65 protein-coding genes, 1 tRNA gene, 4 pseudogenes and 2 riboswitches (2 of these 72 running past the window's edge) are annotated in these 55,756 nt (G+C 40.3%); of the genes and pseudogenes, 21 read left to right on the top strand and 49 right to left on the bottom strand.

The annotated features are described in order from the left end of the window. Window positions 1–712 (bottom strand): annotated as a pseudogene (locus B9L23_RS04915) (MFS transporter); it reaches 524 nt to the left of the window's first position. A gap of 268 nt (window positions 713–980) precedes the next feature. Here B9L23_RS04915 and B9L23_RS04910 point away from each other — a divergent pair. After that, window positions 981–1,190, top strand: a complete 210-nt coding sequence (locus tag B9L23_RS04910) for an alpha/beta-type small acid-soluble spore protein (RefSeq protein ID WP_012749511.1) — start codon at window positions 981–983, stop codon at window positions 1,188–1,190. 37 nt (window positions 1,191–1,227) lie between these two features. Here B9L23_RS04910 and B9L23_RS04905 read toward each other — a convergent pair whose 3' ends face one another. From B9L23_RS04905 to bcaP, 3 genes are all read right to left on the bottom strand, one after another. Continuing rightward, window positions 1,228–2,484, bottom strand: coding sequence for an anti-sigma factor domain-containing protein (locus B9L23_RS04905; protein WP_089096979.1), 1,257 nt, complete (start codon window positions 2,482–2,484; stop codon window positions 1,228–1,230). Beyond that, window positions 2,481–3,227, bottom strand: coding sequence for an RNA polymerase sigma factor SigI (gene sigI, locus B9L23_RS04900; RefSeq protein WP_245842290.1), 747 nt, complete (start codon window positions 3,225–3,227; stop codon window positions 2,481–2,483). The genes B9L23_RS04905 and sigI overlap by 4 nt, the downstream gene beginning before the upstream one ends. 161 nt (window positions 3,228–3,388) lie before the next feature. Next, window positions 3,389–4,819 (bottom strand): branched-chain amino acid transporter BcaP, encoded by a 1,431-nt coding sequence (bcaP, locus tag B9L23_RS04895; RefSeq protein ID WP_089096977.1) that lies wholly within the window; start codon window positions 4,817–4,819, stop codon window positions 3,389–3,391. Between the two features lie 300 nt (window positions 4,820–5,119). Between bcaP and B9L23_RS04890 the strand changes: the two genes are divergently transcribed. Continuing rightward, window positions 5,120–5,461, top strand: a complete 342-nt coding sequence (locus B9L23_RS04890) for a DUF485 domain-containing protein (protein ID WP_012749507.1) — start codon at window positions 5,120–5,122, stop codon at window positions 5,459–5,461. Beyond that, the gene (locus tag B9L23_RS04885; RefSeq protein WP_089096976.1) at window positions 5,461–7,002 is read left to right on the top strand and encodes a solute symporter family protein; all 1,542 of its coding nucleotides are present in this window, start codon (window positions 5,461–5,463) and stop codon (window positions 7,000–7,002) included. The genes B9L23_RS04890 and B9L23_RS04885 overlap by 1 nt, the downstream gene beginning before the upstream one ends. 182 nt (window positions 7,003–7,184) lie before the next feature. Here B9L23_RS04885 and menC read toward each other — a convergent pair whose 3' ends face one another. The 11 genes from menC to B9L23_RS04830 all read right to left on the bottom strand — a co-directional run bounded on the left by menC (window position 7,185) and on the right by B9L23_RS04830 (window position 17,167). Next, window positions 7,185–8,300, bottom strand: a complete 1,116-nt coding sequence (menC, locus tag B9L23_RS04880; RefSeq protein ID WP_012749505.1) for an o-succinylbenzoate synthase — start codon at window positions 8,298–8,300, stop codon at window positions 7,185–7,187. Window positions 8,301–8,316: 16 nt separating this feature from the next. Further along, on the bottom strand, window positions 8,317–9,141 hold the full coding sequence (locus tag B9L23_RS04875; RefSeq protein WP_089096975.1) for a GNAT family N-acetyltransferase: 825 nt from the start codon (window positions 9,139–9,141) through the stop codon (window positions 8,317–8,319). Further along, window positions 9,116–10,285 (bottom strand): M20 peptidase aminoacylase family protein, encoded by a 1,170-nt coding sequence (locus tag B9L23_RS04870; RefSeq protein WP_089096974.1) that lies wholly within the window; start codon window positions 10,283–10,285, stop codon window positions 9,116–9,118. Before B9L23_RS04870 ends, B9L23_RS04875 begins: the two co-directional genes overlap by 26 nt. Before the next feature lie 186 nt (window positions 10,286–10,471). Continuing rightward, window positions 10,472–10,903 carry a threonine/serine exporter family protein gene (locus tag B9L23_RS04865; protein ID WP_081189252.1) on the bottom strand — a complete coding sequence of 144 codons (432 nt, stop codon included), beginning with the start codon at window positions 10,901–10,903 and terminating at the stop codon, window positions 10,472–10,474. Window positions 10,904–10,921: 18 nt separating this feature from the next. Next, window positions 10,922–11,674, bottom strand: coding sequence for a threonine/serine exporter family protein (locus B9L23_RS04860; RefSeq protein ID WP_012749501.1), 753 nt, complete (start codon window positions 11,672–11,674; stop codon window positions 10,922–10,924). Between the two features lie 68 nt (window positions 11,675–11,742). After that, the gene (gene crcB / locus B9L23_RS04855) at window positions 11,743–12,102 is read right to left on the bottom strand and encodes a fluoride efflux transporter CrcB (protein ID WP_012749500.1); all 360 of its coding nucleotides are present in this window, start codon (window positions 12,100–12,102) and stop codon (window positions 11,743–11,745) included. Window positions 12,103–12,114: 12 nt separating this feature from the next. After that, complete coding sequence (gene crcB / locus B9L23_RS04850) at window positions 12,115–12,513, bottom strand: fluoride efflux transporter CrcB (protein ID WP_141103836.1); 399 nt, start codon at window positions 12,511–12,513, stop codon at window positions 12,115–12,117. 58 nt (window positions 12,514–12,571) lie between these two features. After that, window positions 12,572–12,631, bottom strand: a riboswitch (Fluoride riboswitch). Between the two features lie 452 nt (window positions 12,632–13,083). Next, a complete protein-coding gene (locus B9L23_RS04845; RefSeq protein ID WP_089097475.1) occupies window positions 13,084–14,067 on the bottom strand; it encodes an ornithine cyclodeaminase family protein in 984 nt (327 codons plus the stop codon). Window positions 14,068–14,101: 34 nt separating this feature from the next. Next, window positions 14,102–15,406, bottom strand: a complete 1,305-nt coding sequence (locus B9L23_RS04840) for an MFS transporter (protein ID WP_089096972.1) — start codon at window positions 15,404–15,406, stop codon at window positions 14,102–14,104. Window positions 15,407–15,506: 100 nt separating this feature from the next. After that, window positions 15,507–16,151 carry a VC0807 family protein gene (locus tag B9L23_RS04835; RefSeq protein WP_062753704.1) on the bottom strand — a complete coding sequence of 215 codons (645 nt, stop codon included), beginning with the start codon at window positions 16,149–16,151 and terminating at the stop codon, window positions 15,507–15,509. Window positions 16,152–16,228: 77 nt separating this feature from the next. Beyond that, window positions 16,229–17,167, bottom strand: coding sequence for a diacylglycerol/lipid kinase family protein (locus B9L23_RS04830; protein ID WP_089096971.1), 939 nt, complete (start codon window positions 17,165–17,167; stop codon window positions 16,229–16,231). 350 nt (window positions 17,168–17,517) lie between these two features. Here B9L23_RS04830 and B9L23_RS04825 point away from each other — a divergent pair, with 350 nt between their 5' ends. After that, entirely contained in the window at window positions 17,518–18,777 is a 1,260-nt protein-coding gene (locus tag B9L23_RS04825; RefSeq protein WP_089096970.1) for a Glu/Leu/Phe/Val family dehydrogenase, read from the top strand. A gap of 116 nt (window positions 18,778–18,893) precedes the next feature. On the opposite strand, the gene murB is transcribed toward B9L23_RS04825, so the two are convergent. Together murB and B9L23_RS04815 are read right to left on the bottom strand one after the other, a co-directional pair. After that, window positions 18,894–19,826 (bottom strand): UDP-N-acetylmuramate dehydrogenase, encoded by a 933-nt coding sequence (gene murB, locus B9L23_RS04820; protein ID WP_012749494.1) that lies wholly within the window; start codon window positions 19,824–19,826, stop codon window positions 18,894–18,896. Window positions 19,827–19,851: 25 nt separating this feature from the next. Next, window positions 19,852–20,304 carry an OsmC family protein gene (locus B9L23_RS04815; RefSeq protein ID WP_089096969.1) on the bottom strand — a complete coding sequence of 151 codons (453 nt, stop codon included), beginning with the start codon at window positions 20,302–20,304 and terminating at the stop codon, window positions 19,852–19,854. Window positions 20,305–20,650: 346 nt separating this feature from the next. Between B9L23_RS04815 and B9L23_RS04810 the strand changes: the two genes are divergently transcribed. Continuing rightward, a complete protein-coding gene (locus B9L23_RS04810; protein WP_081189886.1) occupies window positions 20,651–22,111 on the top strand; it encodes an aldehyde dehydrogenase family protein in 1,461 nt (486 codons plus the stop codon). Between the two features lie 284 nt (window positions 22,112–22,395). Here the strand turns inward: B9L23_RS04810 and B9L23_RS04805 are convergent, their stop codons facing one another. Next, window positions 22,396–22,845 (bottom strand): hypothetical protein, encoded by a 450-nt coding sequence (locus B9L23_RS04805; RefSeq protein WP_245842289.1) that lies wholly within the window; start codon window positions 22,843–22,845, stop codon window positions 22,396–22,398. A 909-nt stretch (window positions 22,846–23,754) separates the two neighbouring features. Between B9L23_RS04805 and B9L23_RS04800 the strand changes: the two are divergent. The 4 genes and pseudogenes from B9L23_RS04800 to B9L23_RS04780 all read left to right on the top strand — a co-directional run. Beyond that, window positions 23,755–24,167: pseudogene (locus B9L23_RS04800) on the top strand (transposase); the annotation flags it as partial. An 898-nt stretch (window positions 24,168–25,065) separates the two neighbouring features. Further along, window positions 25,066–25,474, top strand: a pseudogene (locus tag B9L23_RS21495) (transposase); the annotation flags it as partial. A 609-nt stretch (window positions 25,475–26,083) separates the two neighbouring features. After that, window positions 26,084–26,572, top strand: coding sequence for a PH domain-containing protein (locus B9L23_RS04785; RefSeq protein WP_062753712.1), 489 nt, complete (start codon window positions 26,084–26,086; stop codon window positions 26,570–26,572). Then, window positions 26,569–28,056: a PH domain-containing protein gene (locus tag B9L23_RS04780; RefSeq protein WP_089096967.1), complete on the top strand. Its 1,488-nt coding sequence runs from the start codon at window positions 26,569–26,571 to the stop codon at window positions 28,054–28,056. Before B9L23_RS04785 ends, B9L23_RS04780 begins: the two co-directional genes overlap by 4 nt. A gap of 487 nt (window positions 28,057–28,543) precedes the next feature. Here B9L23_RS04780 and B9L23_RS04775 read toward each other — a convergent pair whose 3' ends face one another. From B9L23_RS04775 to B9L23_RS04755, 6 genes and pseudogenes are all read right to left on the bottom strand, one after another. After that, complete coding sequence (locus B9L23_RS04775) at window positions 28,544–28,738, bottom strand: helix-turn-helix domain-containing protein (protein WP_089096966.1); 195 nt, start codon at window positions 28,736–28,738, stop codon at window positions 28,544–28,546. 300 nt (window positions 28,739–29,038) lie between these two features. After that, window positions 29,039–29,152: pseudogene (locus B9L23_RS04770) on the bottom strand (DUF6431 domain-containing protein); the annotation flags it as partial. A gap of 147 nt (window positions 29,153–29,299) precedes the next feature. Further along, entirely contained in the window at window positions 29,300–29,443 is a 144-nt protein-coding gene (locus B9L23_RS19870) for a type I restriction enzyme endonuclease domain-containing protein (RefSeq protein ID WP_245842354.1), read from the bottom strand. A gap of 179 nt (window positions 29,444–29,622) precedes the next feature. Continuing rightward, on the bottom strand, window positions 29,623–30,303 hold the full coding sequence (locus tag B9L23_RS04765) for a hypothetical protein (RefSeq protein ID WP_042412333.1): 681 nt from the start codon (window positions 30,301–30,303) through the stop codon (window positions 29,623–29,625). A 277-nt stretch (window positions 30,304–30,580) separates the two neighbouring features. Next, window positions 30,581–31,546, bottom strand: coding sequence for a hypothetical protein (locus tag B9L23_RS04760; RefSeq protein WP_052510073.1), 966 nt, complete (start codon window positions 31,544–31,546; stop codon window positions 30,581–30,583). 39 nt (window positions 31,547–31,585) lie between these two features. Further along, complete coding sequence (locus B9L23_RS04755) at window positions 31,586–31,846, bottom strand: hypothetical protein (RefSeq protein ID WP_042412337.1); 261 nt, start codon at window positions 31,844–31,846, stop codon at window positions 31,586–31,588. A 205-nt stretch (window positions 31,847–32,051) separates the two neighbouring features. Between B9L23_RS04755 and B9L23_RS04750 the strand changes: the two genes are divergently transcribed. After that, on the top strand, window positions 32,052–33,152 hold the full coding sequence (locus tag B9L23_RS04750) for a tyrosine-type recombinase/integrase (protein ID WP_042412340.1): 1,101 nt from the start codon (window positions 32,052–32,054) through the stop codon (window positions 33,150–33,152). Window positions 33,153–33,269: 117 nt separating this feature from the next. Here B9L23_RS04750 and B9L23_RS04745 read toward each other — a convergent pair. The 3 genes from B9L23_RS04745 to B9L23_RS04735 all read right to left on the bottom strand — a co-directional run bounded on the left by B9L23_RS04745 (window position 33,270) and on the right by B9L23_RS04735 (window position 35,931). Then, window positions 33,270–33,342, bottom strand: a tRNA-Val gene (locus B9L23_RS04745). Window positions 33,343–33,638: 296 nt separating this feature from the next. Next, a complete protein-coding gene (gene metC / locus B9L23_RS04740) occupies window positions 33,639–34,823 on the bottom strand; it encodes a cystathionine beta-lyase (protein ID WP_081189628.1) in 1,185 nt (394 codons plus the stop codon). A 4-nt stretch (window positions 34,824–34,827) separates the two neighbouring features. Next, window positions 34,828–35,931, bottom strand: a complete 1,104-nt coding sequence (locus B9L23_RS04735) for a methionine biosynthesis PLP-dependent protein (RefSeq protein ID WP_012749486.1) — start codon at window positions 35,929–35,931, stop codon at window positions 34,828–34,830. A gap of 76 nt (window positions 35,932–36,007) precedes the next feature. After that, a riboswitch (SAM riboswitch) is annotated at window positions 36,008–36,121 on the bottom strand. 231 nt (window positions 36,122–36,352) lie between these two features. On the opposite strand from B9L23_RS04735, the gene B9L23_RS04730 reads away from it, so the two are divergent. The 3 genes from B9L23_RS04730 (at window position 36,353) to B9L23_RS04720 (ending at window position 38,100) form a co-directional block, all read left to right on the top strand. After that, window positions 36,353–37,081: an alpha/beta hydrolase gene (locus tag B9L23_RS04730; RefSeq protein ID WP_062679093.1), complete on the top strand. Its 729-nt coding sequence runs from the start codon at window positions 36,353–36,355 to the stop codon at window positions 37,079–37,081. A 64-nt stretch (window positions 37,082–37,145) separates the two neighbouring features. Continuing rightward, window positions 37,146–37,667 (top strand): YjcG family protein, encoded by a 522-nt coding sequence (locus B9L23_RS04725; protein WP_089096965.1) that lies wholly within the window; start codon window positions 37,146–37,148, stop codon window positions 37,665–37,667. Between the two features lies 1 nt (window position 37,668). Next, a complete protein-coding gene (locus tag B9L23_RS04720; RefSeq protein WP_012749483.1) occupies window positions 37,669–38,100 on the top strand; it encodes a GNAT family N-acetyltransferase in 432 nt (143 codons plus the stop codon). A gap of 437 nt (window positions 38,101–38,537) precedes the next feature. Here the strand turns inward: B9L23_RS04720 and spoVIF are convergent, their stop codons facing one another. The 3 genes from spoVIF to B9L23_RS04705 form a co-directional block, all read right to left on the bottom strand. After that, complete coding sequence (gene spoVIF / locus B9L23_RS04715; RefSeq protein ID WP_012749482.1) at window positions 38,538–38,795, bottom strand: sporulation-specific transcription regulator SpoVIF; 258 nt, start codon at window positions 38,793–38,795, stop codon at window positions 38,538–38,540. A gap of 119 nt (window positions 38,796–38,914) precedes the next feature. After that, window positions 38,915–39,064, bottom strand: coding sequence for a YjcZ family sporulation protein (locus B9L23_RS04710; protein ID WP_012749481.1), 150 nt, complete (start codon window positions 39,062–39,064; stop codon window positions 38,915–38,917). 76 nt (window positions 39,065–39,140) lie between these two features. Continuing rightward, window positions 39,141–39,380 carry a hypothetical protein gene (locus B9L23_RS04705; RefSeq protein ID WP_012749480.1) on the bottom strand — a complete coding sequence of 80 codons (240 nt, stop codon included), beginning with the start codon at window positions 39,378–39,380 and terminating at the stop codon, window positions 39,141–39,143. Window positions 39,381–39,512: 132 nt separating this feature from the next. Between B9L23_RS04705 and B9L23_RS04700 the strand changes: the two genes are divergently transcribed. Further along, window positions 39,513–39,833, top strand: coding sequence for a thioredoxin family protein (locus B9L23_RS04700; protein ID WP_012749479.1), 321 nt, complete (start codon window positions 39,513–39,515; stop codon window positions 39,831–39,833). A 148-nt stretch (window positions 39,834–39,981) separates the two neighbouring features. Here the strand turns inward: B9L23_RS04700 and B9L23_RS20290 are convergent, their stop codons facing one another. The 14 genes from B9L23_RS20290 to fabI all read right to left on the bottom strand — a co-directional run bounded on the left by B9L23_RS20290 (window position 39,982) and on the right by fabI (window position 46,658). After that, window positions 39,982–40,143: a hypothetical protein gene (locus B9L23_RS20290; RefSeq protein WP_012749478.1), complete on the bottom strand. Its 162-nt coding sequence runs from the start codon at window positions 40,141–40,143 to the stop codon at window positions 39,982–39,984. A gap of 16 nt (window positions 40,144–40,159) precedes the next feature. Beyond that, window positions 40,160–41,020, bottom strand: a complete 861-nt coding sequence (locus tag B9L23_RS04695) for a DUF421 domain-containing protein (protein WP_089096964.1) — start codon at window positions 41,018–41,020, stop codon at window positions 40,160–40,162. A gap of 12 nt (window positions 41,021–41,032) precedes the next feature. Beyond that, window positions 41,033–41,239, bottom strand: a complete 207-nt coding sequence (locus B9L23_RS04690; protein WP_012749476.1) for a DUF1657 domain-containing protein — start codon at window positions 41,237–41,239, stop codon at window positions 41,033–41,035. A 12-nt stretch (window positions 41,240–41,251) separates the two neighbouring features. Then, window positions 41,252–41,608, bottom strand: coding sequence for a stage V sporulation protein AE (spoVAE, locus tag B9L23_RS04685; protein WP_089096963.1), 357 nt, complete (start codon window positions 41,606–41,608; stop codon window positions 41,252–41,254). Then, window positions 41,605–42,621 carry a stage V sporulation protein AD gene (gene spoVAD, locus B9L23_RS04680; RefSeq protein ID WP_062679096.1) on the bottom strand — a complete coding sequence of 339 codons (1,017 nt, stop codon included), beginning with the start codon at window positions 42,619–42,621 and terminating at the stop codon, window positions 41,605–41,607. Before spoVAD ends, spoVAE begins: the two co-directional genes overlap by 4 nt. Then, entirely contained in the window at window positions 42,621–43,100 is a 480-nt protein-coding gene (gene spoVAC, locus B9L23_RS04675) for a stage V sporulation protein AC (protein WP_062679097.1), read from the bottom strand. Before spoVAC ends, spoVAD begins: the two co-directional genes overlap by 1 nt. An 11-nt stretch (window positions 43,101–43,111) precedes the next feature. After that, window positions 43,112–43,579 carry a YhcN/YlaJ family sporulation lipoprotein gene (locus B9L23_RS04670; protein ID WP_233131655.1) on the bottom strand — a complete coding sequence of 156 codons (468 nt, stop codon included), beginning with the start codon at window positions 43,577–43,579 and terminating at the stop codon, window positions 43,112–43,114. Between the two features lie 107 nt (window positions 43,580–43,686). Beyond that, window positions 43,687–43,893: a DUF1657 domain-containing protein gene (locus B9L23_RS04665; protein ID WP_012749471.1), complete on the bottom strand. Its 207-nt coding sequence runs from the start codon at window positions 43,891–43,893 to the stop codon at window positions 43,687–43,689. Window positions 43,894–44,026: 133 nt separating this feature from the next. Next, a complete protein-coding gene (locus B9L23_RS04660) occupies window positions 44,027–44,230 on the bottom strand; it encodes a phage holin family protein (protein WP_062753726.1) in 204 nt (67 codons plus the stop codon). A gap of 32 nt (window positions 44,231–44,262) precedes the next feature. Further along, window positions 44,263–44,481, bottom strand: a complete 219-nt coding sequence (locus B9L23_RS04655) for a hypothetical protein (RefSeq protein WP_012749469.1) — start codon at window positions 44,479–44,481, stop codon at window positions 44,263–44,265. 81 nt (window positions 44,482–44,562) lie between these two features. Then, complete coding sequence (locus B9L23_RS21335) at window positions 44,563–44,685, bottom strand: hypothetical protein (RefSeq protein WP_012749468.1); 123 nt, start codon at window positions 44,683–44,685, stop codon at window positions 44,563–44,565. Between the two features lie 242 nt (window positions 44,686–44,927). Beyond that, the gene (locus B9L23_RS04650) at window positions 44,928–45,275 is read right to left on the bottom strand and encodes a DUF1360 domain-containing protein (RefSeq protein ID WP_089096962.1); all 348 of its coding nucleotides are present in this window, start codon (window positions 45,273–45,275) and stop codon (window positions 44,928–44,930) included. Next, on the bottom strand, window positions 45,262–45,687 hold the full coding sequence (locus tag B9L23_RS04645) for a CotO family spore coat protein (RefSeq protein ID WP_012749466.1): 426 nt from the start codon (window positions 45,685–45,687) through the stop codon (window positions 45,262–45,264). The genes B9L23_RS04650 and B9L23_RS04645 overlap by 14 nt, the downstream gene beginning before the upstream one ends. Before the next feature lie 194 nt (window positions 45,688–45,881). Continuing rightward, entirely contained in the window at window positions 45,882–46,658 is a 777-nt protein-coding gene (gene fabI / locus B9L23_RS04640) for an enoyl-ACP reductase FabI (RefSeq protein ID WP_012749465.1), read from the bottom strand. Between the two features lie 172 nt (window positions 46,659–46,830). Between fabI and B9L23_RS04635 the strand changes: the two genes are divergently transcribed. Next, the gene (locus B9L23_RS04635; protein ID WP_081189632.1) at window positions 46,831–48,003 is read left to right on the top strand and encodes an FtsW/RodA/SpoVE family cell cycle protein; all 1,173 of its coding nucleotides are present in this window, start codon (window positions 46,831–46,833) and stop codon (window positions 48,001–48,003) included. Between the two features lie 76 nt (window positions 48,004–48,079). Continuing rightward, window positions 48,080–48,817: a bis(5'-nucleosyl)-tetraphosphatase PrpE gene (prpE, locus tag B9L23_RS04630; protein WP_089096961.1), complete on the top strand. Its 738-nt coding sequence runs from the start codon at window positions 48,080–48,082 to the stop codon at window positions 48,815–48,817. A 12-nt stretch (window positions 48,818–48,829) separates the two neighbouring features. Here the strand turns inward: prpE and B9L23_RS04625 are convergent, their stop codons facing one another. Genes B9L23_RS04625 through B9L23_RS04610 form a run of 4 tightly spaced genes read right to left on the bottom strand, consistent with a single transcriptional unit; the run spans window position 48,830 to window position 51,627 of the window. Further along, window positions 48,830–49,726: an RluA family pseudouridine synthase gene (locus B9L23_RS04625; protein ID WP_089096960.1), complete on the bottom strand. Its 897-nt coding sequence runs from the start codon at window positions 49,724–49,726 to the stop codon at window positions 48,830–48,832. A 58-nt stretch (window positions 49,727–49,784) separates the two neighbouring features. After that, window positions 49,785–50,579: an NAD kinase gene (locus B9L23_RS04620; protein WP_285754780.1), complete on the bottom strand. Its 795-nt coding sequence runs from the start codon at window positions 50,577–50,579 to the stop codon at window positions 49,785–49,787. A gap of 23 nt (window positions 50,580–50,602) precedes the next feature. Next, window positions 50,603–51,235 (bottom strand): GTP diphosphokinase, encoded by a 633-nt coding sequence (yjbM, locus tag B9L23_RS04615; RefSeq protein WP_012749460.1) that lies wholly within the window; start codon window positions 51,233–51,235, stop codon window positions 50,603–50,605. Between the two features lie 17 nt (window positions 51,236–51,252). Next, a complete protein-coding gene (locus B9L23_RS04610; RefSeq protein ID WP_012749459.1) occupies window positions 51,253–51,627 on the bottom strand; it encodes a UPF0738 family protein in 375 nt (124 codons plus the stop codon). 128 nt (window positions 51,628–51,755) lie between these two features. On the opposite strand from B9L23_RS04610, the gene B9L23_RS04605 reads away from it, so the two are divergent. The 5 genes from B9L23_RS04605 (at window position 51,756) to B9L23_RS04585 (ending at window position 54,789) form a co-directional block, all read left to right on the top strand. After that, complete coding sequence (locus B9L23_RS04605) at window positions 51,756–52,349, top strand: CYTH domain-containing protein (RefSeq protein WP_062753735.1); 594 nt, start codon at window positions 51,756–51,758, stop codon at window positions 52,347–52,349. Next, complete coding sequence (locus B9L23_RS04600; protein WP_089096959.1) at window positions 52,346–52,936, top strand: lytic transglycosylase domain-containing protein; 591 nt, start codon at window positions 52,346–52,348, stop codon at window positions 52,934–52,936. The genes B9L23_RS04605 and B9L23_RS04600 overlap by 4 nt, the downstream gene beginning before the upstream one ends. Before the next feature lie 94 nt (window positions 52,937–53,030). After that, complete coding sequence (locus B9L23_RS04595) at window positions 53,031–53,444, top strand: globin domain-containing protein (RefSeq protein ID WP_012749456.1); 414 nt, start codon at window positions 53,031–53,033, stop codon at window positions 53,442–53,444. Beyond that, a complete protein-coding gene (spxH, locus tag B9L23_RS04590) occupies window positions 53,437–54,330 on the top strand; it encodes a ClpXP adapter protein SpxH (protein WP_012749455.1) in 894 nt (297 codons plus the stop codon). Before B9L23_RS04595 ends, spxH begins: the two co-directional genes overlap by 8 nt. A gap of 261 nt (window positions 54,331–54,591) precedes the next feature. Then, entirely contained in the window at window positions 54,592–54,789 is a 198-nt protein-coding gene (locus B9L23_RS04585) for a hypothetical protein (RefSeq protein ID WP_062753739.1), read from the top strand. An 18-nt stretch (window positions 54,790–54,807) separates the two neighbouring features. On the opposite strand, the gene pepF is transcribed toward B9L23_RS04585, so the two are convergent. Next, window positions 54,808–55,756: the 3' portion of an oligoendopeptidase F gene (gene pepF / locus B9L23_RS04580; RefSeq protein WP_012749453.1), read on the bottom strand. It continues 866 nt past the right edge of the window; only the last 949 of its 1,815 coding nucleotides appear in the window; its start codon lies beyond the right edge, outside the window; its stop codon occupies window positions 54,808–54,810.

The raw sequence follows: 55,756 nt of genomic DNA, 5'->3' as shown, positions 1-55,756 counted from the left end.
ACCGCCAATGGCAAAAATCGCATATAGCCAACGCCCTTCCCTTTGAAAAATCGTTTTTACATTTCGTAAAAATTGCCGAAATGGAAGAGGATGCTCCTGTTTCGAAGGAGATTTTACGCAAAAAAGCATCATCGCAAGCGAAATAACACAAAACAGCGGAAACGCGAAAAACGGCAAAAACCAGACGATGCTTGCAAACATCGCACCTAATATAGGGCTTAATACTTTGCCAAACGTATTTGCTGTTTCAATTGTCCCTCGACAGCTGCTTGCCTCGCTGTCATCAGGAAATAAATCTCCAACAAGCGGCAGCACAATCGGAAATGCTCCCGCTGCTCCAAGCCCTTGTAGCATCCTTCCCACAACCATCATCGCGTACGGTTCATTCATCTTCCATGATGCCCATCCCGAAATAAGCCCTCCAATAGCCGCCAGCAATAAACTTGGAATAATCACTTTTTTTCTCCCCATCCGATCACTCATATATCCAGCGATTGGAATAAAAAATAATTGCCACAACCGAATACATCGTAATGAGTAAACTCGTTTGGAATGAAGTAATATGTAATTGCTTTTCGATGATCGGCAACACCGGTATTAACATCGAATTTCCAAGCGTCATCACTAGCGAAATAGAAGCAAGCGATGCAATCATCCCCCCTTTTCCCGCCGATGTCCTTGCCTGTTTCGGCATTTGCTCTATCCATTCCATCTCCATACCTGCCTTTATTTATGTTACACGTTTATGTTTATCATTTCCGTTTTTTCATGAAGCATACAGTGCAAAAAATCTTGCCTACAATGAGGCAAGATACATATTCTTCCATTTTCTATAATAATAATCATTTACTCCACACAACTTTCTCATCACAAATTTATACCAAACCTACCCTTAAAAACCTTTAATTCCCATTATACAACTATTCTAATTCCATATACTAAACATGCAACACATTTTAAACATGAGGAGGCTGAAAACAATGGCAAGATCAAGCAATAAATTGCTTGTTCCTGGAATTGAACAAGCGTTAGATCAAATAAAATATGAAATTGCCCAAGAATTTGGCGTACAATTAGGAGCAAATACGGTTTCTCGCGCAAATGGCTCTGTCGGTGGCGAAATTACAAAACGGTTAGTCGCACAAGCACAAAGCCAACTTTCCGGATCTGCTTTCCAAAAAACCGAATAAAATGGCGATTAAAGCCGAGTGAATGGACTCGGCTTTATTAATCGTTTTTCTCATTTTTATGTATATTTTCCTTTTCATGTTGACCACGTTCGAATGATTTTTCGAAGTTCTTGTCATAGTCTCGTTTCCAATGATGCTCGTCCTGTTTATTGTTTTTTTGATGATGTTTCCAATGATGATCATATGAGGATGAATGATTGCGGTGATGCTGGTTCTGGCTATCGCTCTTTTTTGGATAATGTTTCAGGTGGCGATCATCCGATCGATCGCTGTTATGATATTTATTATTTTTTGCGGATGATTTATGATTTTTGCCATTTTCATCCTGTTCCTTATCATTACTTTTTTTTTGTTCATCTTTTTCCTCGAATGGATATTTCTTTTCATTACTATTATTTTCTTCCCGTTTCTGTTTATCTTTCTTTTGCAATGAATGGTTGTTCCCTCGATTCTTCTCATCTTTTTCGTTTAATGAATGGTTGTTCCTCCGATGTTCCCCCTTTTGATTACCATTATCTTTATTTTTTTTCTGATTCTTCTCATCTTTTTTGTTTAATGAATGATTGTCCATTGGATATTCATTCTCTCCATCATTTTGTTCCAACGGTTTTTCTAGTTTTTTCGCTTTTGTCGACTCTGGTGAAACCGTCTTCATTTTTTGTTCAATTTGCAGCAGTTTTCCCGTTGTCACTCCCTTTTTTACCGCTTTATTTCGTACTTCCATCGTGCTTTCTTCTGTCTTTACGATAATGTTTTTCTGCTGATACGAATGTTGGATTTTCTTTAATTCTGTAGAAAGCTCCCGTGAAGATGCAGCACGGTATTTTCTCTCCACCGCTGTAATCAATACTTGACCCCCTTCTTGCAAATATCCTTTTTGCATACTTAATTCAATAATTTCCATGGTAATATCAACAAACTCTTTTTTCTTCCAATGAGAAAGCTGTGAAACAATCCTTTTTCCTTCCTCGTTGTAAGCCTTTAATTTTAACACTTTTAGCTGCTCATCCACTCCAACTTCGATGCTTGGATTAATATCAATCGACATGTAAGCGTACACTTCATTAGAAGGAAAATGAAATAATGTTGTAACTAAAAGTACCACCGCCGCCACCAAGCTTGTTATGACATATCGAAATGAACGACGACGAACAATGGGCCTTTTTATCACCTGCGCTTCAATCTCTTCTCCTATTTCATAATCTCCATCTTTTTTTACTTGAATAAATTCCCCCTCAGTCGTTAATAATGTGACAAACTCTTCGTCTAATTCTAATACGATCCCTTTTTTCACGATGGAAGCACCCCTTTTATATAATCCTTTAAATAAACATAATCCCCAGCTAAAATAATCGCCACCGCAATAATATATTTTCTATTTCTCTCTATCGTTTTGCGGCTTACTTCGGCAATATTTTGCAGTTGTTTAATCGGTAATTGCTTTTTTCGAAAAAGCCATTCGAGCATTTCCTCATCTTCAACTAACAATTTAGCGATATTAATCGCATTTATTCGCGCATCTTTATGTTTTGGCGACTGTTCGATAAGGTCATGAAAATAAATCCCAAATTCCTTTAACACTTGTTGATAATGAATAATTTCTTCGCGACGATGTTCTTGCTCCACTTGCTTGTAAAATTCATCCATGGATAATTTCGTATCCAAGTATGTTTGGGCTGAATTTTCCTCATCTTCATTTGTATGTAAAATAATGTTCTTCTCTTTTGCTTCTTTACGAATGTAATCGATTAAGCGCCTTTTAATAAGCAGTTCGGCAAAAGAAATAAACGAACCTCCTTTATGAGGTGCGTATTTTTCAATGGCTTCATTAAATGCGATTAAACCGATGCTTAGTTCGTCATCCCCTTCGTGAATAAATCGTTTGCACACATTTGAAACCGTCTTGGCAATAAAAGGTTTATATTGTTGAATTAATTGATTATGCAATACTTTATTTCCTTGTTGAATTTCATGAACTGTTTGCTCAATCGTTCTCTCCTTCTTTAATGAAAATAATATGCTAAACATGGATTCCACCCCATTTGTTAAAGAGACGAACTAGCCTCCCTAAGGATATCATTCGTACATGTTAGCGTAATTTTGATCGTCATTCAATCGGAAATTTGTTACATTTTTCTTATTAAGACTCCTTTATTAATAAGAAAAAAAGACCTTTGCCATTAGGGCAAAGGTCCCTCTTAGCCATTTATTATCCTGATTTTTTCCTCTGTTGCTTCTTCTACATTATTCAGCGTGCTATGTTTGCGTCCATATAAGAAGTAAATGACAAGGCCGATTGCAAGCCATGATACGAAACCAATCCACGTCATTGGAGGAAGCTGAAGAACTAAATACCCGCAAAACGCAACGGCCAATAATGGAATAACTGGAACGAACGGAACCCGAAAGGCGCGTTTTAAATGCGGCTGCGTTTTCCGTAAAACAAGTACGCCGACGGAAACGGTAATGAACGCAAACAATGTGCCGATATTTGTCAATTCTGCAAGCTTATTTAAAGGTATCACTCCCGCAAATACCGAAACAATGATTCCTGTAAGCCAAGTGTTCACATATGGCACCTGCCGAACTGGATTCACTCTCGAGAATACTTTCGGAAGCAAACCGTCACGGCTAATTGCGTAAAATAGACGAGTTTGTCCATATAGCATAACAAGCAGCACCGTCGTAATCCCAGCAATCGCTCCTAACGAAATAAAACCGGCAACCCAATCTTGGTTGATATAGCTTAACGCAAAAGCAACAGGATTTTTTACATTTAATTGATCATACGGAACAATTCCTGTCAGTACAAGGGAAACAGCAATATATAACAAAGTACAAATAAATAAAGACGCAATAATTCCTATCGGCATGTTTCGCTGCGGATTGCGCACTTCTTCCGCCGCGGTCGAAACCGCGTCAAAGCCGATATATGCAAAAAAGACAGTTGCAGCGCCAGTTGCTACTCCGGAAAATCCAAACGGCATAAATGGCGACCAGTTTTCCGGTTTTACATACCATACACCGACAGCGAGGAACAATAATACGACAGCGACTTTAATCACAACCATAATCGCATTAAAACGGGCAGATTTTTTTACTCCAAGATTCAACAAAAATATAATGAAAAGAATAATACAAATTGCCGGTAAATCGATAAATGTTCCCTTTGCCGGATCATATGCGTTTGTCAATGCTTTTGGAAGCTCAATGCCAAATCCGGAAAGCAGTCCTTGGAAGTAACCAGACCATCCAACCGCCACTGCTGAAGATGCCACACCATATTCTAAGATTAAATCCCATCCTAAAATCCAAGCGATTAATTCCCCAAACGTCGCATAACTATATGTGTAAGCGCTGCCAGACACCGGCACTGTTGAAGCGAATTCCGCGTAACAAAGCGCGGCAAAAACGCAGGCAAGACCAGAAAGAATAAAGGAAAGTACAAGTGCAGGACCGGCGTGTTCGGCAGCGGCAACTCCCGTTAATACAAAAATTCCTGTACCAATAATAGCACCAATGCCGAGCATCGTTAAATCAAATGCTCCTAAATCTTTTTTTAAAGAGGCGCCTTTTCGGCCAGCTTCGTGTAAAAGCATCTGGATCGATTTTTTTCGAAACAAATTCATAAGATGTCTCTCCTTGTCGCTTTTTGTAGAAATTTGTTGAAGAGTACAATACAATAAGGATTTTACGCTATTCAATAATTTTTGTAAAGTTAGAAAATAACAAAAACAGCAAAAAAATTTTGCCATTTTAAGCGTTAAAGTTATAAATTTTTTCGCATCCATAATCCAAAGATATACAAAATTTATAATTTACAAATTTTTCAGATAACTATATAATAAATTTGTGACAATTTTATGAACAATGAAAAGGAGGCGCATTGTTTCAATTTATTATCAAATAAAAATTAAGGGGGGATTTTCATGGCTGTGCAAGAGCGTTCTTTCGAAAACCGCTCGGCAATTGATTATAGCCAAATTGCTCAATCTTCATCTTTTCAACATCTCATGCGCGCAAAGAAAAACTTTATTTTGCCAGCAACGCTATTCTTCTTCGTGTTTTACTTTGCCCTTCCGGTTTTAACGTCTTATTCTAACGTGTTAAATTCTTCTGCGATCGGCCCAATTAGCTGGGCATGGGTGTTTGCATTTGCGCAATTTATTATGACATGGGCATTATGCATGCTTTACTCTAAGCGCGCAGCAAAATTTGATGAAATCGTCGAGCAAATGAAACAAGAAGCGAAAGAAGGAGGAAACTTGTAATGCATGGCTTAGCCTTTTTCCTCTTTTTAATCATTGTGGCTCTGACGCTGGTCATCACTTACTTCGCTTCAAAAAGAACAAGAACAACGAGCGAGTTTTACACAGCAGACAGCAGCTTAACAGGCTGGCAAAACGGTTTGGCCATTGCCGGCGACTATATGTCTGCCGCCTCATTCCTAGGAATTGCAGGAATGATTGCATTATTTGGATTTGACGGCTTTTTCTATAGTATTGGCTTCCTTGTTGCCTATTTAGTCGTTCTTTATATTGTCGCCGAACCGCTGCGCAACCTTGGAAAATATACGATGGCTGACATGATTGCAGCAAGGTTTGATGACAAAAAAGTGCGCGGTGTTGCCGCGCTGAATACGATTTCCATCTCCATTTTTTACATGATTGCTCAGCTTGTTGGAGCTGGCGGTCTCATTAAGCTATTATTAGGGATTGATTACGTTTACTCTGTCCTCATTGTTGGCGTACTCATGACGGTTTACGTCGTTTTTGGCGGCATGACGGCGACGAGCTGGGTGCAAATCGTGAAAGCAGTCTTGCTAATAGTTGGTACGTTTATCATTTCGATCATTGTCTTTGCGAAATTTGATTTCAACCTCATAAAAATGTTTAACGAAGTAAAAACAGCCACACCACTGGGCGAAGCATTCCTCAACCCTGGCAATAAATTTAAAGATCCGCTTGATACAATCTCATTAAATTTAGCACTCATCCTAGGAACAGCAGGGCTTCCACACATTTTAATCCGCTTCTTCACAGTAAAAGATGCACCAACTGCTCGCAAATCGGTCGTCTATGCCACATGGATTATCGGAATCTTTTACGTATTAACGATTTTCTTAGGATTTGGGGCCGCGGCCTTCGTTGGTTATGACAAAATTGTCGCCGCAAACCCTGCTGGAAACATGGCAGCTCCATTGTTAGCCGAAGTGCTCGGCGGTGATTTCCTATTCGCGTTTGTATCGGCAGTCGCATTTGCCACTATTTTAGCTGTCGTTGCTGGACTTGTCCTATCAGCCGCGTCGGCATTTGCTCATGACTTTTATAGCCATATTCTTCGCCGCGGTGAAGCAACGGAAAAAGAACAGATGGTTGCGGCGCGCTGGGCGTCTGTTGGTGTATCCGTTTTATCCATTCTTTTAGCGTTATTCGCTCAAAAAATGAATGTCGCTTTCCTCGTCTCATTGGCATTTGCTGTTGCCGCGAGCGCCAACTTGCCGATTATCGTATTAACGATTTTCTGGCGCCGTTTTAATACAACAGGAGCTATTGCAGGAATGCTTGTTGGATTATTCAGTGCGTTGTTGCTCGTCTTCTTTAGCCCAAACGTTTGGTCACCGGAACCGGGAGCTGCTATTCTTGTCGGTGAACCGCTCTTTAAACTTGCAAACCCTGGTATCGTTTCAATACCATTAGGATTCATCGCATCGATTGTTGGCACACTTCTTTCCTCGAAAAACGCCGACAGCAAGAAATTTGATGAAATTCTTGTGAAAGCGAATACAGGAATAAAAGAATTAGCAAACTAATGCAATGAATCATTCTGCTGGATTGGAAAGAGCGCATCCTTTCCAATCCAGCTTCTTTTTACTCTTGCCACTATTTGTGTTCTTATTGCCCTATTTCAGTTATCCGCGGTCTATCCAACAAAGTCTTCTTTAATTTGCAATAAGAAAGCCCGAACACTAAGATTCATGTTCGGGATGAGAAGTTAAGCGTGGTACATCTTAGCATAACTTGTATAAATATCTACTTGCTGCCGATCGACATCATAACCGATGCCCGGCTTTTCCGGTACTGTAATCGTTCCATGATGAACAGTGACTTCAGGAACGATAATATCTTTCGTCCAGTAATGGGAAGAAGCGGCTGTATCACCAGGCAACGTAAAATTATCTAATGTCGTAATGGCAATATTGTGTGCTCTTCCGACACCAGCTTCTAACATGCCGCCGCACCAGACAGGAATATCGTTCTCCTTACAAATATCGTGAATACGTTTCGCCTCCGCCAATCCTCCGACACGGCCAATTTTTATATTGATAATTCGACAACTGCCAAGCTGAATGGCTTTCCTTGCATCTTCAGCGGAATGAATGCTTTCATCTAAACAGATTGGCGTATTTAACTGTGCCTGCAATGTTGCATGATCTACGATATCATCAGGAGCAAGCGGCTGTTCAATCATCATTAGCTGAAACTCATCTAGCGCCTTTAGTCGATCGATATCTTCTAATGAATAAGCAGAGTTTGCATCGACCATGAGCGGAACATCTGGAAAACGACGACGAACTTCCCGAACAACCTCAACGTCCCATCCGGGTTTAATTTTTATTTTGATGCGCCGATACCCTTCTTGTACGTACCGTTCGATAATACGCAATAGATCATCGATGCTTTTTTGAATCCCAATGCTTACCCCTACTTCAATACGATTCTTATTTCCACCGAGTGCTTTATGTAACGGCAGTTGCTGTCTTTTCGCAAATAAATCCCATATTGCCCCTTCTATCGCCGCTTTTGCCATTTGATTTTTGCGAATGACGGAGAAACGTTGCCGCAACTCTTCTGGGTGAGCAATTGGCGCTTGAAATAAAAGAGGCAATAAAAAATCTTCTATCATATGCCAATTCGTTTTTACGGTTTCTTCATTATACCAAGGTGAAGGGAAGGCCACCGATTCCCCCCATCCTGATAACCCATCTTCATCCATCGCTTCCACTAAAATAAACTCCTTCTTTTGAAACGAACCGAAACTTGTGGTAAACGGTGACTTTAGTTCCATTTGTAAGTGGCGCAGTATGACTCGTTTCACTTTTATTCCCATAAAAAATTCCTCCTCATTATAGCGGCAATTCGTTGCGCTTAACGCAAACATAGTACAAAACAGGCTCACCATCTTTTCGAAGTATATGCGCAACGGCCCATCCTTCACGGAAGAGGCGAACAAAAACATCACGCGTCTTATAGCGCCAATCAAGCGCTAATTCATGATCTGTCTCTTTTAATCGTTGAAACTGAAGAGGAATAGGCACAAGCAAAAACGGATAGTCATGATGAATAGGTTCCTCTTTCCAAATCGCTTCTGGGTCACCGGTGTTGTTTTGTTTCCAATCAAGCACCATCTTTTCTGGCGACCACTTCAGTCTTGAAAAAAAGCGGCCTCTCTCTTGTAAATATCGGCTCCCTAGAAGCCACTCCACAATAAATCGATCCGACGGTAAATGCTTATTTAGAGCATCATCCATTTCACCGTAACAATTTTCGATATACTGTGAGCAAATCGCTCCTAACTTTGCAATGTTAAGATAGCCGTTTCTGCTTTGGAGCGGATCGTATGTCCAACGAATCGTACGATATCCCTGCTTGATTGCTTCTTGTGCCTGTTTCATTTTTAACATATAACCTATTCCTTGATCACGAAATGGTTCAGCAATCCCGAGCATATGCGAACAAAGATACGTTTCCCCATCTTGATATCCGGGAAAACTATACACAAATCCGACCATTTTTCCATCAATAAAAGCACCGATAATAATGCCGCCGTTTTTCGCCACCGTTAACGTTTGATGGGTAGGAATTGGGCTTGTTCCCCACACTTCCGCTTCTAGTAGCGCCATTTCTTCAAGTTGTTCGATCGTGTCAATTTTTTGTAGTGAGATACGCACTTTCTGTCTCCCCTCGTGATGCAAAATGCTCAAACGTTTCCATAATGACTCTTGCTAATATTTCAATACCAGATAATAAATCTTCGCGGCGGAACGTCATTTGCGGATGGTGCAATCCCGGTTTTAAATCACAACCAAGCCCTAGCATCGTCGTTTTTAACTGTGGTTTCATCAATGAATAAAAATGGAAATCTTCCCCACCTGAAGTGACTACTGGCGGCAGACATTTTTCTTCTCCTAACGTAGCAACAATGGCACGCTCCATTAGTTGCTGTGCTTGTGGATGCGGCCGCGCAGCGGCAATACGAACTCCTGAATAAAGCTGAATATCCGCATCATAAATAGATGCAATCCCTTTCACCACGTGATTCAATCCTTCTACCAACTGTTCCATCGCCTCGTTCGTTTGCGCTCGCAAATCAAGCGAAAATTCCGCATGATCTGGAATGATGTTCGCATTTTTTTCTCCTGCGTGAAATCTTGTCATTTTGATCGATGCAGGCACTTGTGGATCAATATGGATTTTGCTCAGCTCTTGTACGATCGCACTCCCAACTTCAATGACATTGACTCCAAGGTGCGGTCTTGCCGCATGCGCGGCAACTCCTTTAATTTCTCCATCAATGCATTGCGCTGCTCCGTGCAAAATCGCGGGAACAGCATAACCGCTTTTTACTTCTTGAATCGGCCGCAAATGAACACCGTATAAAAAGTCAATATCATCGATAACTCCTTTTTCCAAAAACTTCAATGCTCCTGTTCCTTTTTCTTCTGCTGGCTGAAAAAGAAACTTCAATGTTCCAGGCGGCTTATAACCGATGCGATTAAACAGTTTAGCAACCCCTAATACCATTGTCATATGTGCATCATGCCCACATGCATGGTTTGCTTGCCATGCTCCATTTACTTCTTGCCAAAGCGCATCCATATCGCTGCGCAATCCGACTGTAAACGGCCCGCTGCCGATTTCCCCAATCACTCCTGGACAATCGGAAAACGTGTTGGCACGATATCCTTCTTGAATCAGTTGCTGCTTAATAAACTCCGTCGTTTTCCACTCTTCCCAACTAACTTCCGGATGACGATGAAGGTGGTCAAAAATCTCCCATAATTCTTCCTTCATCGCATGAATCATTTCTCTCATTATGCTCTCCCCCGATGATATATTTGCAAACAATGGCGAAACATCAAATGTGCTTCGAAAATAGTTGTTACACATATTATAATATTCAAAAAAAATGTTGCAACCTGTGCAAGTTAATTAACGAACAAAAAACGGTTTATGTTCATAACAGCAACACAAAAAAATCCTACCTCTCTTTGTAGAGAGTTAGGATTTCCACTTCCGTTTGACAAGCTGATTAATCACTTCAGAAAAAATCAATCCCATGGCAATCGCTCCAGAAATCATAAACGCTTTCGCCGCGAGCGATATCGCCGTATTGTAGTCGTTGAAAACGACGTGGCGCATTGCTTCAAACGCCAATCCTCCTGGGACAAGCGGAATAATTCCGGAAACACTAAAAATCGTAACTGGCGTCTTATATATTCTTGCAAATATGGTGCTGATCATCGCAACAAAGAAAGCCGCAATAAACGTAGCGGCAACACCATTTAATTGATGTTCGGCAAATAAAAAATAAATCATCCATCCAACCATTCCGACAAATCCGCTATTGATTAACAATTTCTTTGGAATGTTAAAAATAATCCCAAACGCTGCTGAAGCAATAAAACTTGTTAATATATGTTGTATGATCATCCGCAATTCCCCTTACGATTAGCCAATCGACAAAATAAGCGCAATACCGGTGCCGATCGCGAACGCTGTTAAAAATGCTTCCGCACCTTTAGACAACCCAGCGAGAAAATGTCCTGCCATTAAATCACGCACCGCGTTCGTAATCACTAGTCCCGGCACTAACGGCATGACAGATCCAATAATGATTTTATCTAAATTCGCCCCCAACCCAATCGCAACAAGAATCAAGGCCAATCCACCGCTTATAAACGATGCAAAAAATTCAGCGAAAAATCGTATTTTCACAAGACGGTGAATCATCTCAAAACAATAAAATCCTGCTCCTCCGGCAAGAAACGAAGGAAAGAAGTTGTTCCATCCTCCAAACATGACAGCAAAACATCCGCTGGCAATCGCCGCCGCTGCTACTTGCTGCGAAAGGGAGTAAGCAAACTTTTGTTTTTCCACTTCTTTTAACTGTGTATATGCCTCATCCAGTGATAATTCTCCATTGCTGATGCGACGGGAAATATTGTTCACAAGCGCGACTTTTTGCAAATCTGTCGAACGTTCCACAATCCGAATAAACTGCGTGGAATTCATTCGATCAATCGAAAAAATAATTCCTGTCGGCGTGACATAACTGTGCGAACGGGGAATGCCAAAGGAAGCAGCAATACGCATCATTGTATCTTCCACACGATATGTTTCCCCGCCGCTTTCGAGCATAATTTTTCCCGCAAGTAGACAAAGGTCTACAATATCGTTTGTACGGTCATGGTAAGTCGGCATTCTCTATCTCTCCATTCATGCTTCATTTGTGATATTACAAAAAAATATAACGCTAGACAATAGCCGTTTTACACACTTGATGCTTTCATGCCAAGAAAAGCAAGAAGCAGACCGAGTATATAGCTTAATGCAAGATACAAAACAAACATTTTCCATTGCTTATGAATATAAAGAGCCATACTTTCTAGCTTGAATGTGGAAAAAGTCGTAAATGCCCCCATAAATCCTGTTCCGAAAAGAAGCTTCCACGAATCATTCCATCCTTTTCCTATAATATATCCAAGCAAAAAAGATCCGATTAAATTGACTAATAATGTAGCAAGCGGAAAAGAAGAAGGATACTTCTGTTTGATCCAATTGCTGATGCCAAAGCGCGCAATCGCGCCGAAAAACCCTCCGATCGCCACCAGTGCGCTGTTCCATAACATAAGATCTCCTCCTTATTCCGCCGCCTCTTTTTGTGCATGCAAGCGGCCTTGTCCAAGGCGAAATCCGATCCATGCCATAAGCAGCCCGCCGCACATGCTGAGGAAAACGTAGAACAACGCTAACTCTAAATGAGACGTGTGAAGCAACTGAACCGTCTCGACGCTGAACGTCGAAAAAGTCGTAAACGATCCTACTAATCCCGTTCCTAGTCCTGTCACAACATAAGGAGGAAGATTGCGCAGCCGAGGCAAATAAGCAGTCAGCCATCCTAACGCAAAACAGCCAATTATATTGGCCAGCCATGTTGCCAAAGGAAACAACCCGTTCCATAAGGCCCCCACAAACAATCCTAAATAATAGCGAAGCAGCGCGCCGACAATGCCGGCAAGACCAACGACGACATAAATCACGAACAATACCCCTTTTCCTTCAATTTATCCAAAAAACAAACTCCTACCAATAATTGATTTACTGGTAGGAGTCATCAGCCCGAACGATAGTTTAGCGAACTCCATCGCCTATTACTCTGTCCGTTATTATAACAAAAAGATATCTCATTGCCAATTTGCGCAGTTTCTCCCTTGGCTGTCTATGTTTTTACCAGCCATCTGTTTTTTTCTTCTTATTCTTCTGCACTGATCACGTATGGAAACATTTATTGTGACAACCCCAAACTTTCGTCATCATCCTTCTTCGTTCATCACCGAACTTATGACTAGTTACTCTCCTTACTTTTCCATCTTTCTATGTCCCTGGAACGATTCTTTTTCCCTTTCTCCTTTTTAGGCAAAAAAGACGGATTTCAATAATGATTAGAGGATACGATGCTCAAATAAGAGCATATATCCTCTTTTTTTATGCATACATTATATATTGATGGTGTTGTTTACGAAAAGGTTTATAAACTATAGGCACATAACATAACTAATATGTGCTTTAAGTTTTTATATTTAGGGCTTGATAAAGACCTCTTCTGCCTTTTATAACGAAATGGTCATCCCTTTTCCGTTCTCCACCGCTTTTTTATACACTCCCATGGCGACGGCAAGATCGAATGAAGCGACACCGACACATTTGAATAGAGTGATCTCTTTTTCATGTTGCCGGCCGCTTTTTTCGCCTGTTACCAATTCGCCAACTTCAGCGTCGATTTGTTCAAACGACCATCTTCCAGTGTTTTCCGCCTGAATAAGTTCGCCTGCTTCGTGCTTGACTCCCTCCTTTGTATCCACGACAATGCGGTCCGCTCGAATAATCGTTTCTACGTCCAATTCCTGCATATGTGGAAGATAGGAGCCAATGGCATTAATATGCGTCCCCGGCTGCAATGCCGTTACCGAAAAAACTGGAGTTGTCGAACGTGTGCTGCAAATAACGATATGCGCTTGACGCACCGCCTCATCTGCATTATCCATCACATGGATCGTCCCTTGCCACTCGGGATGCGCTTCCTGAATATATGCCGCAAATTGCTCCGCTTTTTCTTTCGTTCGGTTATAAAGAAACAATTCTGTAATCGGTCTTACAGCGAGCATCACCGCTACTTGTTCCCGCGCCATCGCTCCCGTTCCAATGACCGCAAGCCGGGAAGCGTCACGTCTGGCTAGATATTTCGTGGCAATGGCACTGACTGCTCCTGTACGAAGTCGTGTTAAATACGTAGCGTTCATCATTGCCAAATGCTCGCCCGTTTCCGTGTCTGTCACCACAATCACCCCTTGCGTCGTCGGTCTCTGGCGCTCCGGATTATGCGGGAAAATGCTTACAACTTTCACCGCTGCCATCTTTGTTGCAGCGCTCGGCATATAAAGCACCGAGGCATCGTGCTCTGAAAAATTCAACACGGTACGCTCTGGAATCTGAATATTCCCGTTTCGTTCCTCGCTCAAAATAGCCTCAACATCAAGAATTGCATCTTCCATCGTATATAGTGATTGAATTTCTTTTTCCGATAAAATAATCATCATGATTTGCCCCCTTGATAAAAAACGGAACCGCTTATGCGATTCCGCTTTCGTTTGTTACATCTTGATCTAAAACCTCATTTTTACGATCGCGCACAACCCAAACAGCGATTAAAGAAATAATCGAGGTAATGATGATATAAAGAGCGACTGGAACATAAGAATTGTCATATTCCGCTAACAGCGCTGTCGCAATAAGCGGAGCCGTTCCGCCCGCAACCGCGGCGCCGATTTGATATCCAAGTGTAATCCCTGTATAGCGCACGTTTGATTTAAATATTTCGGAAAACATCGTCCCTAACACAGCAGTAATCGGCGCCCAAATAATTCCAAGTCCAATTACCGTCGCGATAATCATCAGTGTTACTGAGCCTTGCTGCAGTAACCAAAAGTACGGAAACGCATACAATATCATTAAAATCGTTCCACCGATATAAAGCGGTTTGCGTCCAATTTTATCGGACCAGCTGCCCATGACCGGAATTAAAATCGTCGTGATCACAGTCGCAATCGTTACCGCATTTAATGTAGCGGTTTTCGAAAATCCTAGATACGTTGTCGCATAAGAAACGATAAACGTTCCAAAAATATAGAATGGAGCTGTTTCAACAACTTTTCCTCCCACCGCGATTAACACTTCTTTCCACTGTGTCTTCAACGTCTCCAATAACGGAACTTTCGCAATTTCTCCTTTTTCTTGAACTTTCTTAAATGACGGTGTCTCATCAATCCCTTTGCGAATCCATAATCCAAAAAAGACAAGCAGCGTGCTTAGCAAAAACGGAATCCGCCAGCCCCATGACATAAAGGCATCATCAGGCATCATCGTCATTAATGACATGACAAACGTTCCAAGCAACAGTCCAATCGTCACACCCATTTGTGGAATGCTGCCGAAAAATCCGCGTCTTTCTTTCGGAGCATACTCAACCGCGAGCAACAACGCGCCGCCCCATTCACCGCCAAGGCCGATTCCTTGCACAAGGCGAAGTAAAATTAATAAAATCGGCGCCCATACACCTATTGTTTCATACGTCGGAAGAAGCCCCATCCCCGCAGTTGCGAGTCCCATTAAGCTTAATGTGAAAATCAATGTCTTCTTCCGTCCAATCTTATCGCCAATATGGCTGAACACAACGCCGCCTAACGGGCGAATAAAGAAGGAAAGAGCGAATGATGCATAGGATAAAAGCAGCCCTACGGTCGGATCTTCGCTCGGGAAAAACAACTGATTAAATACAAGCGCAGCGACCGTTCCATACAAGAAATAATCAAACCATTCAATCGAACTCCCGACAAGACTCGCTACTAGCACACGACGTGATACTCCCTTATCCACCGTTATTCCCCCATTCTTTGTTGTCCCTAACAATAATATTTTATCGTTAATATTCAGAAAAATAAAATAAAAAAATTCTTAAACTGCTTACTCCATCGTCTTACGAATATGTTTCGAAATCATCACTACTCTGTTCCTGCCGCCCGGCATTAATAAGCTTCGAAATACGGGCAAATCCGATGAAGCAAAGCCCGTATATTCCCCAACTGATTGCTTGCCTAAGAATTCTTGCTTTATCAAACGCTTCAACGCCATAACGAACAATCAGCCAAGCTTTGATGGCAGCAAGAAGCAAATCTCGCAATGCAAAAGCCAATGTTATCCATTGAAACAAAGATAAGACGTCTTTTTGAAAAAACCGCTGTTTCATCACTTGACGGTTTGCTCCCTGCATCTCCACAAAGTCCAGCGAGATATAAAGAACGATTGGCTTATTCGCCGCCATCGTAGCCAAAAACAAAATCGCCAATGCCACCGAATAATATACTCCGTTCCATAACATTTGCAGCGCAGAGCCGGCCAGCACGTCTAACAGCGTTCCGATGACTAAATTAGCGATCATAAATATGCCAAAAAAATTGATTCTTCTAATGGAAAAAAAGCGGTATACGGTGTACACCATGCCGGGAACGGCGGAGACGAGCATCGCATAATAGTCGCCGATGTGACCGCGCGCCGCATGCCAAACAACCAATGGAAAAATAATATAGCATACTACATCAAGCAGCACTACTTGCTTAGACATTTGCTTTCCACCTATCTTTCGTTTTCCTGCTCCATATTTCGCTTCCCATCCATGTAATTCCTGCAAAAAATATTTGGCTAGTTTGCCTTTTCGCGAATAACAGACAGCGCATTCGCTTGCACATAAACCGATACGCTCCCCGAGCCGATATTTTCCCCATCGGCATGCAAAGGAAGAAGAGAACTAGTATGTATGTGAATGTGTTTCCCGGCAAACACTTTCACTTCCTTCATTTTTGTATGCCCTCCCCAAAAAACCGTCACAAATAACAGCAATATTTTTAACCGTGATATTTGATCAACGACAATGATATGGAACAGGCCATCATCTGATTTTGCGGACGGCGCTATTTTCATTCCTCCACCATAATAGGGATGGTTCGATATCGTGACAAGCCAAGTCCGCTCAAATAAATGCTTCTCCCCATCAATCTGCAAAACTACTTTGGCCGGCTTGTAGAAAATTAATTCTTTCACTAAATAGAACACATAGACAAATTTGCCAAGAGAAAGACGGTTGAACAACGACTTTAGTTTGGAGCGGTTTACTTTTCGCGAAATTTGCGCATCAAAGCCGCAGCCTAAATTGTTCACAAACATTCCTTCTTGTACATGTGGTCCTGCAAATTGGCCAATATCATAGGTAGAAAAACAATGCTTTTTCAGTAATAAGAGAATGTGCTCCAACGCTTTTCGAGGATGATTCGGAATGCGGATGCCGCGCGAAAAGTCATTTCCCGTGCCTGCTGGTATATAGCCAACAATACCGTGCTTAAATGGAAAGACACCGTTTGCGATTTCATGGACCGTGCCGTCGCCGCCGATGGCAATAATGGCGGCAGTTTCGCTCGTACTCTCAATGATTTGCCTGGCAATTCGTTTCCCATCACCTTGCTTCTCTGTAAAAAATACTTCATATGAAATATGTTTTTGGCGAAGAACTTTCTCTAATCTTTTCCATACCTTTTTGCACCGCCCATTTTTCGCCGCTGGATTGACAATAAAATAAAGTTTCATCCTTTCTCCCCCATAAAAACTCCGTTATCGATTTTTCTCAAGGATGCTGTATGTTTATGTGCATATACATTAAATTAACGCTATTGTACATTATTTCTTTAATTTTTATGAAGTAATATCCAACAAATTTACTGCATGCGTGCCATCCTTATCTATCACTTCGAGCTTTTAAATCTAGTTTTGCAATATTCCCATAATAATGTAAAATGATACAATAAACACATAGTTATTTGATAATTTAAAATTTTAATTGAATAAATATAAAAATATATGGTAGTATGGTAATAATCTACAAACCAATAAGCTACCGTCTATGATCATGCTGCATCATTCATCATCAGAAGGAGGAAATGCCTATGATTGTAACAAAAGAAAACTTAAATCCGTATGAAATCGTCAAAAAACAAATTGAAACAGCTGCAGCGAAACTAGGTTTAGAACCGCACATCATTGAAATTTTAAAAAGACCGATGCGAGTTCTCTCCGTATCATTCCCTGTCAAAATGGACGATGGTTCCATCCGAGTATTCGAAGGATATCGCGCTCAGCATAACGATGCTTTAGGCCCTACTAAAGGGGGAATCCGCTTTCATCCTGATGTTACGCTCGATGAAGTGAAGGCATTATCGATGTGGATGTCATTTAAATGCGCTGTCGTCGGACTTCCTTACGGCGGCGGAAAAGGCGGAGTCATCTGTGACCCGCAAACATTAAGCCGTGGGGAATTAGAACGAGTCAGCCGCGGATTTATCGAAGCCATTTCGCAAATCATCGGCCCGGATAAAGATATTCCTGCGCCTGACGTTTATACAAATTCGCAAATCATGGGTTGGATGATGGATACATATAGCCGCATCAATCAATCTTTCTCCCCAGGCGTCATTACGGGAAAACCGCTCATCATCGGGGGATCGAAAGGAAGAAATGAAGCAACCGCGCGCGGTTGTGTCATTACGATTCAAGAAGCGATGAAAAAACTTGGACGTCCGTTAAAAGATGCAACCGTCGCGATTCAAGGATTCGGAAACGCGGGAAGAACCGCCGCCAAACTGCTTGCAGAACTGGGATGCAAAATCGTCGCTGTCAGCGATTCCAAAGGCGCTATTTATGACCCGAACGGATTGGATATAGCGAAAGTAGAACATTTGAAAGATCATCACGCTTTGCTCGACTACGGTGCGGAATATCAAATCGATCCTTCCGCTTTATTGGAACTGAAAGTAGACATTTTAATTCCTGCCGCTTTAGAAAACGCGATCACATCCAAAAACGCTGACCAAGTTCAGGCGAAAATCATCGCAGAAGCGGCAAATGGCCCAATCTCTCCGGATGCAGACCGCACTCTCACAGAGAAAGGAATTATCGTCATTCCTGATATTCTTGCGAACGCAGGCGGCGTAACCGTATCCTACTTTGAATGGGTGCAAAATTTAATGAACTATTACTGGAGCGAAGAAGAGGTGAACAAAAAATTAGCAAACATCATGGTGCAAAGCTTCCACGCCGTTTATGAAGCAGCGGAAGAACATGAAACCGATTTGCGCACAGCCGCTTACATCATTTCGTTAAAACGAATCACAGAGGCGATGAAAGCGCGCGGCTGGGTATAAAAACTAGAAGCAGTTTTGAAACGAAGCCTCACTTGGGGGCTTTGTTTTTTCTGTCTCTATTATTCTCTTTTCAACAAAAAATCCGAACTCGTTTGTGAGTTCGGACCGAATTTCTGTTATTGTTGTTGCTGTTTTATATCCTCCCCGATAATTTTCACCTCTAATTCAAGATCAACGCCGAATTTCTCTTTTACCGTCTTCCGCACCATTTCAATGGTTGCAATATAGTCGGAAGCGGTGGCGTTGTTTTTATTAATAATGAAACCAGCATGCTTCGTCGATACTTCCGCACCGCCGACTCCTTTTCCTTGCAGGCCGCTGTCTTGAATAAGTTTGCCCGCAAAATAGCCAGGAGGTCGTTTAAATACACTGCCGACAGACGGATACTCAAGCGGCTGTTTTGATTCGCGCTGGAACGTTAAATCGTCCATTTTTTCTTTAATTTTTTGCGGATCGCCTTTTTTAAGCTGAAATACTGCCTCTAACACGATATCATGTGTCTTGCTAATAATGCTTGTTCGATAACCGAGCTGCAAATCATCTTTTTTCAAAATCTTACATTCTCCTGTTTGTGTGATAACCTTCACATGATCAATCACGTCTTTGACTTCTCCGCCGTAGGCGCCCGCATTCATCATAATCGCGCCGCCGATAGATCCCGGAATGCCGCATGCAAACTCGAGCCCCGTTAAGCTATGTTCTAGCGCAAACCGGGAAACGGCTTTAATATCGGCGCCGCTTTGGGCGATGATTTTTTCCCCTTCCACTTTGATTTCTGTAAGATGTTTTAATTGCATCACAATGCCGCGAATGCCGCCGTCACGCACGATGACGTTCGACCCGTTGCCAAGCAGTGTAAAAGGAAGCTGATATTTTTCTTTTAACCGAACGACTTCCATTACTTGCTCATATGTTGTTGGCCAGACAAGGAAATCCGCCTTGCCGCCAATTTTGACTAATGTATGATATTTCAGCGGTTCATCCCGCAAGACATTTTCTTTCCCGCAAATTTGCACTAATTCTTGATAAATCATTTCATTTGTATACATTGCCTTTCCCTCTTTACTTTTTTATTTATTTTTGTGAAATACGTATATCCGATTCTAATTTCATCTCGACATTTCCTTTTATCGCTCTTGATATCATGCAGCTTTTTTCTGCTTTTTCCGCAAGGAGCGCTGCTTTTTGGACCTCTTTGTCCGTCGCTCCAGCAGCCAATGTGATCGCAGGACGGTGAATGATCGTTTTGTACGTAATTACTCCTCTCTCTACTTCCACAATTCCTTCTGATTCCATTGTAAGTTCATTAACCGGAATGGAAGAACGTTCTAACATCGCCGCAAGCGTAATTAAATAACAGGTTGCTGCTGCGCCTAACAACATTTCGTCTGGATTTGTTCCAATTCCTGGTCCATCCATCTCCGGCGGAATGGATACTTTCGTCTTCAACTGGCCAGCGTCAATAAAGCCGCTGCCATTTCTTCCGCCAGACCAATTCGCTTTTAAGAAAAAATGATGTTGTTCCATTGTAATCCTCCGCATCGTGAAAAATCATCCAACGTCATACGCTAATCCATCGTCCGCGTTTTCACGACGGAACGCCATTTCTATTTTACAATAAACGCTCCATTTTGGTAACGAGCAAAATCTAATAATTCTTCCCGCTCCTTAGCAGCCAGTGAGAATCTATTTTTCGCATGGTAGAATAACGAAAATAACCACTTTTCTATATCCATATGCGTAAAATAGATTCATTCCAACGAGAAATGAAAAAAATTGTTACATCTAAAAAGTAAGCAGGAAATTTGAAATAATGTGCAAGCAATAGTAAGATAATTGTCGAAACCGTTTACAACAAGGGGAGGGCATCAACTTGAAACAGTATCTGGAACTAAATAAAAGTTTTATTAATGGTGAGTGGGTTGAAGGATTAAGTTCGAACTCTTATAATATTTTAAACCCGTATGATGATTCTGTCATTACAACAGTTAAATTAGCTACAAAAGAACAAACACAGGAAGCTTTTGAAGCGGCGCAGCAAGCGCAGAAAAAATGGGCGAAATCTTCGGTAGAGGAAAGAAAAGCGGTCATCCGGAAAGCATTAGAGTATTTTAAAGAGAATAAAGAAGCAATTTTAGAGACCATGGTAGTAGAAACAGGCAGCACATATATAAAAGCGGAAATGGAATATCAAATTACGTTAGATGAATTAGTAGAAGCGGAAAAAATGACAGAAGAGATTTATACGTATAGAGAAGTTCCTTCTCCTATTGAAGGAAAAACAAATCGAATTTATCGATTGCCGCTCGGAGTTATTTCATCGATTTCTCCATTTAATTTCCCGTTATTTTTATCGATGAGAACCATTGCCCCTGCGATCGCATTAGGTAATGCGGTCGTTCATAAACCGGATTTGAAAACCGGCTTAACCGGAGGTTCGATTATTGCGGCAGCGTTTGAATATGCTGGATTGCCTAAAGGTGTACTCAATGTGATTTTAACGAATTCGAGAGAAATTGGAGATGAAATGTTAACAAACCCTCATGCTAAGTTGGTCAGCTTCACTGGATCGACAGAGGCAGGAAAGCATGTCGGAGCTGTCGCTGGTGGAGCTTTAAAACGCGTTGCATTAGAATTAGGCGGAAACAGTCCGTTTGTCGTGTTGAGCGATGCTGATGTAGATCGCGCAGTGGATGCAGCGATATTCGGAAAGTATCTACACCAAGGCCAAATTTGTATGATCGTGAATAGATTCATTGTTCATAAAGATTTGTATGATGAATTTGTACAGAAGTTTGTGGAGCGGGCTAAAAACTTGCCGTACGGAGATCCGCGCAATCGTGAAAATGTGATTGGTCCGATCATCGACCAACGTCAGTTAGAAAAAGCACTAAAGGTAATTGAAGAAGCAAAAGCAGAAGGAATTCCGTTGGCATTAGAAGGAAAACGCGTAGGAAATATATTAACGCCATATGTATTTGTAGATGTGGATAATGATAGTAAGTTAGCTCAAACGGAAGTGTTCGCACCGATTGCGATCATGATTAAAGCGGAAACGGACGAACAAGCGATTGAATTGGCAAATGAAACCGAATATGGTCTAAGTTCGGCTATATTTACATCTGATCTTGAAAAAGGAACAGAACTAGCTTTAGAGATTGATAGCGGAATGACGCATGTAAATGACCAAACGGTTAACCTTCAATCGAATACACCATTTGGAGGAACAAAAGAAAGTGGATTAGGCCGTTTTGGAAATCCATGGATTGTAGAAGAGTTTACAGTGACAAAATGGGTTTCCGTTCAACATCAATATCGAAAATTTCCGTTTTAAGGAATAACTATATTAGTAGAGGATATATGCCCTTTATTGAGCATATATCCTCTTTTTTCATAGAACGCGTCGCAAAACGCATAACGGATGCATAAAAAATAAATCGCACCCCATCTTGCTTAATCCCTTGCGCAGAAACGTCTTGTCTCAACTTGAGAAGATGGGGTGGGGCGTTGTTTGGATATTTTCACCGTCCGCCATCCGATAGGTGACAAGCGGAAAAGAGGGGAAACAGCTAGGAATTTATCATATTTTATATGCCGAAAGTGACATTGGAAATGGTATTATTCGATAATTCTTATTTTGAATTTGTTGCCATCATCGAACCCAATAAAATAACTCCCCTCAATTGCTCCCATCTCGTTTTTCTTAAAACAATCTTTTATATCTTCTACTATTTTCTCTAAAAGTTCTTCTTTATGATTTACTCCATATACCTCTAAACTGTAACCACTCATTTCAATTCCTTTTGGTTTCGCGCTAACAAACGTATTATTCAATACTTTGAATTCCCCTTCTTTATAACCTATCATACCGTTACCCGACTTTATGCAAGCTAAGTTGTATTTGAAGAGTATATCGGCTAACTCTTTCATAAATACTGAACTCATCTGCATCCAATCCCACCCCAATCGCATAAATAATTTCATCCCGCCGCCGCATGGCTCGGCGTCTATTATTAATTTGTCAGCTAGTCCATCCCATGTAATCGTCTTGGTCTTGTCCAATGCCATCATTGAATCATCCTCTGATGCGTTTACGGCAATTGTGCATATACCCGTCCGATCGCTGTTGCAATTCCTCTAACTGTGCCAACTGTATCGCCAATGGTGCACAACGGATTACGCCAGCTTTCCTAGAAGAGAAGCGCGGCCGCCACCAACGTTTTCATCGACTTTCTCCCGACAAAACATGATACTCTTTCAACATATCGTGTTAGCAATCCAATGCTACTTCGATATGTTTGAACACATCTTTTTTAAGCTCCGTTGCGGCCGCCTTTTCATCCACTTCAATAACATATAATAAGCATGTTCTCCTTTATATTCTTCCGCATGATCACTAGTACAAAGCAAAATGAGACTATCGACTATGTTTTGTCCATCTTCTAAAAACCTAGATGGAAATGTAATTTCTTTGTTGCTCCGCATCTCTCACACTTATTTTTGCATTTCTTACGAACAGCTTTTTGGTACCGGTATCCCTCTTTTCTCTTGTGGATTTTTCAGTATGTATTATCGGAAGTCCATCTTTTAAATTTCCGAATGATTAGCATGCTCTTGCAGAAACAACACCGCAACAAAGCTAGGAATGGCGTCGCAGAACGCACATATTACCTGCATTGTTGTCCCCTAGTGTAAAACGTGGAAACAAAGGATGATGTATAAAAGTTTGTGTAAAGCATTTTGCTAGAACAAAAGAAAAAAGGTAGGGTATTCTCTGATTGGACCAAAAATCTTAGAGAAAGGAGAACCCTACCTATGTCTGAAAGAAGTATACCGAATGTCGACTGGGCAAATCAACTGGAAAGTGTCATTCGTCAATTTGTGAAAGAAAAATTAGAACTGATTATGCGGGAAGAAATCAAAAATTTCCTCGAAATCGAACAGGCTGGAACACCGAATAGGAGAAACGGCTGCTATCTCCGTTGTGTTCGGAAAAAAGATCAATTCGAAATGGTGGAGGACCTGAAACTCATTTATCGTTCTCCGAATAAAGAAATCGCATTGGAGATGTTTCAACAGTTTCAATCCAAATAGTCTCACAAATACCCAAGGGAAGTCCAATCGTGGGCAAATGAGTTGGATGTCCTTCTCATTTATGGACTATCCAAGCAGTATTCGAAGTGTGATTTATACAACGAATGCCATCGAACGAACGATCAAGGAGATTCGGAAACGCCTAAAACCGATGAACAGTTTGAATAGTTTAGAAGCCGCAGAAAAAATCGTGTATTTGACCATTCATTAATGAGAAATGGGCAGGGCGAAAGTTGCGAGGATTTGCCGAAGCGCAGGAAGCCCTCGAGCGAATGTTTGAAGAACGTTATTGTTAACCAAATACTGTAAATAAACAAAATAGAGGGATTCTCCCTTTCCACACAGGAGACTGAATATTCAGTCTCCTGTGTGGAGAAAATCAGTCCCCTATCAATTCAAATCCATTTCAGAGAAACCCTACCCCATTTACATTACACAAAATTCTTGACGGTACCGACACAGTAGACACATACTGCGACATAGGGGGATTTTAAGAATTCTTTTTGATGTTACTGTCCAGCTTCTTTGAGCAATAAAAGCAGAATAAGCCAACAGCTAAACTTAAAAAGGCTGGTACAATGGCATAAACGAAGAAGATTGTCCAAATAAATAGGTATCCACTAATTGCAAATATAAGCCAACTGGTAATAAGTAAAAAACTAGATAAAAATTCTTTCATAAATATCACCGTCCTAAGAATGTAACTTTATTCTATCATAGGACTATCCATAATATTGGAATAACTTGTTGCACAGTTCGAAAAAACAGTGTAACAAAACACTATTTAAAGATACTAAACCTACATTGTATTCCACTAGATAATCCGAATACTCATTATTCTTAACCATTTCCCCCCTTTACTGTAATATTTAATTTTACCTATTTTTATAATTTTTGGAAATATGACCAAATATAATGTGCGGCATTATATATAAAACGATTGATATTAAAGTGCTAAAAATTGTTTACCTGTACTTGATATTACAGAGTAAGGTGGCATTTTATTCAGATGCCCTTTTTCAACTAACGGGAGCTTTAGTTTAATAAATGGTGAACGTGTTGCAAAACGCATAACGAATGCATAAATGCACATAAAAAAATCCACCACCTTGGAAATCATATACAGTGACCAAAACCAACTACCAAGGGGTGGACACTATCATGTTTTCCAATTTAAACAACGAACATACATGGTCTGCCGAGGGAATCATTTTATCTCATGTGTTAACCACAGCGAATCGAAATGATGCGGCAGTGGCACCAGAATTACTTGTTTCTTTAAAGAAGTGGGATATCGAATTGGTATTGGGCGATGCCGCGTATGACAGCGAAAAGGTTCGCCAAACAGCTGAGCAGTCAGGAATCCTATTCAATTTCCCCTATCAACCGCCGCAATAGCAAGGAACGGAAAGATGCCTATGGCCGGGTTTTTCCTGTCTTGTTGAAAACGAGGTTTGGCCAATGGCTGTTTGGGCTTCGCCGCAGGATTGAACGGGTATTTAATGAGTTAAAAAGTGATGGGGTGGAACAGCCGCAATGGTATGGATTTCATCGATATTTGCTGCATGTGTTATGCTGCATCCTTATGCATAACTTGAGTTTTTACTTTAGTTTTGCAACACCATCTGTTATTAATATAGTTATTAATATAGTTCACGGCCTACTTCATGCTCATGCCAGTATTTTACTACACAAAAAAGCATCGTTTCAATGCATGAGTAAACGCTTATGTCATGAAAACCTTTAAACAACTCTGAAAGCTTATACACATCTTCTCATTAGAAGAAAATGATCAAATCACACTTGAAACATTTTCTGCAATAATAATGAGCGAGTGGAATTAATAAGTGAAAAAATGCAAATACAGAAGAATGACTCAAGGCTCACGTTTAGAAAAAAACGAGAGCCTTGAATCTTTTAATTAATTTCCCTAAAAAAGTCATATATCATTCAATCTTTCTTCAAGAAAATCGCCCGATTGTTGAAGCTTGCTTTTCATCTCATACTCATATACTGTGGGCTATGTAAAGTGCAAAAATGTATCTCATAGCATCAAAAACATTTCCTTATTTTTTCCTTCAAAGATCTCTCACTTTTCGAAATAGATGTTTTACAAAAATTTTAATCACAGTTTATTCAAACGAAACTTTTTTTATCATTCACCGTAAATGAAATTGAATGGATAATTTTCCAACTTAAAGGAGAGAACAGTATGGAAGTACAGTATCAACAAATCTCACCTAGAGCGATGAAGGTACGCAATTTAAACGAACTTATTACATCACTCATTGCCCTTGTCGTTATAACTGGACTTTATTTTTGCACAGATTATTTTAACTGGTGGAGCTGGCTACGGTATGTTTGGATCGCCCTGTTTGTCATTACTATAATTGGTATTCCGTGGACCTATTTTGTAAGTTCACCGATATACTATAAAACTTTTCGATACGGGTTAACGGATGATTTTTTATACATTAAAAGCGGGATTTGGACAAAAGTGGAAGTTGTAGTGCCGATGACGAAAATACAATCAATTGAATTGACTCAAGGCATCATTATGCGAAAATATGGTGTCCGCTCAATTGAAATTAAAACTATGCAAGGTGGCGTTACCATTCCACATATTGAGGAAGAAGTTGCTATAAAGCTCCGCGATGATATTTCGAAGCTTGCCCGTTTAAAGGAGCTTGATGAAGTATGACGTTTCGCTATTCCAAGCTAAAAATATTCTATGACCTGCTAGACCTTATCAAAAGCAATCTGTTTATACTTTTCATTTTATTCCTAAATTCGGGTAGTAATTCTATGTTCATGAATATTGTGCAATGGGGTGCGATTGCGGTTTTCGGATTCAGTTTCCTGTTTCGCATCTATGAGACATTATTTACTAAAGTTGTATTTGCCGAAGATGGCATTCATATACATAAGGGCCTATTTTCTAAATCAGAGCAATTTATACCGCGTGAAAAATTTGAGAATGTGCAAACGAAGGCAAATGTTTTGCAACGATTATTTGGCGTACAATCGATCACAATGGAAACAGGAGAAGCAACTAGCGATGTGACATTGGAATTTGTAAATAAAGTGGATTGCATCAAGATAGAGGATTATGTTTTACGAAATGGGAATCAAGAGCAGCATGCTGAGGAAGCCATCAATGAATCTGAACGTCAAATTCTTTTCACCACTACCATTCGTGATATTTTGAAAGCTTCCCTATTGTCCTTCAGTTTTTTAGCCATCATTCCTATTGGCTTAAATATATGGTCAGATGTACATCCAGAGAAATACATTAATGTAGACAAGGTTATGTCTCATCTTTCAGGATGGCTGCTCATCTTGCTAGTCTTACTTGCCGTATTAGCAGCTGTCGGTATCGGCGTCTTTAAAACGTTTAATAGCTACTATCAATATACCATTTCAATGGACAATGAACGCATTTATGTACAAAAAGGCTGGCTTTCTAAGCAAAGCTTTTCCATTCGCAAAGACAAAGTACAAGCGGTCATTTACAAACAAAACGGCTATCAAAAGTTGCTCGGTGTGACAACAATTAAACTTATTTCAGCAGGGGAAATTTTGCCAGGTGAGGACCAAAACATTAATGAATTTTTCCCGTACTTACCAACGGAAAAAGCACATGAATTAATAGCAATCATGCTGCCAGAATTTCAACTGCGTAGCATGACACATTATGCATCCCCTAAGGCAAAAAAGTTGATTTGGCTTCGACCACCAATTTTTGCAAGCCTCGTTGCTGCCACTGGATTTTGGAAACCCATTTTCTTTGTTTTTGGTGCGATTGTGTTGGTGTTTACTTATATCAATCGTATTCGAGAATACCGTAATACAGCGTTTAAGTTAGAAGATGCGCATGTACAGCTTCGCTCAGGTGCCTTTACAGTAGAAACACTCGTAACGAAACGGGCAAAGTTGCTTGAATTGCAATTTGAGCGTTCTTTGCTACAGCGAATTTTTGATGTCATGAGTGTAAAACTAACAAATCGTGCACACCCGGTTCACGTAACAACGTTATTAGATATCGATTCTTCTCTACAGCCGTTGATCACATCTTGGTTTGAAGCGCGCACAAAAGATGTGGAGATTGATCCACATTCACAGTACGATTCTTTAAAGCAAGATGCTTGTCCGATTCCTTCTTACGTTGAAGTTAATAGCAAATAAATAGCATGCCAGCAGCATATTCAATTATGCTGCTTTATTTATGAAAAAACATAATTTATATTTATTTTAATAAGAAAGCGGCTAATCAAATCGATGCCCCGTTATCAAAATCAAACTAAAAATGCTTCGGCACCAAAATGGCACCAAATATAATTTGGACACCATTTTGAGTGCCCTGCTATAAAAAGCAAAAAGCTTGAAACCCTTGATACACAAGGATTTCAAGCCTCTCGCTCTAGTGATTCCGACTGGGCTCGAACCAGCGACCTCCACCCTGTCAAGGTGGAATTTATTATTTTTATATGATTTTAAGTAGTTTTATCTAACCTTAAAAAACCTTATTAAATCAATATTTTATTGATACTCATAGAAATTAAATTCTTATTTGATTATATCATTTTTTATCTTTTTTCACCTATTCCTCCGCCAAAATCCACACCAAATCCTCCAATTAATACGAAAAGCAAATAAAAAACGAGACTGTACATCATCCAACCTCGTTTGTACCATTTAACCATTTAAGAAACACAGTTTTGCTTACTCTTAATTGTCTTCCAATTTTAACAACATGAAACTGCCCGCTATTGAGTAATTCATATGCATTTGTTATACCAATTTGCAGGATCTCCTTGATGTCTTCTGCAGTTAAAGTAATTGGCAATTCATCTTCATTTTTATACATACAATCTACCTCCATTCGGAGGTCAGACGTATTTTAATTAGTGTTTTAAATAAAGTGTTCTAATCGATGTTTCCAGTAAAGGATGTTGATTAGTGTCTTGAATTAAAGTGTTTTGATTGTTTTTCTTATTGCTGACCTTCTTCGTTTTTTTTTTGCAAATATTAATTATTTACTGTAGATGAGCAAATTCGCTAACATAAATTTACAACCAAACAAAAAAAGAGACATGAACCCGATTCCTTGATTAGAATAGATGTGTCACCAAAACTATTCACAAGGAGGTTCATGTCTCATGAATAGTAACGGGCGCTTGGCCCGGCAATGCGGACACTGTGTCAGAAGAGGGAAGTCGTTTTCTTTTCCACGCTCTGCATACGTTTGGACGTCAATGCCAAAGTCATGAAATTGAATCACGTCCTCCTCCCCCTCCTCTGAACCGATGGATTTTCTCTTCCGAAATAATTCACAAAAAATTTAGCACATTCTTTCAGAAAAGGGGAGAGGGCTTTCTGAAGGAATGTGCAAAAAAATGGCTCTTTTGTTCCGAAATAAAGTGATAATTTACAGTAATTGCTGCGCCGTAATTTTCTCTTTCATGAGTACTTGCTTGACGGCTAATTTCACTTTAGCGTAGACATCTCGACGGTGAGGACTCGTCCAGTCTACGGCTAATTGTTTCTTTAATGCTTTGACAACCTTATGGATTAAATTAGAAACCTAAAAATAAAATGGATACATTTCTTTCCAAAACAAGAGTGGCTCTAAGAGATAGACCCTCTTGTTTTTCTTTTAAGTGTTTTAATTTTTTAGCATCTAGAACAAAATCAGTCCTCCGTATCACTATTATTTGTGATATGGTTCGCTAAATTTAGTAAGTATAAATATTATTTTGATAAAAACGGATCATTTTCAAAATTTCCGGTTACTAAATTGCGTAATTCCATTAAGTTATCGGCAAAAGTAAATTTTTCTTTATTTTTTGATACAGATACCGAGTGTTGTTCAGCGTAATACACTGTTTCTAAATAATAACCTCCATTTTTTTCATCTTCTAAAACGAAATCATTTTCCATTAAATAGTTTAAATGTTGACTATTTAACCATAAATAATCATGTATTGTAATGTCACTATATTCACTCAAATCCATTTTATAACCTTCTATTTTACCGTAAAAGTAACAATTCCAATCAGTCCACTCCACTGGGTCATAAAAATATGAATTATATGTTTTTACACCACTTACATAATATAAAATTAGTACTGAATCACTTTTTTTAATTAGATTATTAAAGTCTTCTTTCTTAATATAGAAACGTACTACCGTTTCTTTATTTGGATTCTCTGACGGAGGTAAGATCACTCTGCTTTTTACTTGAATATAAAAATCTTTTTGAGGCTCTTCTTCCTTATACGTTTGTATCATTTTATTTGTAACGTGAATATCAAAACCAAAATCAATTGGTAATTTGTATGCCTCAAAACCAAGTAAAAAAAACTTACTAATTACTTGATATTCAATACCCATCCCCAGATAATACCTATATTTTTCTGTGTTAAACCCCATATAATATCACCTGATTAATATATTTTCGGCATTATTATACTTCATTCGAAAGCGTAATAATTATATTTTGGTCTAAAATATCTATGTTAAGTACAGATTGATTTTCCGACACATGCAAACCGTTTCGATCATTCTTTCAGTCGACTCAAACATTTTGATTATGTCGATTTTTCAGTGTGAACTTATATAGATGTCTGCTTTAATTATAAAATATTTGTTTTTGGTAATAAACGGTAATAGAATCAATTTTATTGCAGTTGTTTTCTCTTTGAAAAACTTATTCTTCTTCAAAGTTTAAAAGGTATGTGTCATCGATTATATAAGGTAGTGGCTTTTTTATCTCACTAGCAGATTTACCGTCAGAATATAAATTAACTACAATAATGTAAATTTCTTTGTCCCCTAATTTTACTGATTTTATTGGGCTATCGTCATTTTTTTCGAAAGATAAATCTCTTTTATCCAGATTATATATTAAAAGATAACCCGTAGGCTTACCGTAATCTATTGCATAACGGTATGCTTGTACCAATCCTTTTCTGATGTATGCCTTATCATAACCTTTTTCTAAATTAAATAGTTTCACCTCTAGAACCATTGGATCATTGGTTTCAATTAAACCAACTAAATCAGAACGTCCGCTAGGTGAATGTGGTGTTGAAAATGGATAATCAATTCCTTGGTTATGCAAATACTCCTGTAAGTCTAAGGTTAAATTTTCTTCACCGCGTTTTGTATCACTTTCATAAATAGAGAAAAGTCTATCTTTATGAAACCATTCAGTACGGTGCTTATACCTTAATAATAAGTATAAAATTGTACTACCATCTTCAATTTGTTCACAGATATATTCATATAAAGGTTTGAAATATTGTTGTGCAATCACGCGACAACGATCATCAATACTTCTGCTTGGTGTGATATTTAAGAAAAGGGTGTCTAAAACACTTAACTTATTTTCTGAAAAAAGTTTCATTAACGAGTAACATAAAGCAATTTTTTGAATATAGTCGTTCGGATACTCTATAAAGCGTCTATGTCTTCTTTCGTCACCTTTTAAATAGGATTCAATGTCAAAATTTAGTTTTTCTATCTCATGAATAATGGCACTAAGTAAAGAATTGGATTTTATAAAATCTAGAAAAATCTTAATTTCTGAATAGAAATTTTCTTCCCGTGCATATAACACACTATTGGCTCTATTACTCAATTTGAATTTTATATTTTCTAAAACTGGATTCATCTTATTTTTCACCCCACTGAACTATCCTTTGTGATATTGTTACCAGTCATTTTGTCTTATTCTCTTATCCATCAATATTGCAAACAAATAGGACGGAGCCTGCAAGTGCTGTACAGGTACAGTATTTTCTAATGGTACATATTTCAGCGCTTCTTTAAAGGTGTTTTTTGATATTGAGCGATTAGTTCTGCTCAACTCAATAGTATTTCCCTTAACTTTGTACGTAAACTCTCCTCCACGGATTTGCTTAAAAACTTGCCCTTCACATCCCTTGATTCGTTCCCATACGGTTTCAATCATCCTATCCCCCCTACTAACAAAAAGTTTAAAAATATGTTGAGTTCATACTTTAATTATAACCTAATACCCAATTTCAGGAAATTTCAAACAAAAATATGAGCGTTCCATATACTCTCTGAGAATGCCAATGGTTGATAAAAAGTCCCCTCCATACCTCTACCTTTTTCTGCTAAAATAATTCTATACGCTTTAAGGGGGTTTTGTTATGCCAGTGTATAAAGATCACTCCATAAAGAAAAGAGAAAGTTGGTATTATGAATTTGTTTATAAGAAAAAAAGATACAAAAAAAGAGGTTTTGCTAGAAGAACTGATGCAGAAGCAGCGGAGAGACAGAAAAGATACGAATTGCAGCAAGGAATATCCATTCAAGAGTCAAAAATTACTGTAAAAGACTACTTTAAAGAGTGGTTGAGCAGAAGGCATAATCTTTCTCAAAATACGAAAAAACTTTATAAAACCTTTCTTAACAATCATTTAAATTTTTTTGAAAATGTACAACTAAACGATGTTACTCCTTTAATGGTTCAACGATTTATTGATAGCCTTCATCAGAGATATTCCAGCGGTTATGTAAAAAGAATTTACAGCATACTACGGAAAGGATTAAATGATGCTGTTAATTTGGAATTGATTCGACGAAATGTCGCCGATCAGATTGAAAAACCGCGTGAACAGAGAGAAAAACCAATTGAGGTATTTACAGTTGAAGAATTAAAAGAATTTATTAAGATAGCGGAAAAGACAACTCGCTATGCCATTGCCTTTAAAATTCTGGCTCATACCGGAATGCGGCGCGGAGAATTACTCGCTTTAACGTGGGACGATATTGATTTTGAAAGAAAAACAATCAGAATAAATAAAACACTTCTTAAACATCAACGAACGATTCAACACTCTACAAAAACGAAGCAATCTACAAGAGTCATTGCTATTAGCAACTATCTTGTGGAGGAATTGAAAAAACATAAACAAATACAAGAAATTGAAAAAGCAGAGAACGAAAACTATGAGGACAACAACTTAGTTATTTGCACAGTAAACGGAACAAGTGTGTATGTAGATAACTTAACACGGGCATTCCGAAATACTTATAAAAAGATGAAATTAGAAAAGGATATTACATTGCACTCATTAAGGCATACACATGCAACTTTGCTGTTACAACAAAATGTTCATATGAAGGTCGTTTCGGAACGGTTAGGACATGCGAGTATCAAAATGACAATGGATACTTACTCTCATTTGCTTCCAAGCATACAAGAAACAGCAGCCGAAAAATTCGAGCAATTGTTTGAGGAGGAATAAAGTTTTAAATCAATCACTCCAAAAATCACACCAAGTCACCAAAAACACCAAAAATAACGAATGACAACAGAAATAAAAAATCCCTTGAAGCCTTGTGGCTCAAGGGATTTCGCTCGATGATTCCGACTGGGCTCGAACCAGCGACCTCCACCCTGTCAAGGTGGCGCTCTCCCAGCTGAGCTACGGAATCATATTCTGTTGAACACATCTATTATTATATGGATATGCCTGATCTTTGTCAAATACTTTTTTAAAAAATTTTCATCTAGCGATTTTGGGTGTCAATCTCTATACAGCATTGTCGCGTACAGGCAATAGGGCAAGAACGATCATAAATCCCCGCTTTCAATACATCATTATGTTATTTAGCGCTCTATATTTATTCCTTTGATCACATGATTATATTATCAGCAGAGACATTTCATTTGACAGAATAAACGAAAAGGTATGCGCGAGGCAGCTTCTTTTGGCGCATACCTTTTTATTTTATCGTGCTGAAACAGTGGATGATGATGTTTCTTTGACATATGACAGTGCTTGCTCGAAATCAGCAATTAGATCGTCAGCGGCTTCAAGGCCGACACTAAGACGCAGCAAGCCGTCCGTGATGCCGCGCCGCTCCCGTTCTTCTTTCGGCATCGCCGCATGTGACATTTTGGCAGGATACGATAAAATCGATTCGACTGCTCCTAAGCTGACGGCAAATACAGGGATGCGAACATGCTTTACAAACGTCCGGACCGCTTCTTCATCGGCAAGGCGGAACGATAATACCGCGCCAAAGCCTGATGCTTGGTAGCGCTGAATCGCATGGCCCGGATGATACGTAAGCCCTGGATAATACACTTCTTCCACTTTTGGATGGTTTGCTAAATAACGGGCGATGGCAAGCGCGGATTGCGACGATTGTTCGAGGCGGACGTGCAGCGTCTTTAATCCGCGCAACACAAGCCATGCGTCTTGGACGCCGAGCACCGCTCCGAAAGAGTTTTGCAATTTGTACAGCTGTTTGGCAAGTTCCTCGTCTTTGACAACGGCAAGCCCGGCAACAACGTCGCTATGCCCCGATAAAAATTTCGTCGCGCTATGAAGGACGACATCGACACCAAGATCGAGCGGACGCTGCAGAGCGGGAGTCATAAACGTATTATCTAAAAACGTTAAACAGCCATTTGCCTTTGCAAGCTTCACAATCCCGCGAATATCGGTCACTTTTAAAAGCGGATTCGATGGGGTTTCAACGTAAATGACTTTTGTATTCGGGCGAATATGGGAAGCTACTTCATGCAAATCGGTCATATCAACGAACGTATATTCAATACCAAAGCGGCTCAATACCTCGGTAATCATTCGGTACGTACCGCCGTAAACGTCTTCCGTCACAAGCACATGATCGCCTTTGGACAAGAGGAGAAAAGCGGTGGAAATCGCCGCCATTCCGGATGAGAAGGCGAAACCGCGCACCCCGCCTTCTAACGCCGCAATCGTCTCTTCCAACGCTTCGCGCGTCGGATTGCCTGAGCGGCTATAATCATATTTGCCGAATGTATCAAAATCAAATTGATGGAACGTGGAAGCGTGCTGAATCGGCACACTGACCGCTCCCGTTTGAGGATCCATTTTCCATTTATTATGGAGCAGTTTCGTTTGAAAAGATATGTGTTGTTCCATCTCCCTACACCTCTTTCATACTTTTTAACGCTTGCGATAAGTCAGAAATTAAATCTTCGACATGCTCGATGCCGACAGAGAAACGAAGCAGCCGGTTACAGACACCGTTGGCGATGCGGATTTCTTCTGGAATATCGGCATGGGTTTGCGTTGCTGGATACGTAATAAAACTTTCAACTCCACCTAAACTTTCGGCGAATGTAATTAATCGTAAACTTTGCAAAAAGCGGTTGACCCATTTTTCTTCGCGCAAACGAAACGATAACATGCCGCCTCTTCCCGGGTATAATACATCAGTAATATCTTCATGCGCCGCTAAAAATTCACTGATTCGCTTCGCGTTTTCTTCGTGCTGTCGCATCCGAAGCGCCAGCGTCTTCATGCCGCGAATAAGCAGCCATGAATCAAACGGTGAAAGCACAGCGCCAATTGCGTTCTGATATTCCGCAAGCCGCTTGCAAAGTTCCTCCCCCTTCGCAACGACGAGACCTGCCAACACATCGTTATGGCCTCCTAAATATTTTGTTGCACTATGGATGACGATATCGGCTCCTTGCTCGATCGGACGCTGAAAAACTGGTGTGTAAAACGTGTTGTCGACAATGAGAAGCAGTCCATGTTTTTTCGCAAATTTTGCCACTTCAGCAATGTCCGTTTCCTGCATTAACGGGTTCGTCGGTGTTTCTAAAAAAATCGCTTTTGTTTTTTCAGTGATGTAGTTCTCTACTAATCGTATGTCGCGAAAATCTACATAATGAAAAGACAAGCCGTATTTTCGCCAGCCGCGTTCAAATAAACGATATGTACCTCCATATAAATCGGAGGAAACGAGAAATTCATCCCCGCTTTCAAATAACGCAAGAACCGTCTGAATGGCCGCCATGCCCGAGCTGAACGCGTAGCCTTGGTCTCCTCCTTCTAGCTTTGCGATCGCTTCCTCGACGATTTTCCGCGTCGGATTGCCGGTACGAATGTAGTCAAATCCGGTGGACTTCCCGATTCCTTCATGACGGTACGCGGTCGAAAAATAGACGGGCGGATTGACCGTTCCTGTGACCGTGTCACTGCGGTTTCCGATTTGCGCCAATAACGTTTCCATTTTCTCCATCTGTATCTCTCCCTCTTCTATAAAATAAAAAAAGTCTTCTAAGAAGAAGACTTTTCCATACGTCGATCAGTGCTTCTTCTTATCTGCCGAATTGAAAAAATTCAATTCGCTGGATTTAGCACCTGGCCAAACGTTTGGCTGGTTGCTGAAGCTTCATAGGGCCAGTTCCCTCCACTTCTCTTGATAAGAATGCATCCTTCACTATTCATTTTTTCTGATTACTAAAAAATGTACCTCATTTATCGTAAGTTTGCAAGAAATTTTTTAAATTTTTCAAATTGACACGTTGTTTTTATACGTTGGAAAAACTCCCGGCGCTTTTTTATGTAAATATTCATCATAATCTGCTGTGTTTGTTAACATGTTTTTACAAAAATATGGTACAATAACAGGTGAATCTGTTTTTGTTGGAGGATCCATCATGGCATTACAAAAAGGGACAATGCATGATTACACTATTTATAGCGATGAGCTGGATGAGGAAATAACGCTGCTTGCCTATTTGCCAAGTTCGTTTTCCCCGCTTCATAAGTATTCTCTTCTTATCGCTCAGGATGGGAAAGATTATTTTATGTACGGGAAAATAAAAAGCGTTATTGAACAACTGATGGAAAACGGCGAGATTGACCGCACCATTGTCATCGGAATTCCATATCGCGATGTTAAGGACCGCTATGAGAAATATCATCCAAACGGAAAGAAAAACAGCCGTTATTTGCGTTTTTTAGCACATGAGCTCGTTCCGTTTTTAGATCAAACGTTTCCTACGTACCAAATCGGAAAAGGACGCGCGCTCATCGGCGATTCCCTTGGCGGCACTGTATCACTAATGGCAGGATTATTGTATCCGCATACATTTGGAAAAATTGCGATGCAGTCGCCATATATCGATGAAGGAATCATCGAACAAATTTTACAATTTACAGAACCATCATTATTGCAAATTTACCATTCGGTGGGCACAAACGAAACAGCAGTGAAAACGACGGACGGAAATGTGCGCGATTTTATCACTCCAAATCGAAAGGCGCGTGAAGCGTTTATTCAAAAAGGATTTTTGTATGAATACAACGAATTTGATGGCGGTCATGCATGGACATATTGGCAGCCTGACGTTCCGCGTGCAATCGCGCATATCCTTTCTTTGTAAACACTACTATGCTCTTCGGAATTTTGTTATAATTAAGTACTACTTATCATAAGGAGGGGTTTTTATGAAATATGGTATTGCTTTATTTCCTTCGAAGCGAATACAAGATTTTGCCAATTCCTATAGAAAGCGTTACGACAGCCATTACGCCCTCATTCCGCCGCATTTAACCTTAAAAGAGCCTTTTGAAGCTGACGACCAGCAAATTAAAGAAATTGTAAAGGAACTGCGCAAAATCGCCGCTGAAACAGACGTCATTCCGTTAAAAGTGACAAAGTTTAGCTCATTTTATCCAACAAGCAATGTTATTTATTTAAAAGTGGAGCCGAACGAAACGCTCGAGCGTCTCCATGAACGGCTTCACAGCGGAATCCTTGCTGATAAGTCAGAATACGTATTTGTCCCTCATATTACCATCGGCCGTGATTTGCCAAACGCTGAATATGCTGATGTATACGGACAATTACGGATGCAAAAAGTTCATTTTGAAGAAACGGTTGACCGCTTCCACCTTCTATATCAACTGGAAAACGGCTCATGGACAGTATATGAAACATTTCTTGTTGGAGGAAAGGAACAAGAGTAATATGAACGTAGCAATCGGAACAAAAAATGATACATCTTTATACAACGATGCCTTGCTTGTTCGACGAATCGTATTTATCGAAGAGCAGCATGTTCCGGAAGAAGAAGAAATTGATGAATTTGAGCAAGAAGCGATGCATTTTGTTTTGTACGATGGGGAAAAACCGATTGGTGCCGGCAGGTTTCGCACGATCGATAACGGTCTAGGCAAGATCGAACGAATTTGCGTTTTGCCGCAATATCGCGGCAGTGGGGCAGGAAAGCTGATTATGGAAGCGATTGAGCAGTTTGCAAAAAAACAAGGTGTCCCAAAAGTAAAACTGAACGCGCAAACACATGCGGAGCCATTTTATCAAAAACTTGGATATCAAACCGTTTCCGATGTGTTTATGGATGCTGGAATCCCTCATGTAACGATGGTAAAATCCCTTTAAGACCGTATCAAACGATGGTACGGTCTCTGCTCATTTTCTGCAATCCATAAAGAATAGTTGCGTACACTGTTGTTACATAAGCGGTTATGCTGTACGTATAGCAGCCAAGAGAAAATACAATTTCATTTCCAATTCATACATAAGCCGTTCGTGACTTAGTCAATCATTTTCACGCCATATCATATTTTGCTGCACTAGTTTTTTTATATCTTCTGTATATTGTCCATGCCCTACAACAGCACGCTTCATTCGGAATGAAAGCAATCATTGTAACGTCTATTCCTTTGCGCATATTTTATTTCCTTTGTTTACTATTTATATTATAGATTTTCAAGACCGTCTTTTTGTAATTGATTCGCTTTAGTTGCCAATATTCATTTTTTCCTAAGGAATATAAAGAACAAAAGGGAGCTTCGATTCCGAAGACTCCCTTTTGCTTACTTTTTGTTATTCAACATGTTAGCAATCGTACTAAAATCAAGCTGTTTTCCGTTTTGAATGATCGTTTTGACGATTTGGTCTTCTAGCTCTTTTGGCACTTTCCGATTGGCGATTTGCGCGACGCGTTTGATGACGTGACGCACTGTTTTTTCGTCTTTAAAATTGGCATTTTGCAAAGAATTGGCTAATTCGAATACGTCTTTCATATTTACACCTGTTTTCTTTTCGATATTTTTAAAAAACTGATTATCCATTTACCAAATCCTCCTTTTCCTCTTATATCGTATGAATTGAAAACCAATAAGTGCATACATCAGAAAGAAAAAGTACGAGCTGCCCGTCGAATAGAACAGCCCGCACCCATTACATGACATTAGTATACAAACGCAGCACCGACAATAATTAACAAAATGAACAACACAACAATCAACACAAAGCTACTGCCATGGCCGAAACCGCCATAGCCAAAGCCTCCATAGCCGAAGCCTCCGTATCCTCCGAAACCGCAGCATCCAAAGCCCATAATGGTGCACCTCCTTACGCTTTGTTACTTTATCGTATTCATCATGCTTGCAACTGGTATAGGCGTATATGGAAATCTATTCCCCAAATATCCGAAACAGCTTCGAAAACTGGTTTTCTTTTTTCGAAAACCACTTGTTCATATAATCCAAGTTTCCTTGGACGCCTTTTAAAAATTGGTTATTTAACTTCTCAATTTCCTGTATTTTTTTATCGAAGTCTCTTCCCCACTGTTCAAACAACTTAATAAACTGCTCATGTCCCTCTTTTTTAGAATTCGCCCACGTTTCCAGCGCTTTTTCCAACTCGCGGCTCATCCTATCCCCTCCTTCCTTACCATTTGTTTATGCAATTTAGGGGACAATGTGCCAAAGCATATAAATTCTTTTTTTCCACAAAAATGTGATAAAGTATAAGCGGACACTACTTCATTCAAGGGGGAAATTCTATTGAAAGAGCTCCAAACGACAGAACAATTCCAAGAGGTCATTTCGGGGGAAAAACCGGTAATTGTAAAGTTTTATACAACATGGTGCCCAGATTGCACAAGAATGAACATGTTTATCGATGATATTGTTAGCGAATATTCGCAATACGATTGGTTCGAAATTAATCGCGACGATTTTCCAGAGCTTGCTGAAAAGTACCAAGTGATGGGCATTCCAAGTTTGCTCGTCTTCCGAAATGGGGAAAAAATTGCTCATCTCCATAGCGCCAATGCGAAAACACCAGAAGAAGTAAAAGAATTCTTGCAGTCATTAACCGTATAAATTTTTGCAAGCAAAAAAGCCGCTTGTCGGGTGAATATTCCCTAGCGGCTTTTTCCTACTTTGTATTTTGCGCTTTTGTTCAAAGAACAGAAACGCTTTTTAATTGCCGATGGCCGTCTTAGAAAAATTTTGCTTTCCAATACGTCTGTTAATACTCAATATCTTCATAATCTTTCGGCTGGTGGGTGACATTGTTTTCGTTGTACATAAATTCAATCGATATTTCTTCATCGGTGGTGCTTGCACGGCTGTTTTTCTTTAATTCCAGTTTAATTTCTTCGTCTGTCGTCCGAATACGTTTTTTTTCCATTTAGTATATGCCTCCTTTAGTTTCGTAAAAATGGCTCCACTTTTTGCAATAGTTTCTGCATTTTTTCAGCGTTTGTCTTATATAGTTCTTTTGCTTCCTTTGACTCTGTTTGCAAAGCGAATAATTCAAAGTCTGCCTGCACTTTTTTGATCGCCGCTAGCAGCAGCTTTTTCTCTTGCGGCTCAGGAATTTGGATTTTATCGTCATACAAGTCGAGTGTCAGCTGACCGTAAGAGTCTACTTGGCCTAAAAACACATTCTCGATCGCCACCCCTTGTTTATCCAATTCCTGTTTTAGCCAGCCGCGGTTCAGCCCCATCGTCGCAAGCGGCTCATCTAAAATCATGCCGTCCATAATTACTGTTTGCGGCTCCTTTTCTGACGGAGGGTTTGGAAATACGTCCCCAACGGTTAACGGCTGTTTTTCCCGTTTCAATAACACGTTTAACTCGCCGTTCGGCTCAAGCACCGCAAATTCCACATCTGCCACACGAAACACATCTTTTTTGCGAAGCTGCTCGAGCAATTCATCGGCGGTATATTTTTCCCGTTTTAAATTATCTTCTAACACTTTGCCGTTTTTAATAAAGACCGTCGAATTGCCTTCAACGAAGTTGCGGAATTTTTTATTTCGCAGTGAAAGACGGGAAGTAGCTACCGGGAATAACGCCCAAATTAAAATACTTGTAATTCCTTCCTCCAGACTAATACTTAAATCCATTGACATTGTTCCCGCAATGTCGCCAATGGTAATGCCGACGATATACTCAAAAAACGAAAGTTTTGCTAATTGTTTTTTTCCTAATATCCGTGTAATGATAAACAACCCAATTATAATAAAAACCGAACGAATTGCTACTTCTAACCATACTGGCATCGATCATGCTCCTTACTTTCCATGATATTGAGGCTCCTCCAATTCCAGCTTGCCGATACGCTTTTTTATATCTGCAATAATTTCCTCTGTCATCATCATCGCCTCATGGAACGTTCTCTGCGCCTCTTCATCTTGTGAAATGAGAGCAAGCCCTTGCAGTCCGGCATGAATGCTCTTTAAGCTCGCTAGACTTTGTTTTACTTGCGAGGCAACGGTCATCGCTTTTCCTCCTTATCCTTTTGGTCGGAATAATAGTGCACCGATAAATCCAAATACAATTGCTGCCGAAATACCAGAACTTGTGACTTCAAACATTCCCGTCAGCACTCCAATAATGCCATGTCTGTCCGCCTCTTGAAGCGCCCCATGAACTAGCGAATTCCCAAAACTGGTAATCGGAATTGTTGCACCAGCGCCAGCAAAATCAATGAGCGGCTCATATAAACCGAAACCATCTAAAATGGCGCCAACGACAACCAGCGATGTCAACGTATGGGCAGGAGTCAGTTTGAACACATCCATCAAAATTTGTCCAATAACACAAATAAGCCCACCGACAACAAACGCCCAAAAAAACATCGACATCATGATTCATCACCTCCATACTCAATCGCCACCGCGTGAGCAATGCAAGGAATCGTTTCGTTTTGCTGGAACGAAAGCGGCGATAGAAGGGCGCCGGTTGCAACGACGAGAATTCTTTTCAGCTCTCCTCGTTTCATTCGGTTTAACAAATGCCCGTATACGACAGTGGCAGAACAACCAGCACCGCTCGCTCCCGCTAATACGGGCTGACCTTCTCGGTAAATAATCAATCCACAGTCTTGATAGCGATCTTCCTCTACATTCACTCCGTGTTGACGCAATAAATCGAACGATATTTCATGTCCGATCTTTCCTAAATCCCCGGTGACGATCAAGTCATAGTAAGAGGCATCAATTTGCATATCGCGCAAATGTGCTTCGATCGTATCTACTGCCGCAGGTGCCATCGCTCCACCCATATTGAACGGATCGCTCAATCCCATATCAATGACCCGGCCGATCGTCGCTGATGTAACACGCGGTCCATCGCCGTGAGAGCTGATAAGCGCTACACCTGCCCCGGTGACTGTCCATTGGGCGGTTGGCGGCTTTTGCCCACCGTATTCCGTTGGATAACGGAATTGCTTCTCTACCGCCGCATTATGACTTGACGCACCTGTCAATATATAGTCTGCCCCACCGTAATTCACAATAAAAGCACTTAACGCCAATCCTTCCATCGAAGTAGAGCAGGCGCCAAACACCCCTAAGTATGGAGCGCCAATCGTTCTTGCCGCAAAACTAGTCGGGGTCATCTGGTTAATAAGATCTCCGGCAATTAGAAACTGCACTTTCTCTTTTTCTATTCCCGCTTTTTCCATCGCTTTGAACATCGCTTCTTCCAGCAGCACTTTGTGCGCCTTTTCATACGATTCCTCACCGAGCCACAAATCTTCATGAAGCAGATCGAAATCGTCGGCGATGCGGCCGTTTGCTTCGAACGGCCCTCCAACAGCCGCCGTTGACAAAATAGTCGGTTTGTTTTCAAATACCCATGTCCGATGCCCTTTTAGCATTATAAACCACCCCATTTCGTTGCGATCGTTTTCACTAATGCAACGACAAAGGCGGAAAACGTACCAAATAAAATAACCGACCCTGCCAGCTTAAACATGTTCGAGCCGACCCCAAGCACAAATCCTTCCGTCCGATGCTCAATCGCTGCCGAAATAACGGCATTCCCAAAGCCTGTAACAGGAACAGCGCTGCCAGCCCCAGCAAATTGCGCAATCCGGTCATACACTCCAAGTCCGGTTAAAATCATCGAAATAAATACCATCGTTGCTACGGTCGGATTTCCCACCGTTTGCTCCGTAAAATCAAAAAAGTACATGTAAAGATACGATATCGCTTGCCCAATGGTACAAATTAGCCCGCCAATAAGGAAAGCGCGAACACAGTTTTTCAAGACAGGGCGTTTCGTTTCTCGTTCTTTCTCAAATAAATGATATTCTTGTTGTACGGGAGTAAGTTTTTTTCGTTTCTCGTTTGCCATGGTGCCACCCCTTACGTGAGCTCTTCGCTTAATTGTTTGATCTTTTCTATTTGTTGATCCACTTTCCGTTCATTCCATTTTTTATTTCCTAATTTGCCACGCAGCTCTTCTGTTTTCCAAAAAATTTTTAAATCACTCGATGAAACAATTTGATAATTTGGAAATAAACGTATTAACTGACGATCAATTTCTTTTTCGATTTGTTTGCGATAAAATCGATGCATATGCTTTATTTGATAAGCAACGAGCAGTTTATTGCTTGTGTTTACAGCAACGACATCTTTTATATCATCTCTTTCCTTAAGATGCGCAACTGCTTGTTCTGCCGCTTGCTGATTGATGGTAGCCTGTTGCGCTCCATTTGTATTTATTTCCATGAAATCAGATCCTTGCATCGACTGCTGTTTTACTTTGTTTTCATTCGCACAGCCGCCCATTAATATGCCGATAACAATCGTCATCATCAACCATTTTCTCATTCTCATCAACCCATCCATTTATGTATTTCGTTCGAAAAAAGGTTGGTATATAACCAACCTTTTTTCAACATCTTTGGAAACTCGATCTCGCTGCAAAATAGCATGTGTTATTGTTGTTTATATTGAGGCTCTTCGTTTTGAATTTCTTGCACGCGAGAGTTGACTAAATCAACGATCGCTTGTGTTTGTTGCGCTGCTTGTTGATAAAGTTGTTTTGCTGCTTGGTTTTCCGTTTGTAATGCAAATGTTTCGAAACTTGCTTGAGCTGATTTTAAACCTGCTAATGTTTGTTTTACTTGAGTTGCAACAGTCATGTTTATTCCCTCCCTAATATTGCGGTAGTATCGATTACAATTGTTAGAATGGATTTTTTTGCAGAAAAATATAATTGTCATTTTTTACAAAAAATTAGGCTGTCCATAGAACCGGACAGCCTTTTCTTTATACTTATTTTTCTTCCTTCACTTTGTCAGAAAAACCGCGGCCAAGAGATGGGTTGTTAATAATCCCTGCGATGACGAGAATGCTTAAAAATGCTTCATACAGACGCTCGTACTTCCCTAAATCGATATCGATGCCAAATGTTTGCAGCGCCAAAAAGATAAAAGAACCGATGGCAAGCCAAAGACCATAGTTTTTAAAGCGTTCCACTTACGCTTCCCCCATCCATTTTCACCAAATGCTTAAATCCAGGAAAAAGGTCTTCTTTCCTCTTCATGATCATCATGCTTATGATCATCACGCGGTGATTCTTCATGAACATCTTCAATTGCTTCTACATCTTCGCGATGCGGAAATAACCACGGATCGCGAATGCGTCCTTTTGGAACTATTATCACATCGTCAGCATGAATAATTAGCTTATCGACATGGATAACACGAGATTTTTTACGACCAGACATCCCCATTCCTCCTTCCTGTCGACTTGTTGCATTGTTAGACTATGCAACTAGGCAGATGAAGGTATAGGCATTTTTCACAGTTTATCCATTATTTCTTTTTATTGTTCTGCCGCAGCCACATCCTCCTGCCCGCTTCGCAGCCGTCTTTTTGGAAGAATACACTCGTTTTGCCTTAATTTGCTGTGGTTGAATTCCTTTTTTCATCGCTATAACCTCCAAGCTGTGTAGTGTATTATTAGTTTATGTGGTGCGGAAAAAATATGTTTCTCCTTTTTCATCACGTTTTGATGTTTCGGATATAATTGGCATTGGCCAAAAAACTGTTGTCGAAAATCCCGTAAACATTCCATGATGTTGCAATGATTTCTTGCTTTGCGCGTATTAATCAATACTTTATCATAGATACAAGAAAACGAGCGGGAGACCTTTCTTTCCCCCGCTCGTTTTTATGAATCCCATTTTTCCACTGCCCATTCGATGAAAGAGGCGCCCCCAGCAATCGCCAATATCATAAGGAGTGGATGAAATATAATAGGACAGAATATGTTGCCGATATAAAGAATAGCAGCACACCAAATTCCTGTACACCAATAGCAGCTCAGCAGTTCCCCGATCCAATGGCACAGACCGCTTCCTTTAATATGCAAAAATGATTGTACCGTTCCATCTGGTAATGTTTCTTCCACAATTTCATGAAACGGCTTCCGTAAAAAAGCAGTAATCGAATCATACATGATCAATCTCGTTAACCGAAATGTCCCTAAAATAAAAAGAAAAAGTTCAGTAGCGGTCACGATGTTCTTCTTCTCCCTTCTCAGAAAAACCAATTAACGTAAGGGAAACGACCTCCTTTCTTGGAATCGCAACCTCTCCGAAAGCAGTATCCATGATAATTTCCGTTTTATCATATTCACGGATGATTCCTTCTCTTTCTCCGTCCGTACTAACGAGCTTGCATTTTATATTGGCAAGATGCTCTGGGAGATTGCCTAAAAAGGACAGCTGTTCCTCTAGCGACATTTGTTGAAACTGCTTTTCTTGCTCTTGGACAATTTCTTCATGTCCCCATTCGTTCTCATGCTCCGTTTTTTTCTCGACATCCTTTTTGCTTTTAAACGTTTTCTGCATGTAAGAAACCACACGCTCCAGCTTCGGCTGCACGATATAAAGAAGCGGCTCATTTTCCACCATATCCCGCCGTTTCATCGATAGTCCCCTCCTTTTTCAACTGTTGCCTTATATATGTATGCTGTTTATCATAAGAATTGCCAAGAAGTTACCCAAAAAAAACAAGCTGCTCCTTTTCTAGGAACAGCTAATCCGATTTATATAACGTTTTTTCGATCGCTATCACCATTGCTGGATGGGAATGATCGATGATCCGGCTCTAATTTTTCATTTTAATACCCTAAAATATGGTACCCAGAATCGACGTGGATAATTTCCCCCGTAATGCCGCGTGACAAATCGCTAAATAAAAATAGTGCCGCATCGCCAACTTCTTCTTGCGTCGTCGTGCGACGAAGCGGAGCGCGTTCTTCGATTTGTTTTAAAATCGAGTTGAAGTCGCTAACCCCTTTTGCCGATAACGTCCGAATCGGTCCTGCTGAAATGGCATTGACACGGATGCCGTATTTTCCTAAATCGTTTGCTAAATATTTTACACTTGCATCAAGCGATGCTTTTGCTACACCCATAATGTTATAATTTTGTACCACACGTTCACCGCCAAGGTATGTTAATGTGACGATGCTTCCGCCTTCGGTCATCAACTCTTTCGCTTCCCTAGCAACAGCGGTTAATGAATAAGCGCTGATGTTATGGGCAAGCAAAAATCCTTCGCGGCTTACATTCATATATTCTCCGCTTAAATCTTCTTTGTTTGCATATGCAATACAGTGGGCAACCCCATGAATGACGCCAACTTGCTCCTTAATTTGTTGGAAGCATTGGGTAATTTCTTCATCTTTTGTCACATCACATGGCAAAAGAAGAGAGTTTTCATCCTCCAGCGTATCAACAAGAGAGCGAACCTCTTTTTCAAAACGTTCCCCAGCGTATGTAAACACAAGACGAGCCCCCGCTGCGTGCAAAGACCGCGCAATTCCCCATGCAATACTGCGTTTATTCGCCACTCCCATAACCACATATGTACGTCCTTTTAACGATAAATTCATCCGTCATCCTCCTATATCCATTAAAATTAATATTTGTTATTAGTACCTAGTGTTAATTTTATTATATGATAAGTCTCACAGAAAGTAAATGAGTCAAAACTCTTTGCAAAAATATCGTAATTCGTTAATATGGTATATGGTATGTTTTTATCATGATGGAGAGGGTCATAATATGGAACAAGATCGGCTATCACAACCAAAGCTTGATTATAATTTGTTGTTTATTTTGTTTTTAATGGCGATTGTTAGTGCGATCGCTATTCATAGCGCACAACCAACTTTGCCGGAAAAATTGCAGAATGTCAATTTTGCTTATAAACAATTGCAATGGTATGCGATTGGAGTTGTTGTTATCGCATTAACGATGATTATCGACTATGATCGTTTTTTCCAAATCGCGTGGTATTTATATGGATTTGGAATGCTGCTGTTATTGGGTCTTGAACTTAACGTTCCTGGAACAGTCACCATTAAAGGAGCAACAAGCTGGTACTCTCTTCCAGGCGGGAACTTTCAGCCATCTGAATTAATGAAAATTTTTATGATTATCGTTCTTAGCCGCATTATCATTAACCATCGCGAGAAATATCCGGAACCGACCATAAAAGATGACTTTAGGCTGCTTGGCAAAATCGCCTTAACTGTTTTGCCGCCATTAATATTGCTAATGAAGCAACCGGATTTAGGAATGTCGATGGTGTTTGTTGCCGTTACCGCATCACTTGTGCTCGTTTCTGGCATTCGCTGGCGCATCATTCTCGGAATTGTGTTTGCCGGATTGATGGCCGTCGCTATTCTTGTATTTATTTTCTTCCGATTCCCTGACTTTTTCCACAAATATATTTTAGAGGAATATCAGTTAAACCGTTTTTATGGATGGCTTGCTCCTTATGAATATTCCAATGAACAGGGCTTCCAGCTCATTCGTTCCCTGCTTGCGATTGGATCTGGAGAATTGTATGGAAAAGGATTTGGCAACATTCAAGTATACCTCCCGGAAGCACATACCGACTTCATTTTCGGAATCATCGCCGAACAGTTCGGGTTCATTGGTGCAAGTGTTGTCATTTCACTGTTTTTCCTTCTTATTTACCGCATGGTTCATATTGCTTTAGAAAGCAATGATTTATACGGAAGCTACTTATGCGCCGGGGTCATTGGAATGATTACATTCCAAGTATTTCAAAACGTTGGAATGACCATTGGACTTTTGCCAATCACCGGGCTTCCGCTTCCATTTATCAGTTATGGGGGAAGTTCGCTTGCGACTTATATGTTAGCCATTGGACTTGTTTTGAATGTCCATTCACGCACGAAAAAGTTTATGTTTTCTTCCGAAGAATAAAAAGCCGCATGATCAGCGGCTTTTTATTTTATAATAATCATGCGCATTCATTACTTTACTAAAGGAGAATGAAGCGATGAAAATCGATATCATTGGCGATATTCATGGATGTTATTCAGAGTTTGTAAAGCTAACTAAAAAGCTTGGATATGAATGGGACGACGGCATTCCCCTTCACCCAGATGGGCGGAAACTCGGCTTTGTCGGCGACTTAACAGACCGAGGCCCACAATCGTTGCAAACAGTAGAAGTTGTCTATTCCCTTGTCGAGCGCGAGTCAGCTTATTATGTCCCAGGGAATCATTGCAATAAACTGTATCGCTTCTTTTTAGGAAGAAACGTCCAAATTACGCACGGTCTTGAAACAACTGTCGCAGAATATCGCGCATTGCCGCCAAGTGAACAAGCAATGATTCGAAAAAAGTTTATGAGGCTATATGAAGCCGCTCCGTTATACGCGCAGCTAGATAACGGCCGCCTTATTATTGCCCATGCCGGCCTTCGTCAAGACTATATTGGAAGAAATGATAAAAAAGTTCAAACATTCGTTCTTTATGGTGATATTACCGGGGAAACAAATCCCGATGGAACACCTGTCCGGCGAGATTGGGCAAAGCGTTACACAGGAAGCGCATGGATTGTATACGGTCATACACCGGTGAAACAACCTAGAATCATTAATCGTACAATTAATATTGATACTGGCTGCGTATTCGGCGGAGCGCTTACCGCTTTTCGATATCCTGAAATAGAAACCATATCGTTTCCATCTTCCTTGCCATATGTGCCGGAAAAATTCAGAACGTTCGATTGAAAATGCCGCTTATCAGCTTACTCGTTCCATCAATTGTTTCATATCATCAGGAAGCGGGCAAGAAAACGTATATATTTGCCGCTTGATCGGATGGAAAAAGGAAAGCTCTTTGCTGTGCAACGCCTGGCGGCTAATTGCTTCCCGGCTTCCGCCATACAATTCATCCCCTGCAAGCGGGTGGCCAATATGCGCTAAATGAACACGAATTTGATGCGTGCGGCCTGTCTCTAGCTGGAGCGATACGTATGTATATTCACGAAGCCGCTGTAATACGCGAAAATGAGTAACGGCCCGTTGACCATCATCGCGTACTTCCCGAGCAATAATGCTATCGCTTTTGCGGGCGATTGGCGCATCAATCGTCCCCTTGTCTTCCGTTAAACATCCGTGACAAATCGCTTCATAACGCCGCGTTACTTTTCCTTGTTGCTGCAGCGTGGATAATAAATGATGAATATGACGATGTTTTGCGACGAGAGCAAGGCCGGAAGTATCGCGATCCAGTCTTGTTACAACATGAATCGTCGACTCTAACTGTTGCTTTTGGTAATGATAAAGCAATGCATTAGCAAGCGTGCCGCCCGGATGCTCACGCGATGGAATCGTTGCCATAAACGGCGGTTTATTCACGACCAAAACATATTCATCCTCATATACAATATCAAGCGGAATCGCTTCCGGCATCATCCCTTCACTTGGGGATTCTTTTGGAAATAGTACTCGCAATGTTTCTCCACAACAAAGACGATGACGAACAGTGACTGGCTGTTCATCCACGAAAATGGCCCCTCCATGGAATTTAATGTCTGTTAATGCCGTTTTCGAAATGCCTTGTTCCTTTAAAAATTCCCGGACAAGCTTCCCTTCCTCTTTTTCCGTAATCGTCCAAGTTAGCGTAAAACGCGACAATGTTTTGTACCTTCCTTTACTTCCTATTTATTCTAATCAAACAATGGAGCGAAATGGGTTAATCAGCGATAAATGAATCGCGCACTCGCTTCCAAAATGGAAACGGGCGGAAACGAGCAAAACGAATTTTCTCCTGTGCGACGCGACATTGAATCGATTTAACGTCTTTATGCAAAAGCGATAAATGATCAATCGTAATTTGAAAATCGACATTGTTCACTGGCTTTAATATACATGTATGGTGCGCAGGAAGTACAAGCGGTGATCCAATCGTGCGGAACACCCGGTTATTGATGGACGCCATCTCGGTTACTTGTATCGCTTCGAGTGATGGGTGTAATATCGCGCCGCCTAGCGCTTTATTATAGGCGGTGCTTCCTGTCGGCGTAGAAATGCATAATCCGTCACCGCGAAACGTTTCAAATAAATCGCCTCGGATTTCTACATCGATCACGAGCGTGCCGCTGACGCTTTTTACTGTGCATTCATTTAAAGCGAGATATTTTGCTTCCCGTCCCCCGTTTATGTAGCGAATAATCACTTCTAACAACGGATACTCCACCACTTGGTACGGTGTTTTCGCAATCGCGATGACCAGCTTCTCGATTTCTTCAGGCACCCAATCGGCGTAAAATCCCAAATGTCCGGTATGAACCCCGACAAACGCCGTTTTATCTAAGCGGCGACAATAACGATGGAACGCATAAAGCAATGTTCCATCACCGCCGACAGAAATGACAATATCAGGTTTATCTTCATCATACTGTAAATCAAAATCAAGTAAATATGTTTTAATTTTTTGCGTAAGTGCGTTCGATGTCTCATCCCCTTTGGACGTAACGGCAAATTTCATCGGCGCTTGTTTTTCTTTCATCGTTATTCCCCTTTTGCATCCTGTTTTCGCGAAAAAGCTGCTTGCGCTTCTTGAATTTCAAAGCGAATTTTTGACATTTCTTCGTCCAAACGATAAGCTGCTTCTGCAGCGCGCTGCAATCTTACTTTAATATCTTCAGGAAAGCGACCGCTATACTTGTAGTTTAATGAATGTTCAATCGTTGCCCAAAAATTCATCGCGAGCGTCCGAATTTGAATCTCTGCCAAAATTTTCTTTTCCCCGCAAATCGTTTGCACCGGATAGCGGATCACTACATGGTAAGAGCGATAACCGCTTTCTTTTTTTTGGCTGATGTAATCTCGTTCTTCCACAATTTCAAAATCGTTCCGCTTCCGAAGCAATTCGACTACCGTTTTAATATCATCGACAAATTGGCACATCATACGAAGTCCGGCAATATCTTGCATTTGTTCTTCCAATTTATCAAGAGGTATATTTTTCTTTTGCGCTTTATCCAAAATGCTTGCGACTGGCTTTACTCTTCCGGTAACAAATTCTATTGGCGAATGCACCCCTAAAATTTCAAATTGGGCGCGCATTCCTTTTAGTTTTACTTTTAATTCTTCCACCGCTTGTTTGTATGGCGCCAAAAATAAATCCCAATGTTTGACCATCATACCACCACCAATTGTTATGTAAGAAAAATTTCTTTTACCGCCTGTTCCATCTGTTCTCCGTAATTGGCGTTTCCATCAATATTTTCAATTAAATATGTTAGCTCTTCCTTGAAATGGGTCAGTTCCATTTCGATCGTTCCACTTTGCAAAAAGATAGGTGTACCGTCTGTTAATACTTGTTTGATGTCCATCCAAAACTCGGATGGAATCGCAACATAAATAAAATCTTCATCCGTTTCTAATATATAAATAAACGCAATATTGTCTGAATCAACAAGCATATGATTTTTTGGTCTTGCTTGTTCAAGCGAAAATGGAGGATGATCGCAGATTAGCCATAATCGCTCATCTCGTTTTTCTACTTTTTCTACGACTAATTTCTTTTGCATGCCAAATCTCCTTCCACATAAACAGTCCTTTTTTATTTTACCATAATCACCCTATGCATAATAAATAATTGATATTCAACAATAAACATCCGATAATAAAATTGAAATGGATACAAAGGGGAGAAAACATGAACCAAGAAATAGAAATCGAATTTAAAAATTTATTAACAAAAGAAGAATTCGACCGAATTCGCCAAGTGTTTCATATCGATGATCATGCTTTTGAACATCAAGAAAATCATTATTTTGACACACCGCAATTTTTGTTAAAAGACAAACGAGCAGCACTGCGAATTCGCGTAAAAAACGGCAACTACACATTAACGTTGAAACAAACGACAGCACAAGGGGTTTTGCTTGAGACGCATGAACAGCTTACAAAAGAAGAAGCAGACGCCCTCTTAAATGGCACTGCAATGGTTCAAGGCCCGATTGCACAAATTCTTCAAGAAATTGGCGTTCCGCCTGAACAACTACGACATTTTGGCACATTAGCCACCGACCGAGCACAATGGATGTACAAAGGCGGCACACTTTTTCTTGATCATAGTCATTACCTACAAACCGATGATTATGAGTTAGAATATGAGACTAAAGATGCAGAAAGCGGAAAACAACGATTTTTACAGCTGCTTCATTCTTTGCATATCCCAATTCGGCCAACAGCTAATAAAATTCAACGTTTATATATGAAAAAATATAGAGCGGAGGAAGAGCGATGAACACTCCTGCACTAAAACTATTGTTGGAACTTCAGGCATTGCAAAATTTATCTACCAATCGTCCAAACATCATAAATCAAAATAACACATGGTCATTTGCGCAGCTATTCCATCAATTGCTGTCAGAGCAGCAACCAATGTTGCAAGTCCCTGAAAATCCAAATGTGTCAACACCATCGGCAGAAAAAACATCTTCCTCTAAACATATGGATGGAAATATTGATACATTAATTGCACAGGCTGCGGAAAAATATGATGTTGATCCAAAGCTCGTTCGCGCTGTCATTCGTCACGAATCTAATTTTAATCCAAATGCGCGCAGCCGCGCCGGTGCGGCTGGACTTATGCAGTTAATGCCAAGCACCGCAAAAATGCTTGGAGTAGAAAACCGTTTTGATCCAGCCCAAAACATCGAGGGCGGGACAAAATATTTACGAATGCTGCTTGACCGCTATAACGGCAATGTCTCGCTTGCACTTGCCGCATATAACGCCGGTCCCGGAAACGTAGATCGTTACGGGGGAGTTCCACCATTTGCCGAAACAAGAGCATATGTTGAAAAAGTGCTCAACACATACTACTCATAATATTTATTCAAGTCACTTTGTTTGAGATAAATAAACTTCATTGTTAAAATAGCAGTAAAATAGTCGTACACAATATCTAAAAGGAGTATTCACAATGGCTGAACAATGGCAAACACTTTATGAGGCGGTCGGTGGAGAAAAAACAATTACAAGGCTTGTGGAAGCTTTCTATAAACGTGTTGCTAAACATCCTGATTTAATCCCAATTTTTCCGGATGATTTAACAGAAACGATTAGAAAACAAAAACAATTTTTAACACAATACTTAGGAGGGCCGCCACTTTACACAGAGGAGCACGGACATCCAATGTTGCGGGCACGTCATTTGTCATTTGAAATTACTCCAACTCGCGCTGAGGCATGGCTTTCCTGTATGCGCGCGGCGATGGATGAAATCGGTCTGTCTGGACCGGTGCGCGAACAAATTTATCATCGTCTCGTTTTGACTGCTCATCATATGGTCAATACCCCAGACAATTTGGAAAGAAAGGAGCATTCCCTTGAATGACAAATTAGCTGGGAAGCCGACCCCAGATTGGTGGTATGCTTCCCAGCCTCGCAGCAACGAGACAAAGCCGTTGGAAATTTATTTGTTTATCGATCCTTTATGCCCTGAATGCTGGGGGCTTGAACCTATTATCAAAAAGCTAATCATTGAGTATGGTCGCTTTTTTACATTGAAACACGTGTTAAGCGGAACATTGGCAACGCTGAATATGCGGAAACGCCATAAGCCAGAAACGATCGCCAAAGTGTGGGAGCGGACGGCGTGCCGTTCGGGAATGTCTTGCGATGGAAGCCTATGGCTTGAAAATCCAATTTCTAGCCCATTTGCTCCATCGATCGCCATTAAAGCGGCGGAATTGCAAGGCAAACGCGCAGGAATTCGTTTCTTACGCAAATTACAGGAATTATTGTTTTTGGAAAAGCAAAATGTATCCGATATTTCCGTGTTAATTGATTGTGCAATAAGCGTTGGATTGGATGTGGATGAATTTGTTCGTGATTTACAGTCGTCAAGTGCGTCCAAAGCATTTCAATGCGATTTAAAAATTACATCAGAGATGGATGTAAATGAAATTCCAACACTCGTCTTTTTTAACGAAAACATTGAGGACGAAGGAATTAAAATTTCCGGATGTTACCCTTACGAGATTTATGTCGAACTCATTCATGAATTGCTTGGCTTCCATCCAGAACCATCCCCTCCTCCCCCGCTCGAGTCATTTTTAAGCCATTTTAAATTCGTCGCCACAAAGGAAATTGCAGTTGTTTATGATATGACTATAAACGAAGCGGAAAAAGAGATGAAAAAACTACAGCTGAAACAAAAAGTGGAAAAAGTACCGGTAAAGCATGGAACGTTTTGGCGCTATATCTCAGAAGAAGAATAAATAAGGAAAAGCCCGGCTGAATGCCGGGCTTTTCCTTGTTGCCAAGACAACAAAGGGGATGGGAGAAATTTTTCACGGTCAAACAAAGGGGTATAAGGTTTTTGTGACTTCGTTCACGATATTATCTTAACAAATTAAGGCGAGTGTTGACAACTACTTTGTGCTTTTGTTCACATTATTGTCATAAATATAGAAGAAAGCATGTTTTCCTTTGCTTTGTTCATATAAATGAAATGAATCAAATTAGGAAGGTGAAAAAAGGTGAAGAAACACATCACTCTGTTCATTTGGGGATTGGTTGTGCTTATCGCCTTTTGTTTAAATTTGTTTGGTCTTATGCATCTTATTCCACTGTTTATTACGATGCCACTTTTATTTGTTTCCATTTTTGGCTTTTTAGCAACTTGGAACAGCCGCAACCAATTTAAAGGATTTTATCAAAAGCGAATGTGGCAATAACTCCACATTCGCTGTTTTTTACGATAACATCTGTTCCATTTCATCTAGTTTTTCTGCGAATACTTGACAAGCCTGCCGGATCGGTTCCGCGCTCGTCATATCTACTCCCGCTTTTTTCAACACCTCAATTGGATAATCGGAGCTGCCTGCTTTTAAAAACTCAATATAGCGTTTAACAGCCGGTTCCCCTTCTTCTAATATTTGTCTGCTTAATGCGGTGGCTGCGCTAAACCCTGTGGCATATTGATAAACATAATAATTGTAATAAAAATGTGGAATCCGCGCCCATTCTAATCCAATTTCCTTATCGACGACAATATCATCACCGAAATATTTTTTGTTTAATTCGTAATACATGGAAGTCAATGAATCAGCTGTTAACGCTTCGCCTTCCTGCGCCTTCATATGGATCATATGTTCAAACTCTGCAAACATCGTTTGCCGAAAGACCGTGCCACGGAACCCTTCTAAATAATGGTTAAGTAAATATAATCGTTTTTTCTCATCATCGATCGTTTTTAATAAATAATCACTTAATAGCGCTTCGTTGCATGTCGATGCAACTTCAGCAACAAAAATGGAATAATCTCCATACGGATACGGCTGCGTTTTGCGTGTGTAATAACTATGCACAGAGTGGCCAAATTCGTGGACTAATGTAAACAAATTATGGACGTTATCTTGCCAGTTAAGCAAAATATATGGATTTGTTCCATATGAACCTGATGAATAGGCACCGCTTCGTTTCCCTTTATTTTCGCGCACATCTACCCATCGGTTTTCGAGGCCCTCTTTGACGATGCCAATATATTCTTCACCGAGCGGAGCAAGCCCTTTTAACATGTATTCTTTCGCTTCTTCATACGTTACTTCCATTTTTACATCTTGCACAAGCGGAGTATATAAATCATACATATGAAGTTCGTCAAGTCCAAGCGCTTTTTTGCGTAAACGGACATAACGGTGC

Source organism: Parageobacillus galactosidasius, assembly GCF_002217735.1.
Taxonomy (GTDB): Bacteria; Bacillota; Bacilli; order Bacillales; family Anoxybacillaceae; genus Parageobacillus_B; species Parageobacillus_B toebii.
The sequence above is the reverse complement of the archived record's forward strand: the minus strand, read 5'-3'. Positions and strand labels throughout refer to the sequence as shown.

Excerpts from the sequence above, each read along its gene's own strand:
- B9L23_RS04845 (WP_089097475.1), bottom strand. The coding sequence starts at position 14,067 with ATGATTATTTTATCGGAAAAAGAAATTCAATCACTATATACGATGGAA.
- B9L23_RS04690 (WP_012749476.1), bottom strand. The coding sequence starts at position 41,239 with ATGACCGTTGCCTCGCAAGTAAAACAAAGTCTAGCGAGCTTAAAGAGC.
- B9L23_RS04720 (WP_012749483.1), top strand. The coding sequence starts at position 37,669 with ATGAACGTAGCAATCGGAACAAAAAATGATACATCTTTATACAACGAT.
- B9L23_RS04635 (WP_081189632.1), top strand. The coding sequence starts at position 46,831 with ATGGAACAAGATCGGCTATCACAACCAAAGCTTGATTATAATTTGTTG.
- B9L23_RS04665 (WP_012749471.1), bottom strand. The coding sequence starts at position 43,893 with ATGACTGTTGCAACTCAAGTAAAACAAACATTAGCAGGTTTAAAATCA.
- B9L23_RS04780 (WP_089096967.1), top strand. The coding sequence starts at position 26,569 with ATGACGTTTCGCTATTCCAAGCTAAAAATATTCTATGACCTGCTAGAC.
- B9L23_RS21335 (WP_012749468.1), bottom strand. The coding sequence starts at position 44,685 with ATGAAAAAAGGAATTCAACCACAGCAAATTAAGGCAAAACGAGTGTAT.
- B9L23_RS04830 (WP_089096971.1), bottom strand. The coding sequence starts at position 17,167 with ATGAAACTTTATTTTATTGTCAATCCAGCGGCGAAAAATGGGCGGTGC.
- spoVAE (WP_089096963.1), bottom strand. The coding sequence starts at position 41,608 with ATGATGTCGATGTTTTTTTGGGCGTTTGTTGTCGGTGGGCTTATTTGT.
- B9L23_RS04805 (WP_245842289.1), bottom strand. The coding sequence starts at position 22,845 with ATGGCATTGGACAAGACCAAGACGATTACATGGGATGGACTAGCTGAC.
- B9L23_RS04620 (WP_285754780.1), bottom strand. The coding sequence starts at position 50,579 with ATGAAATTTGCCGTTACGTCCAAAGGGGATGAGACATCGAACGCACTT.
- B9L23_RS04860 (WP_012749501.1), bottom strand. The coding sequence starts at position 11,674 with ATGCCGACTTACCATGACCGTACAAACGATATTGTAGACCTTTGTCTA.
- B9L23_RS04785 (WP_062753712.1), top strand. The coding sequence starts at position 26,084 with ATGGAAGTACAGTATCAACAAATCTCACCTAGAGCGATGAAGGTACGC.
- fabI (WP_012749465.1), bottom strand. The coding sequence starts at position 46,658 with ATGAATTTATCGTTAAAAGGACGTACATATGTGGTTATGGGAGTGGCG.
- murB (WP_012749494.1), bottom strand. The coding sequence starts at position 19,826 with ATGTATACAAATGAAATGATTTATCAAGAATTAGTGCAAATTTGCGGG.
- spoVAC (WP_062679097.1), bottom strand. The coding sequence starts at position 43,100 with ATGGCAAACGAGAAACGAAAAAAACTTACTCCCGTACAACAAGAATAT.
- B9L23_RS04645 (WP_012749466.1), bottom strand. The coding sequence starts at position 45,687 with ATGAAACGGCGGGATATGGTGGAAAATGAGCCGCTTCTTTATATCGTG.
- B9L23_RS04885 (WP_089096976.1), top strand. The coding sequence starts at position 5,461 with ATGCATGGCTTAGCCTTTTTCCTCTTTTTAATCATTGTGGCTCTGACG.
- B9L23_RS04595 (WP_012749456.1), top strand. The coding sequence starts at position 53,031 with ATGGCTGAACAATGGCAAACACTTTATGAGGCGGTCGGTGGAGAAAAA.
- B9L23_RS04670 (WP_233131655.1), bottom strand. The coding sequence starts at position 43,579 with ATGAGAAAATGGTTGATGATGACGATTGTTATCGGCATATTAATGGGC.
- crcB (WP_012749500.1), bottom strand. The coding sequence starts at position 12,102 with ATGTTATGGAACAGCGCACTGGTGGCGATCGGAGGGTTTTTCGGCGCG.
- B9L23_RS04765 (WP_042412333.1), bottom strand. The coding sequence starts at position 30,303 with ATGGGGTTTAACACAGAAAAATATAGGTATTATCTGGGGATGGGTATT.
- B9L23_RS20290 (WP_012749478.1), bottom strand. The coding sequence starts at position 40,143 with ATGGAAAAAAAACGTATTCGGACGACAGACGAAGAAATTAAACTGGAA.
- prpE (WP_089096961.1), top strand. The coding sequence starts at position 48,080 with ATGAAAATCGATATCATTGGCGATATTCATGGATGTTATTCAGAGTTT.
- B9L23_RS04870 (WP_089096974.1), bottom strand. The coding sequence starts at position 10,285 with ATGAGAGAAATGATTCATGCGATGAAGGAAGAATTATGGGAGATTTTT.
- B9L23_RS04695 (WP_089096964.1), bottom strand. The coding sequence starts at position 41,020 with ATGCCAGTATGGTTAGAAGTAGCAATTCGTTCGGTTTTTATTATAATT.
- B9L23_RS04755 (WP_042412337.1), bottom strand. The coding sequence starts at position 31,846 with ATGATTGAAACCGTATGGGAACGAATCAAGGGATGTGAAGGGCAAGTT.
- spoVIF (WP_012749482.1), bottom strand. The coding sequence starts at position 38,795 with ATGGATAATCAGTTTTTTAAAAATATCGAAAAGAAAACAGGTGTAAAT.
- B9L23_RS04835 (WP_062753704.1), bottom strand. The coding sequence starts at position 16,151 with ATGTCTAAGCAAGTAGTGCTGCTTGATGTAGTATGCTATATTATTTTT.
- B9L23_RS04600 (WP_089096959.1), top strand. The coding sequence starts at position 52,346 with ATGAACACTCCTGCACTAAAACTATTGTTGGAACTTCAGGCATTGCAA.
- bcaP (WP_089096977.1), bottom strand. The coding sequence starts at position 4,819 with ATGAATTTGTTTCGAAAAAAATCGATCCAGATGCTTTTACACGAAGCT.
- B9L23_RS04610 (WP_012749459.1), bottom strand. The coding sequence starts at position 51,627 with ATGCAAAAGAAATTAGTCGTAGAAAAAGTAGAAAAACGAGATGAGCGA.
- yjbM (WP_012749460.1), bottom strand. The coding sequence starts at position 51,235 with ATGGTCAAACATTGGGATTTATTTTTGGCGCCATACAAACAAGCGGTG.
- B9L23_RS04725 (WP_089096965.1), top strand. The coding sequence starts at position 37,146 with ATGAAATATGGTATTGCTTTATTTCCTTCGAAGCGAATACAAGATTTT.
- B9L23_RS04825 (WP_089096970.1), top strand. The coding sequence starts at position 17,518 with ATGCCTATGATTGTAACAAAAGAAAACTTAAATCCGTATGAAATCGTC.
- B9L23_RS04815 (WP_089096969.1), bottom strand. The coding sequence starts at position 20,304 with ATGGAACAACATCATTTTTTCTTAAAAGCGAATTGGTCTGGCGGAAGA.
- B9L23_RS04760 (WP_052510073.1), bottom strand. The coding sequence starts at position 31,546 with ATGAATCCAGTTTTAGAAAATATAAAATTCAAATTGAGTAATAGAGCC.
- menC (WP_012749505.1), bottom strand. The coding sequence starts at position 8,300 with ATGGGAATAAAAGTGAAACGAGTCATACTGCGCCACTTACAAATGGAA.
- B9L23_RS04890 (WP_012749507.1), top strand. The coding sequence starts at position 5,120 with ATGGCTGTGCAAGAGCGTTCTTTCGAAAACCGCTCGGCAATTGATTAT.
- B9L23_RS04730 (WP_062679093.1), top strand. The coding sequence starts at position 36,353 with ATGGCATTACAAAAAGGGACAATGCATGATTACACTATTTATAGCGAT.
- B9L23_RS04910 (WP_012749511.1), top strand. The coding sequence starts at position 981 with ATGGCAAGATCAAGCAATAAATTGCTTGTTCCTGGAATTGAACAAGCG.
- B9L23_RS04775 (WP_089096966.1), bottom strand. The coding sequence starts at position 28,738 with ATGTATAAAAATGAAGATGAATTGCCAATTACTTTAACTGCAGAAGAC.
- B9L23_RS04750 (WP_042412340.1), top strand. The coding sequence starts at position 32,052 with ATGCCAGTGTATAAAGATCACTCCATAAAGAAAAGAGAAAGTTGGTAT.
- B9L23_RS04605 (WP_062753735.1), top strand. The coding sequence starts at position 51,756 with ATGAACCAAGAAATAGAAATCGAATTTAAAAATTTATTAACAAAAGAA.
- B9L23_RS04655 (WP_012749469.1), bottom strand. The coding sequence starts at position 44,481 with ATGTCTGGTCGTAAAAAATCTCGTGTTATCCATGTCGATAAGCTAATT.
- metC (WP_081189628.1), bottom strand. The coding sequence starts at position 34,823 with ATGGAACAACACATATCTTTTCAAACGAAACTGCTCCATAATAAATGG.
- B9L23_RS04735 (WP_012749486.1), bottom strand. The coding sequence starts at position 35,931 with ATGGAGAAAATGGAAACGTTATTGGCGCAAATCGGAAACCGCAGTGAC.
- spoVAD (WP_062679096.1), bottom strand. The coding sequence starts at position 42,621 with ATGCTAAAAGGGCATCGGACATGGGTATTTGAAAACAAACCGACTATT.
- B9L23_RS04705 (WP_012749480.1), bottom strand. The coding sequence starts at position 39,380 with ATGAGCCGCGAGTTGGAAAAAGCGCTGGAAACGTGGGCGAATTCTAAA.
- B9L23_RS04865 (WP_081189252.1), bottom strand. The coding sequence starts at position 10,903 with ATGATCATACAACATATATTAACAAGTTTTATTGCTTCAGCAGCGTTT.
- B9L23_RS04710 (WP_012749481.1), bottom strand. The coding sequence starts at position 39,064 with ATGGGCTTTGGATGCTGCGGTTTCGGAGGATACGGAGGCTTCGGCTAT.